The following is a 57,671-nucleotide window of genomic DNA, read 5'->3' on the forward strand; positions in this document are numbered from 1 at the left end:
TGTCGCCGGGCTTCAGACGTGACGCGAAGCTCTCCTCCAGGCTGCCAAGGCTGGCGCCATGCACGAACGCGATACGCACGAGCGGGTTGGCCGTGATCGTGCCGATGCTCATGCGATGGCGGCGCGCGATCGTCGCGTCCGGCACGTGCAGCAGGCCGTCCTGGTCCTCGACGACCTTGTGGTACTGCGGGTAGGCGGCCAGCGCGCTGCCGCCGTGCATGACGAAGTCGAGCACCCAGTTCCAGTCCGTGTCGGCCAGATCCGCGTACGCATGCGTCGAGGCGATTTCGCGACGCACGTCGTCAGCGCCGACCGAACGCGTCAGCGCGAGCGTCACCAGATGTTGCGCGAGCACGTCGAGCGAGTGCGTCAGCGGCCGGCGCGATTCCGTGTTCCCGCGCGCCGCGGCCTCGCGTGCGGCGGCGAACTCCGCGATCTCCATGGCCTGCGTCGGCACGCAGACCACGCGGCTCAACTGTCCCGGCCGATGCCCGCTGCGCCCGGCGCGCTGCATGAGTCGTGCGATGCCCTTGGGCCCGCCGATCTGGATCACCTGGTCCACCGGCGTGAAGTCGACGCCCAGGTCCAGGCTGCTCGTCGCAACGACGGCGTCGAGCGTGCCCTGCTTGAGACCGTCTTCGGCGGTCGCGCGCAGCGCCGCGTCGAGCGAGCCGTGATGCAGCGCGAGCTTCAACGGCGGATCGGCCTTCGCGAGTTCCTCGTACCAGCGCTCGGCCTGGTTGCGCGTGTTGGTGAAGATCAGCGACGTGCTCGCGGCACGAATCGCCTCGATGACGCGCGGCGCCTGGCTCAAGCCCATGTGGCCGCCCCAGGGAAAGCGTTCGGCGACGTCCGGCAACAGCGTGTCGATGCGGATGTCCTTCGCCAGGTCCGCCGAGATGCAGCGGCCCGTTTTCTTCGGACCGAGCAGGGCTCGCATCGCCTCGTCGAGATTGCCGAGCGTGGCCGATACGCCCCAGGTGCGCAGGCCCGGCGACAGCGCGCGCAGCCGTGACAGCACGAGTTCGGTCTGCACGCCGCGCTTGGTCCCGAGCAGTTCGTGCCACTCGTCGACGACGATGGCCTGCAGGTTCGAGAACGCGGGGACCAGGTCCGCGTAGCTGAGCAGCAGCGAGGCGGATTCGGGCGTGGTGACCAGCGCGTTCGGCAGATTCCGGCGCTGGCGTGTGCGCACGTGCGACGAGGTGTCGCCGGTGCGCAGCTCCACGTTCCAGTCCAGGCCGAGATCCGTGCAGCTCGCCTGCAGGCCGGCCTGCGTGTCGGCGGCCAGTGCACGCATCGGGGTGATCCACAGCACCGACAGTCCTTCGTCGCGGCGTGCCGGATCGATCAGCAGGCCGAGCCACGCGGCCAGCGTCTTGCCGGTGCCGGTGGGTGCGTGGATCAACCCGGATTCGCCGCGGGCCTGCGCCTGCCAGACCTTGCGCTGGTAGTCGAACACCCGCCAGCCGCGCGCTGCGAACAGGCGCTCGATGTCAGCCAGATCGGGGGTTGCCGAGGCACCGTGCATGACGCAGTGGGGATGCGGTCAGATCGAAGATGTGGGTCCGCCGCGGTGCTTTCCAAGCCCGCGGACGCGGCGCAGACTGCGCGGCCTTTCGCGTATTTGCCGTCCTCTTCGCAACGATGTCCACGCCACCGCCCGCGCCCCTGCCGAACGCGCCTGCCGACGAATTCCGTCGCGGGTTCGTCGCGACGGTGGCCACGTTCGTGGTCTGGGGGCTGTTTCCGCTGTACTGGCGCCAGCTTCACGAGGTGCCGTCGCTGCAGATCACGGCGCACCGCATCGCGTGGTGCACGCTGTTCGTCGTCGGCTTCCTGCTCTGGCGCAATGGCGCGGGCTGGCTGCGTGCGACGCTGTCGCGGCCGCGCGCCGTGCCGATGCTCTGCGCCAGCAGCGTGCTGATCAGCGTGAACTGGGTGCTCTACATCTGGGCGGTCAACCATGGCTACGTCGTGGAGTCCTCGCTCGGCTACTTCATCAACCCGCTGGTGAACGTGCTGCTCGGCGTGGCCGTGCTGCAGGAACGTCTCAACACGCGCCAGTGGTGTTCGGTGGCACTGGCCGCGTGCGGCGTCGCGTGGCTGACGTGGAGCGTCGGACGGCCGCCCTGGATCGCGCTGACCCTGGCCAGCTCGTTCGGGCTGTACGGGCTGATCCGCAAGCAGGCGTCGGTGGAATCGATTCCGGGCCTGGGCGTGGAGAGCCTGATCATGTTCCTGCCGGCGCTGGGATACCTGATCTGGTCCGAGTGGGCCGGTGTCGGTGCGTTCGGGCACGTGGGCCTGCGCGAGGATGTGCTGATGGTGCTCGCGGGTCTGGCCACGGCGATGCCGCTGATCTGGTTCGCCTACGGTGCGCGGCGCATCCCGCTGTCGCTGGTCGGCGTGATCCAGTACATCGGCCCGACGTTGCAGCTGCTGATCGGTGTGTTCCTGTTCGGCGAGGCGTTCTCGCACGACCAGCTCATCGGCTTCGGCTGCATCTGGGCGGCGCTGGCGCTGTACGCCGTCGACGGTCTCTGGCGGCTGCGGATGCGCGGTTACGGCTAGCGTCCTGGCGCCGGCTTTACGCGCGGCGCGCGCGGACGAATGATGCGCAACGCCTTCATCCGCGCCGGAGTCCAGCGCATGATCGGACATCGCCTCTGGGCCTTGCTGCTGCTCTCGACGACCGTGACGCTCTCGACCGCTGCTCCTCCGTCTGCCGGCAGCGCCTCCACGCTGCCGCGCATGTCCGACCCCGCCCTGTCGCCGGACGGGCGCTATGTCGCGTTCTTCGCGCAGCAAGGCGGACGGCGCGTGCTCGAACTGCTGGACCTGGAGCGCGACGACGACGTCAGCCCGGTGCTGGATCACGGCAAGGACGAGGGCTACAGCGTCGACTGGTGCGGCTGGGTCAACAGTGAGCGGCTGCTGTGCGGCTACCACGCATCGGCGCGCAAGGACGGTGCGATTCAGGACCTGACGCGCCTGGTCGCGGTGAACCCGGATGGCAGCGACTCCAAGGTCGTCCTGCAGGGCGCGCGTGCGGGCGGCGACGAGCGCACGCGACCGCGGGTGCTCGACTGGATGCCGCGCGATCTCAAGGCCGTGAAGCTGCTACTGGTCGAGGACGGCGAGGAATATCCCTCGGTGTTCAAGTTCGATCTCTACAGCGGCAAGCTCGAACGCGAAGTGAAGGCGCAGGCGCCGATCCGCCATTTCGCGACCGAGATCGCCGACTACGACCTGCGATTCGGCTGGGGCATCGTCGACGGTGAATTGCAGGGTTTCGTCCTCGAAGGTCGCCGGCAGAAGAAGCGGTGGCGTCGCCTGCAGCGGTTGCGGCCCGCGAGCGGTCCCGAGGCGCTCGCACCGTTGCCGAATCGCCTCCTCGGCAATCACCTTCACGCGATCGGCAAGTACGAGGGCAGCGACGCGATGTGGCTCGTCGATCTCGACGACGCCGAGGATCCGCGCGTGATCGCGGCGCGCGAACACGCCGATGGCGCCAGCCCGCTGCTCACCGCCGACGGCACGCTGCTCGGCATCACGTACCGCAGCGATCCGTCGGCGGCCATCTACATCGACGCGAGCGCGCAGCACGTGGCCGAGCGGGTCGTCGAGCAGCTGGCGGCGCGCGAAGCCCGCGTCGTCGACTGCGTGCTCAATCCCCACCGGTTCATCGTGTTCGCCCGAGGCAAGGACGCCGACACCGGGCGCTACTACCTCTACGACGTGCGCGCGGACGACACCGAGCTGCGCGAACTCGGCATCGCGTCGCCATGACGATGAACACGCGAAGCTGGTGGTTGCGGCTGCTGCAGGTGTTCCCGTTCGTCGCCGGCGCTGCCGGCGCGGCACGCGCCGACACCTTGGATCTGCTGATCACCGTGGTGGACGAGGCCAAGATGCCCGTCGTCGGCCTGCCGATGCGCGTAGTGTTCAGCGACGACGAGCAGCCGCGCGCGCCCGGGTCCGGCCAGCGGTTCGTCACCGACGACAAGGGGCGCGTGCGCCAGACGCGCGAGCTGAGCCTGAAGCAGCGTCGTGTCGAGCTCGACATTCCGTTCGTGCGGCACAAGACGGAGATGTTCGATATCGGCGTGGAGCCCGCGCTGGGCGGCACGCCGCTGCTGTACACGCTCGAACTCGACACGTTCAAGGTCAACACGCTGATCTCGGCGCAGCAGGTCTACCGACGCGGAACCGATGGCCGCTTCTCCGATCCGGTGAACCTGGACTGGGAAGTGACGAACCCGCCGAACGAATATCGCGTGCCGCCGCTGGACGCGAAGTTCAATCCGATCGCCGATGTTCCGCCTGCACGCCTGGGGCGACGCGCGCTGACCCTGATCCCGCATCCGCGAGTGGATGGCTCGCGGCGATGGACGCTGGATCTGCGCTTGGCCGTCGTTCCGTATCGGCCGGAAGGGATGAGGCAGTAGCCCGGTTGAAACCCGGGATCGTCTCCCGGCTCCGAGAAAAAGCCCCGGGTTTCACCCGGGCTACGGGGACGGAAGCAGCTTCTTCAGATCATCCAGCGTGTCGATATCCGCCACCGCCTTGTCCCGCCGCCATCTCGCGATGCGCGGAAAGCGCAATGCGACGCCGGCCTTGTGTCGGGAACTGGCCTGTATGCCTTCGAACGCGATCTCGAAGACCTGCAGCGCCTCGACGCTGCGCACGGGCCCGAACTTCTCGAGCGTGTGCGCACGGATCCAGCGGTCCATCTGGTTGAGTTCTTCGTCGGTCAGGCCGGAATACGCCTTGGCGACCGGCACCAGCGCCTCGCCGTCGCGCACCGCGAGCGTGTAGTCGGTGTACAGGTTCGAGCGGCGCCCATGACCGGACTGCGCGTAGAGCAGCACCGTGTCGACCGTGAGCGCGCCCACTTTCCACTTCCACCAGCTCCCGCGCTTGCGTCCGGCCAGATAGGCCGTGTCCAGCCGCTTGAGCATCAGTCCCTCGACACCGCGCTCGCGTGCGGTCTCGCGCAGCAGCGCCAGGTCGCTCCAGTCCGCTGCGCGCACCACGTCGGAAAGTTGCAAAGCCGCAGCCGGGTCGGCGCCGGCCAGCAGGCGCTCGAGTTGGTCACGCCGTTCGGACAAGGGCCGCGTGCGCCAGTCCTCACCCTGCCACTCGATCAGGTCGTAGGCGCGAAACACCACCGGTGCATCGGCCAGCACTTTCTTGCCCAGCGTCTTGCGGCCGATGCGCTTCTGCAGCACGGCGAACGGCATCACGCCCTGCGCGTTCCACGCCAGCACCTCGCCGTCGAGCACGGTGCCGTCGGGAAGCGATGCGGCTGCTGCTTCGATTTCCGGGAAGCGGCCATCGAGCAGTTCCTCGCCGCGCGACCACAGGAAGGTCTGGCCTTCGCGGCGGATGAGCTGGCCGCGGATGCCGTCCCATTTCCACTCGACGAGGAAATCCGCCGGGTCGCCGAGGCTGGCGGGCGCATCCTCCAGCGGAGAGGCGAGGCAGAACGGATAGGGCTGCGAAACCGGCCGGCTGCTGGCGTCGCGTGCGAGCAGGGTCGCGAAGTTCTCGACACCGGGCTTCCAGTCACCCATCAGGCGCGCCTGCATCAGCGGCGTGTCGATGCCGGCGTGCTCGGCCAGCGCGCGCGCCGCGAGTCCCGCAGATACACCGACGCGCAGCGAGCCGGTGAGCAGCTTGTTGAACAGCAGGCACTCGAGGAACGGCAGCTCCCGCCATTGCTGCGTCACGAATTCGCGCTGCGCTGTCTCGTCGCTGTTCTGGAGCGCCTGCAGGCGCTCGACGCAGACATGCAGCGGCAGGTCCTCGGCGGGTTCGTGTCGATCGTCGCGATCGAACAGCAGCGCGATGGTCTCGCCCAGGTCGCCGACGTGCGCGTAGCTCTCCTCGATCACGCGATCCGGAAGCGCCGTGGCTTCACCGAGCCAGGTGCGCAGGCGGCTCGACGGGATGACGCGCTTCAGGCGATTGCCGAGCAGGAAGAACAGCCCCCAGGCCGCGTCCTCGGGCGGCGTCGTCGCGAAGTAGCGATGCATCGCCGCGAGCTTGACCAGCGTGGCGCGCGTGTCGTCGAGCGCGGCATAGAGCTGGGCGAAGCGGCGCATGGCTGCCGGAAACTAGAGGCCAACGCAAAGGCGCAAAGGCAAAAGAAAGGACGCAAAGGAATGGTTGGCCCTGCGCGAAACCACCAAGTTTTTCTTTGTGCCCTTGCCGTTCTTCCTTTGCGCCTTTGCGTCAGCCGTTTGCTTTTCAGCCCAAGCGTTCACGCCGACGCCTCCTCGGCCGCATCCAGCGGGCGATTCGCGCCGTGCTCGCCCTCGAACTCGGTATTCAGCTCGCTCGCATCGATGCCGCGCGAGCGCAGCAGTTCGATCAGCGCATCGGTGTTCCCGTGCGTGGCGAGCACGCGCTTGGCGCCGGTCTGCTCGATGCTCTTGAGCAGGCCGTCCCAGTCGGCGTGGTCGGACAGCGCGAAACCACGATCCCAGCTCTGGCGGCGGCGCGAGCCGCGTACGCGCATCCAGCCGGATGCGAAGCCGACCGAGGCAGGCTTGAAGCGCTTGATCCACGGCGTGCCGGCAGCGCCCGGCGGGGCGAGCACGAGGCGGCCCTTCCAGTCGAAGAACTTGGGCTGATTGCCGATGGCGTCGGTGGGCAGCATCGCGACGCCTTCCTGCCGATAGGCTTTCACGAGCTGCGTCATCGCGCCGTGCAGATAGACCATCTCGTCGGTGAAGCGCATCAGCTCGGCGAGGATGCGCTGCGCCTTGCCAAGCGAGTACGCGCACAGCACCGCGCACTCGCCCTTGGCCTTGCACTCCTGCCACCAGTCGAAGATCTCGCGGGCGATCTCCTCGGGCGGCTGCCAGCGATAGACCGGAAGTCCGAACGTCGCCTCGGTGATGAAGACGTCGCAGGGCACCGGCTCGAACGGCGCGCAGGTGGGGTCGGGGTCGCGCTTGTAGTCGCCCGAGACGACCCAGACCTGACCGTGGGCTTCGATGCGCACCTGTGCCGAACCGAGCACATGACCGGCAGGGTGCAACGAGACCTGCGCGTCGCCGAGCGTGAAGCGCTGTCCGTAGGCCACGGCCGTGATGCCGCCGCCGAGGCCCACACGCGCACGCGTCAGGTTCAGGCCCGGCTTCGAGCACCAGTAGTGTTTCGAGCCGGTGCGTGCGTGATCGGCGTGGGCGTGCGTGATCACCGCGCGCGGCACCGGCCGCCACGGGTCGACGTGGAAATCGCCTGCGGGGCAGTACAGGCCCTTGTCGGTGACGGTGATCAGGTCCATTTCGGGAATCGGGAATCGGGAATCGGGAATCGGGAATCGGGAATCGGGAATCGGGAATCGGGAATCGGATGTGGAGTCGGATGTCGGCACGAAACCGGTGAATTCGCAGACCGCTTTTACGATTCCCGATTCCCGACTCCCGACTCCCGGCCACCCCTGTCGAGGATGTCGAGCAGTTTTGCCAGCGCACCACGGTTGGCCAGCACCGCAGCGCTGCCGGCTTGGCCCATCCGCGCGCGCTGCGCGGCGTCCGGCAGCAGTTCGGCGACGCGCGATGCGAGCGCGCCAGCATCCGCCACTTCGATCGCAGCACCAGCGCCCAGCAGCAGTTCGCGTGCCGCCAGGAAGTTGTGCATGTGCGGACCGAACAGGACGGGCAGGCCCAGCGCGGCGGGTTCGAGAACATTGTGGCCACCCACGTCCGCCAGGCTGCCGCCGACGAAGGCGACGTCAGCGGCCGCCAGGTACATCCACATCTCGCCGAGGCTGTCACCGAGCAGCACCTGGACATCGGCTCCGGCGCGTGTGGGGTCGGCGCTGATCTCGCTACGCCGCACCCCGCGAAAACCCTGCCGCGCGATCAGCCGGGCGACATCGTCGAAGCGTTGCGGATGACGCGGCACCAGGATCAGCAGCGCATCGGGATGACGCTCGCAAAGACGCCGATGCGCATCGAGCGCCGTCTCCTCCTCGGTGTCGTGCGTGCTCGCGGCGACCCACGCGGGACGAGCGGCGCCCAGTCTCGCGCGCAGCGCGTGGCCAGCCTCCGCTTGAGACGCGACCGGATCGATATCGAACTTGAGATTCCCGATCGCCTCGACGTGGGGTGCGCCGAGCGACGTGAAGCGCTGCGCATCCGCGTCGCTCTGCGCCGCGACACGTGTGGTGTCGCGCAGAACCTCGCGTGTGAAGCCCGCCACGCGTCCGTAGCCCTTGAACGATCGTGGCGACAGGCGGGCGTTGGCGATCGTCAGCGGAATGCCGCGGCGGCGCAGGTGGCGGAACAAGGTCGGCCACAGCTCGGTTTCCATGATCACGACCTGCGCCGGCCGGGCGCGATCCAGGAAGCGGGAGACCGCGCCGGGCAGGTCGTACGGCGCGTAGGTGTGGATCACCTGCGCGCCCAGCGCGGCGACGACGCGCTCGCTGCCGGTCGGCGTCGTCGTCGTGACCCACACGCGGCCCTGCCCATGGCGCTCGACCAGTTGCCGGATCAACGGCAGCGCGGCGAGCGATTCGCCCACCGACACCGCGTGGACCCAGACCGCGACGCCCTGTGCCGGACGCGGCACGAAGCCGAAGCGCTCGCCGATGCGCTCGCGATAGACGCGGATCTGCCGCGAGCGCCACACAAGGCGCAGCAGCACGACGGGCGTGAGCAGGTACAGCAGCAGGAGATAGAGCCAGCGCATGAAGCAGTTTCCGGTGTCCGGATTCCAGTTGCCAGCCATCCGCGCCCGTGATCGCGCGCTTCACTGGAAAGCGCGGAGCGGACCCGGGACACTGCGCGGATGTCGGACCCTTCCTCTTCCGCGCCGCCGTTCACCGCCGCACTGCTCGGTCCGCGCTGGTGGCCGACGTGGCTGGCGATCGGCGTCGTGCGCCTGCTCACCTGGCTGCCGATCCGCCTGCAGTGGGCGCTTGGCAGCGGACTCGGACGATTCGTCGGCCTGATCGCGCGCGATCGGCGAAACGTCGTACAGGCGAACCTGCGGGTCTGCTTTCCGGACATGCGCGCCGAGGCGCGCGAGAAGCTCACCGGCGATCACTTCGCGGCGCTCGGTCGCGGCCTGTTCGAGACCGCGCTCGCCTGGTTCGCCTCGGACGCCCGGCTGCTGCCTCGTTTCGAGATCGAGGGTCGCGAGCACCTCGACGCGGCGATCGCGTCGGGGCAGGGGCTGCTGCTGCTGACGGGTCACTTCAGCACCCTGGAGATCGGCGCCCGCATCGTCTGCTCGAAGGCGGGCCTGCCGTTCCACGCGATGTACCGGCCGTACAACAACGCACTGATGGATTACTTCATGCACCGCTGGCGCGAACGGCGGTCGGGTCGCCCCGCGCTGCCGCGTGAAGACCTGCGCAAGCTCGTGCGCGCGCTGCGTGACGGTGGCGCCATCTGGTATGCGCCGGACCAGACGCTCGACCCGCGCATGTCGGTGTTCGCCCCCTTCTTCGGCATGCCGGCGCTGAGCCTGACGGCGACGGCGCGGCTGGCGCGCATGGGGCGTGCCCGGGTGCTGCCCTTCACGCCGCAGCGCACGCCGGGGGGCTGGAAAGTGCGGTTCTTCCCGATGATCGAGGACTTTCCCGGCGGCGACGATCTGGAGGACGCCACGCGCATCAATCGCGCGCTGGAAGAGGGCATTCTGCAGGCGATGCCCGAGTACTTCTGGATCCACAAGAGATTCAAGCGCCGCCTGCCGGGATCGCCGCGGGTCTACGAGCGGTGAATCCGGCCCGCCTGCCTATGGCCCTGCGGAGCCTGCTGTTAAACTCCGCGCGCCGTTTCCCGGTCCCCCACGAGGTTTTCGCGTGAATCGAACGATTTCCTGCCTGGCGGTTGCCGCCACGCTGCTGTTCTCTGCCCAGAACGTGGTGGCTGCAAGTGCGGTGGAGGAAGCCCAGACCCTGGTGAACCAGGGCCAGCTCGAACTGGCGCTCCGGCGTCTCGACATGCAGCTCAAGACGGCGCCGCAGGATGCTGAAGCGCGATTCATGCGCGGCCTCGTGCTGACGCGGCTGAACCGCAGCGAAGAAGCGATCAAGGCCTTCGCCGACATCACGCGCGATTACCCGCAGCTGCCCGAGCCGTACAACAATCTTGCCGTGCTGTACGCGCAGCAGGGCGACTACGAGAAGGCGCGCGACGCGCTGGAAGCCGCACTGGCCACGCACCCGAGCTACGCCACCGCCCACGAGAATCTCGGCGACATCTACGCCGCGCTCGCCGGTGCCGCGTACAACCGCGCGCTGATGCTCGACCAGAGCAACCAGACGCTCCGCAACAAGCTGTCCTTCGTCAACAAGCTCAGCGAGAACGCCAACTCCCCGCGTTCGACGACGACGGCTGCCGCCGCCCGGCCGCCGGTCGCCGCTGCTGCCGCAGAGCCGGCTGCCGCCGCCATCGGTGAACCTGCCGCCGAGACGGCGTCGGACGACGTCGACGCCGCGACCACCGGTGAAGTCAAGGACGCGCTCAATGCCTGGTCCAAGTCCTGGTCGGACAAGGATTCGGACGCCTACCTCGCGATCTACGCGTCGGACTTCCGTCCCGAAGGCGGCATCTCGAAGGCCACGTGGGAAGCCCAGCGCCGCGATCGCATCGCGCGCCCGAAGCGCATCCGCGTCGGTGTCGTCAATCCCCGCATGGCCGCGCTGGGCGACGGTCGCGTCCGTGTGACGTTCCGCCAGGAATACGAGTCCGACAGCTTCTCGGACAGCGTGACCAAGGTGCTCGAACTGCGTAAGGACGGCGGCTGGAAAATCATCCGCGAGTACACCCGCTGAGGCAGCTCGCGGGTCCAGGACGCACGATCGCCCGGGAATGACCGCGCTCCGCCGATCATGGCTGGCTTTGCCAGCCATGATGCTTTTTGCATGCTGTGTTCACGCAGGCCCCATCGCGCCGATGAAGGCGTCGGCCACATTGCCGATGCCCGAAGAGCAGCTCGTCGCAGCCATCGAACTGGCGCGTGGCGGCAAGCCCGGCGAGAGCATCAAGGCGCTCGAATCCCTGCTCAAGCGCCAGCCCAATTTTCGCCTCGCGCAACTGATCTACGCCGACCTGCTGGCGGCCCGATCGGGCACGCGCGGGATCATGGGCGACGACAAGGATCCGCGAATCCTGGAGCTGTTCGAAGAGGCGCGCCTGCGCCTGGACCGTGCGCGCTACAGCCCGCCGGCCGGCGCGGTGCCGGACACCGTGCTGCAGCTCTCCAGCGAGTATCCCTACCTCGTGCTGATCGACCTGCCCGGTGCGCGCCTGCACTTGATGCGCAACGTCGACGGCTTGCTCGAGTCGGTCGGCAGTCGTTACGCGGCGATGGGCCGCGCCGGCTATGGCAAGGAAGCCGAGGGCGACCTGCGTACGCCCGTCGGCATCTACCACGTCACCGGCTGGATGAGCGACGAGGCGCTGCCCGAGCTGTACGGCGCCGGCTCCCTGCCGCTGACGTATCCCAATCTCTGGGATCGCTTCAAGTCCAAGACGGGTCACGGCATCTGGCTGCACGGCGTGCCGCGCCAGACCTACGTGCGGGCCCCGCGTTCGAGCGAGGGCTGCGTGACGATGGCCAACGACGACCTGCTCTGGCTCAAGCCCTATGTCGTCAACAATCGCGCGCCGGTCGTGCTCGCCGACAAGCTGCAGTGGGTTTCCAGGGCGCAGGCCACCAAGGATCGCGAGACCATGCTCAACCGCGTGGAAGCCTGGCGCGAGGCCTGGGCGGGCAAGGACACCGAGGCTTATCTGACGTATTACGCCGAGGATTTCTCGACGGGCGGTCTCAACAAGTCGCAGTTCGCGGATCACAAGCGCCGCGTCAACGCGGGCAAGAAGTACGTGAAGGTGAAGCTCTCCGACGTCAGCCTGTTCCGCTACCCGGGCGAGACGATGTTCCTGGCCGAGTTCACGCTCGACTACGACAGCGACAACTACAAGTTCGTGTCCAAGAAAGAGCAGTACTGGCGACAGGACGCGAAGGGCACCTGGCGCATATTCCGTGAAGAAAACCGCTGATCCCGCGGGGCTGCTGGATCGCGGGCTGCGGGAGCTCAAGCTGGATGCTGCCCTGAGCGTCCCGCTGCTGGCCTATCTGGCCGAACTCGAAAAATGGAACGCCGTATACAACCTCACGGCGGTGCGCGATCCGATGGATATGGTGACGCGCCACCTGCTGGACTCGCTCGCGGTGCTGCCGGCCATGGAAGGCCTCGATGTTTCGCGGCTGCTCGATGTCGGCAGCGGCGCAGGGCTTCCCGGCATTCCGCTGGCGCTCGCACGGCCGCAGTGGCACGTGGCCCTGCTCGACAGCAACGGCAAGAAGGCGCGCTTCCTGCGCCACGCCGTGCGCACCCTGGGGCTGCCCAACGCGATCGTCATCGAGTCGCGCGTCGAGAAGCCTGACGAGCAGTCGCAGCAGGAACCTCCGTACGACGGCATCATCAGCCGCGCGTTCTCCTCGCTTGGCGAGTTCCTGACGCTCACCGAGCCGATGCTGGCCGACGGTGGTCACTGGCTGGCGATGAAGGGCAGGGTGGACGACAATGAGGCCGCTTCAATCCCCCCGTTCGCCTCCGCCCCGCGTGTCGTCCGTCTGCAGGTCCCCGGCCTGCGCGAGGAGCGTCATCTCGTGATCTGTACCCGCCCATGAGTTACACGATCGCCGTCGCCAACCAGAAGGGCGGCGTAGGCAAGACCACCACCGCGGTCAACCTCGCTGCCTCGCTGGCCGCAACGAGGCGCCGTGTGCTGCTCGTGGATCTCGATGCGCAGGGCAACGCGACGATGGGCGTGGGCGTCGACAAGTCCACGCTCAAGCTGACCGCACGCGACGTGCTGCTCGAAGCCTGCACGCCCGACGCCGCGATCCAGGACCTCAAGGCCCTGAACCTCTGGCTGCTGCCAGCCAACGGCGACATGACCGAGGCCGAGATCAAGCTGCGCGATCAGGCCGCCGGCGATTTCGCGCTGAAGGCTGCGCTGGCCGCGGTGGCCGACCGCTTCGACTTCGTCATCCTCGACTGTCCGCCGGCGCTGTCGAAGCTGACCGTCAACGCGCTGGTCGCCGCCGACGGCGTGCTGATCCCGATGCAGTGCGAGTACTACGCTCTCGAAGGCCTGAGCGCGCTGGTGGACACGGTGGCCAAGATCCGGCGCGTGATCAACCCGAAGCTGGAGATCGAAGGCCTGCTGCGCACGATGTTCGATCCGCGCAACAACCTGGCGAACGACGTCTCCGCACAGCTGCTGCTGCATTTCCCCGACAAGGTTTATCAAACGGTCATCCCGCGAAACGTCCGGCTCGCCGAAGCGCCGAGTCACGGGTTGCCGGTGATGGTCTACGACCCGCAGTCCAGTGGCGCACGCGCCTATCTTTCGCTCGCCGGCGAATTGCTGCGGCGGCACGACGGCGGACAACTCACGCTCGATTGACTTGAACTTGCGTTGACCTGCCGGTGGCGGGTTGGGCCATACTGACTGCCCGCGCGGGGAACACGGGACACGGCGGAACATGAGCACGGCAAAGAAACGGGCGACCACACTGGGACGCGGCCTGGATGCGCTGCTGAGCAGCGCGAGCATGAAATCAGGACCGGACGTCGACAACTCGGGCGATCAGCGCGAGATCGCGGTCGATCGGCTGCAGCCGGGCGCGCATCAGCCGCGCCGGCATTTCGACGAGGAAGCGCTCGCGGAACTCGCGAGTTCGATCGCCTCTCAAGGCGTCGTGCAGCCCATCGTCGTGCGCGCCATCGGCGCGGACCGTTACGAGATCGTCGCGGGCGAACGTCGCTGGCGCGCAGCGCAGCGCGCGGGCCTGCAGGCCATTCCCGCCGTCGTGCGCACGCTCGACGATCGCGGCGCGATGGCGGTGGCGCTGGTCGAGAACATCCAGCGAGCGGACCTCAATCCGCTCGAAGAAGCGCAGGCGCTCAAGCGGCTGCTCGACGAGTGCAAGCTCACGCACGAGCAGGTGGCCGAAGCGGTGGGCCGTTCGCGTGCGGGTGTCACCAACCTGCTGCGCCTGATGGAACTCAACGAGGACGTACAGACGCTGGTGCGCGAGTCGCGCCTGAGCCTGGGTCACGCCAAGGTGCTGCTCGGCGTCGAAGGACCGCGCCAGTCCTCGCTGGCCAAGCTCGTCGCCGATCAGCAGATGAGCGTTCGCCAGGCCGAGGCGCTCGTGCAGGCGCAGGGCAAGACGCGCGCCGACAAGCCGGCGCCGGACAGCGCAACGGCCGAGGTGCAGTCGCGTCTGCAGAGTTCGATCGGCTTGCCGGTGAGCGTGCAGCGCGACGCCAAGGGCCGCGGCCGCATCACGATCAAGTTCAAGAGCGGGACCGAGCTGGAGAGTCTGCTGCAGCGCATCTCGTAGGTCTGGTCGGGGCTGACGCCCCTCCTACAACGACTCGCCCCTGTAGGAGGGGCGTCAGCCCCGACCAGACCTGCGCAGACAGTGCCAAGGCCTGAGGATCGGAGCTCCAGGGGGAGTCATAAAAATGGACCAGTTCGGATGCGCGCTGGTGACGGGCGCCTCGGGCGGAATCGGGGAAGCGTTCGCACGCCGGCTCGCCGCCGACGGTCTGGATCTGATGCTGGTGGCCCGCTCCAGCGCCAAGCTCTCCAAATTGGCCAAGGCCCTGCGCAAGTCCTGCGGTGTGCGGGTCGAGACCGTATCGGCCGACCTCGCGCTGCCCGATGCAGGACCGAGGCTCAAGGAAGTGGCCGACGGCTTCGAATTCAACGTGGACTTCCTGATCAACAACGCCGGCTTCGGCATGGTCGGCGACTTCGACACGCTCGACCCCGAACGCACGCAGCAGATGGTGGCGCTCAACGTCGCGGCCGTGGTCGGGGTCACGCAGGCCTTCCTGCCCGACATGCTCGCGCAGAAGCGGGGCGCCATTCTGAACATCGCGTCGATGGCGGCCTTTCAGCCCACGCCGTTCATGAGCGTCTACGGCGCCAGCAAGGCCTTCGTGCTGTCCTTCAGTGAAGGCCTGTGGGGCGAGTACCGCAAGCGCGGCATCCGTGTCCTGGCGATCTGCCCCGGGCCGGTGGACACCGGTTTCTTCGACGCGACCGGGGTTCCCGAGACGCGGGCCGGCATTCCGCGCCGCATGATGCTCAAGGCCGATCGTGTCGTGGCCGAGAGTCTCGAGGCGCTGAGCAAGAACAAGATGGTCATCGTGCCGGGCGGGATGGGGCAGGGCCTCGTGGCCGGCCTTCCGCGGCTGGCGCCTCGCAAATGGATCGCGGCCGGCGTCGCCGGAATGCTCGGCCGCTCCACCAAGTCATCGGACTGACGCATGCAAGCGATCCAATGCGATCAGCCGCGAAGCGGGTGGGTGGGGGGGGGTGTGTCCGGATTGTGCGACCAGACGCCGCAGTACAGGCTCCGGAACCCGTCCTTTCGCGTGCCTTTGCGTTGACCTGCTTTGCGTCGGGCGAGTAGACTTCGCGCCCGTTTTCGCCGCCGTTGCCAGATAGTCTCGAGCCCAGGCGAATCGTCCCGATGTCTCAGTCTTCAATCTGGGGAGTCACGCTCAAAAAAGCGGTGGCTCTGCAATGGGGTGCGGTCGCAGGACTGGCCTGCCTTGCGTGGGCGGTCAGCGGAAACGCGGCGCTCTCGCTGCTGTGCGGCGGGGCGGCGGTGGTATTGCCGAATACGCTTCTCGCCGTGTGGCTGATGCCGCGCATGCAGGGAGCAGACGCGGGCGGTGCGGTAGCGCTGATGGTGGCGGAAGGTCTGAAGCTGATGGGAACGACGGCCCTGCTGCTGGGTTCGGTGCTCCTGCTCGGACCGGGTCTGGTCTGGCCTGCCTTCCTCGCGGGAATCGTCACGGCGGTGTTGTCGCAATTGCTGACGTTGTGGGTAACGCGGCGGTACTAGCCGCGGCGGATACGAAAGAGTCCAGGGAACGCGAACGAGAAACATGGCCGCAGAAGACCACGCTGAACTCGTTGAACACGCCGAACATGCTGAGCACGCGCTGACGCCGGCCAGCTACATCGGACATCACCTCACGTTCCTGCAGCACCCGGTCAAGCCGGAAGGCGGTTTCTGGACGCTGCACATGGACACGCTCGGCACGTCGATCGTGCTCGGTGTCCTCGTCTTCGGTTTCCTGGCCTGGGTCGCGCGCGGCGCCACCTCGGGCGTGCCGGGCAAGCGCCAGGCCTTCGTCGAACTCTGCCTCGAGTTCGTCAACGAGCAGGTCCGCGGCATCTTCGACAAGAGTTTCGAGTTCGTCGCGCCGCTGGCGCTGACCGTGTTCGTGTGGGTGCTGTTCATGAACGCGATGGACTTCCTGCCGGTGGACATCATGGCCAAGGGCCTGGCCGCCGCCGGACTTCCCGAGTTCCGTCTGGTGCCGACGGCCGACGTCAACGCGACGTTCGCGCTGGCGCTGACGGTGTGGTTCCTGATGATCGGCTTCGCCATCAAGGCCAAGGGCCTCGGCGGGTTCGTGCACGAGCTGTATGCCGCGCCGTTCGGTCTGCCCAAGCTGACGTTCAATCCGCTGACCTGGATCGGCGTGGTGCTGATGGTGTGCGCCAATTTCCTGTTCCAGATGATCGAGTACATCTCCAAGCCGCTGTCGCACAGCCTGCGACTGTTCGGAAACATGTACGCCGGCGAAATCATCTTCTTGCTGCTGTGGCTGTGGGCGGCCACCGGTCTGGCCGGCACCATCATGGGAAGCATCCTCGGCGTGGGCTGGGCGATCTTCCACATCCTGATCGTGGCCCTGCAGGCCTTCATCTTCATGATGCTGACCATCGTGTATCTGGCGATGGCACACGAGCATCACTAGCAAGCAGCAACGCGGCACCCGCGTCACGACAGACTTCGATTCCAAGCAGCGCCAGCTTCACCCTAATTCACCACACATCAGCAAAAGAGGTTTTTGAAATGGAAAAGCTCCAGCTCCTGGCAATGATTCAGGCCTCCACCGGCATCGGCATCGGCCTGATCATCGGCCTGGGCGCGCTCGGCGCGTGCGTCGGCGTGGGCATCATGTGCTCGAAGTTCCTCGAAGGCGCCGCGCGCCAGCCGGAACTGTCCCCCATGCTGCAGGCCAAGGTGTTCCTCCTGCTGGGTCTGATCGACGCCTCGTTCATCATCGGCGTGGGTCTGGCCATGATGTTCGCGTTCGCCAACCCGCTGCTCGCCGTCGTGCAGGCTGCCGGTTAATCAGAAGCTCGCGTCCGTCGCGGACTAATCCCTCCAGGGAATTGGCATGAACATCAATCTGACCCTGTTCGCGCAGGCCTTCGTCTTCCTGGCCTTCATCCTGTTCACGTGGCGCTTCGTGTGGCCGCCGCTGATGAAGGCCGTGACCGATCGCCAGAACCGCATCGCCGACGGCCTCGCAGCCGCCGAGAAGGGCGCGCGTAGCCTGGCCGATGCCTCGGTGCAGACCGAAGAGACGCTCAAGCAGGCACGTGCGCAGGCCCAGGAAATCCTGGCCGGTGCGAACAAGCAGGCGACGCAGCTCGTCGATCAGGCGAAGGTGCAGGCGAAGTCGGAAGGCGATCGCATCGTGGCCGCCGCGCACGACGAAGTGGTGCGCGAAGTGGCCAAGGCGAAGGAGACGCTGCGCAAGCAGGTCGGCGAACTCGCCGTCCTGGGCGCCGCGAAGATCCTGAAGCGCGAAGTGAACGCCCAGGCGCACGCCGACGTGCTCAGCGATCTCGCCGCCCGCGTCTGATCCGGATACGACCGACATGGCCGATCTTTCGACGCTCGCCCGCCCGTACGCCAAGGCTGCTTTCGAGCTGGCCCAGGAGTCGAAGCGATTCAAGGAGTGGGGCGAAGCGCTCAATGCGCTCGCCGCCGCGGTGAAATCGCCCGAGATCTCCAGCTTCATCGGCCATCCGGCACTGCTCAAGGCGGACCTGGGCGATGTGCTCGGGAAGATGCTCGCTGGCGCCGGACTGGGTGAGCAGGGTGCATCGCTGGTGAAGCTGCTGGTGGAGAACAACCGCCTCAAGGCTGCGCCCTTCATCGCCGAGCAGTTCGAGGCGATGCGGGCCGAGGCCGAGTCGCGCGTCGACGTGGAGATCACGTCCGCCACCGCGATTCCGCCCGCCCAGCAGGAAAAGCTGGCGGATGCGGTCTCGAAGCGGCTGTCGCGTGACGTGGTGGTGAGCTGGAAGACCGACGAGTCGCTGGTGGCCGGTGCGTTGATTCGCGCAGGCGATCTGGTGATCGACGGCTCCATGAAGGGCGAGCTCGAAAAGCTTCGCACTGCGCTGGCCGGCTGAAGAACAACCGCAAACATCTTTCCCGATTTTATTTAGCGGGGCGCACCGCGCACCGATCGAGAGTACTCAATGGCTCAACTCAATCCGTCCGAGATCAGCGATCTCATCAAGTCCCGCATCAAGAATTTTGAAGCGGCGACCGAGTCTCGCAATACCGGCACGATCGTGTCGCTGCAGGACGGCATCGTCCGCATCCACGGTCTGTCCGACGCGCTGCAGGGTGAAATGCTCGAGTTCGAAGGCAACACCTTCGGCCTGGCACTGAACCTCGAGCGCGACTCGGTCGGCGCCGTCGTGCTCGGCCCCTACCAGCATCTCGCGGAAGGCCAGACGGTGAAGACCACCGGCCGCATCCTCGAAGTGCCGGTCGGCGAAGCGCTGCTCGGTCGCGTGGTGAACGCGCTCGGCCAGCCCATCGACGGCAAGGGCCCGATCAACGCCACGGAAAAGAGCCCGATCGAAAAGATCGCGCCGGGCGTCATCGCGCGCCAGTCGGTGAGCCAGCCGGTGCAGACCGGTTACAAGGCCATCGACGCGATGGTCCCGATCGGCCGCGGTCAGCGCGAGCTGATCATCGGCGATCGCCAGACCGGCAAGACCGCGATCGCGATCGACGCGATCATCAACCAGAAGTCTTCGGGCATTAAGTGCATCTACGTGGCCATCGGCCAGAAGGCGAGCTCGATCGCCAACGTGGTGCGCAAGCTCGAGCAGTTCGGCGCCATGTCGTACACCACGGTCGTCGCCGCCTCGGCCTCCGAGTCGCCGGCCCTGCAGTTCATCGCGCCGTACTCCGGCTGCTCGATGGGCGAGTACTTCCGCGACAAGGGCGAAGACGCGCTGATCATCTATGACGATCTGTCCAAGCAGGCCGTCGCGTATCGCCAGGTTTCACTGCTGCTGCGCCGCCCGCCGGGCCGCGAAGCATTCCCCGGCGACGTGTTCTATCTCCACTCGCGCCTGCTGGAACGTGCGGCCCGCGTGAACCCGGAATACGTCGAGAAGATCACCAACGGCGCCGTCAAGGGCAAGACCGGCTCGCTCACCGCGCTGCCGATCATCGAAACCCAGGCCGGTGACGTGTCGGCGTTCGTTCCGACGAACGTCATCTCGATCACCGACGGCCAGATCTTCGTGGAAACGGATCTGTTCAACGCCGGTATCCGTCCCGCCATGAACGCCGGTATCTCGGTGTCGCGCGTCGGTGGCGCCGCCCAGACCAAGGCGATCAAGAAGCTCGGCGGCGGTGTCCGTCTGGCCCTGGCGCAGTACCGCGAACTCGCGGCCTTCGCACAGTTCGCCTCGGACCTCGACGAAGCCACCCGCAAGCAGCTCGAGCGTGGCCAGCGCGTCACCGAGCTGATGAAGCAGAAGCAGTACGCGCCGCTGTCCGTCGCCCAGATGACCGCCACGCTGTATGCGGTGGAAAAGGGCTACATCGACAGGATCGACGTCGCCAAGGTGCTCGCCTGGGAAGAAGGCCTGCACCAGTACCTCGCCAGCGGCAGCGCTGCGTTGATGGCGAAGATCAACGAGAAGGGCGACTGGAACGATGCCATCGAAGCCGAGCTGAAGGCCGCGATGGACGCGTACGTGAAGCAGTCGGCGATCTGACGAGCAGAATCCAATGGCCGGCGCCAAGGAAATCCGCACCAAGATCAAAAGCGTGAAGAACACGCAGAAGATCACGCGTGCGATGGAAAAGGTGGCGATGTCCAAGATGCGTCGTGCGCAGGAGCGCATGGCGCGTGCACGGCCCTACGCGGAGAAGATCCGCCTGGTGCTGGGACATCTTGCTTCCGCCAATCTCGAGTACAAGCACACGTATACGGTCGAGCGACCGGTCAAGCGCGTGGCGTATCTCATCGTCTCGTCGGACCGCGGCCTCGCGGGCGGCCTGAACATGAATGCGTTCCGCGTCGCGGTGCGCGCCATCAAGGAATGGAAGGACCAGAACGTCGATGTCGACGTGGCCCTGATCGGCAACAAGTCGATCTCGTTCTTCCGGCGCATCGGCGGCACGGTGCTGGGCACGGCGAACCAGCTCGGCGACAAGCCGCAGCTCTCGCAGGTCCTGGGCGTGATCAAGGTGCTGACCGATGCCTACCGCAACGGCCAGGTCGATCGCGTGTTCCTGCTCTCGACCGAGTTCGTGAACACCATGACGCAGAAGCCGACGATCCGTCAGCTGCTGCCGGTGGTGCCGGTCAAGGAAGAGGGCCTGCTCTCGCACTGGGACTACATCTACGAGCCGTCCAGTGCGGAACTGATGGACACGGTGCTGCAGCGCTACATCGAGTCGCAGGTCTACCAGGCCGTGATCGAGAACGCCGCGTCCGAGCAGTCGGCGCGCATGGTGGCGATGAAGTCGGCCTCGGACAACGCGGGCAAGATCATCGGCGCCTTGCAGCTCACCTATAACAAGGCGCGCCAGGCGAGCATCACCAAGGAATTGTCGGAAATTGTCGGCGGCGCAGCCGCAATCAGCGGTTAACCATTGGACGGGGCAACAGCCCCGCTTGAGAGTAATTAAATGGCTACTGGAAAGATTGTTCAGATCATCGGTGCGGTCGTCGACGTGGAATTCCCGCGCGACTCGATCCCCAAGGTTTACGACGCACTCAAGGTCGAAGGCGCTGACCTGACCCTGGAAGTCCAGCAGCAGCTCGGCGACGGCACCGTCCGCACGATCGCGCTGGGTACCTCGGATGGTCTGAAGCGCGGGCTGGTGTGCCGCAACACCGGCGCGCCGATCTCGGTGCCGGTGGGCAAGGCCACGCTCGGCCGCATCATGAACGTGCTCGGCGAGCCGATCGACGAAGCCGGCGAAGTGAAGGCCGAGCAGCACTGGGCCATTCACCGCCCGGCGCCGAGCTACGAAGACCAGGCCGGTTCGACGGAACTGCTGGAAACCGGCATCAAGGTCATCGACCTGCTCTGCCCGTTCGCCAAGGGCGGCAAGGTCGGCCTGTTCGGCGGCGCCGGCGTGGGCAAGACCGTGAACATGATGGAGCTCATCAACAACATCGCCAAGGAACACTCGGGCCTGTCCGTGTTCGCCGGCGTGGGTGAGCGTACCCGTGAAGGCAACGACTTCTACCACGAGATGGCGGAGTCGAAGGTCATCAACACGGAGAACCTCAACGAATCGAAGGTCGCGATGGTGTACGGCCAGATGAACGAGCCGCCGGGCAACCGTCTGCGCGTGGCGCTGACCGGCCTGACGATGGCCGAGTACTTCCGCGACGAAGGCCGCGACATCCTTTTCTTCGTCGACAACATCTATCGCTACACGCTGGCCGGTACCGAAGTGTCGGCGCTGCTCGGCCGCATGCCGTCGGCGGTGGGTTACCAGCCCACGCTCGCCGAGGAAATGGGCGTGCTGCAGGAGCGCATCACCTCGACCAAGGTCGGCTCGATCACCTCGATCCAGGCCGTGTACGTGCCCGCGGACGATCTCACCGATCCGTCGCCGGCCACCACGTTCGCGCACTTGGACTCCACCGTCGTGCTCTCGCGTGACATCGCGTCGCTGGGTATCTACCCGGCCGTGGATCCGCTCGACTCGACGTCGCGCCAGCTCGACCCGAACGTCATCGGCAACGAGCACTACAACACCGCCCGTGACGTGCAGGGCGTGCTGCAGCGCTACAAGGAACTGAAGGACATCATCGCGATCCTGGGCATGGACGAACTGTCGGAAGACGACAAGAAGGCCGTGGCCCGCGCGCGCAAGATCCAGCGCTTCCTCTCGCAGCCGTTCCACGTGGCCGAAATCTTCACCGGCTCGCCGGGCAAGTACGTGTCGCTGAAGGAGACCATCCGCGGCTTCCGCGGCATCGTCGACGGCGCCTACGATCACCTGCCCGAGCAGGCGTTCTACATGGTCGGCACGATCGACGAAGCCGTCGAAAAGTCGAAGAAGCTCTAAGACCCGACTCCTCAGGCTCACACGCTCATGGCTACCCTCCACGTCGACATCGTCGCTGCCGAAGGCCACATCTATTCCGGCGATGCGTCGATGCTGTTCGCGCCGGCGGCGATGGGTGAAGTCGGTATCGCACCGCGTCACGCTCCGCTGCTGACCACGCTCAAGCCGGGAACGGTGCGTGTGAAGCTCGCCGACGGCTCCGAACTGCCGTTCTTCGTCGGCGGCGGCATCCTCGAAGTGCAGCCCCACCTGGTCACGGTGTTGGCCGATACCGCGCTGCGCGGTGAGGATGCGGACGAAGCGGCCGCAGCTGCGTCCAAGGCGGAAGCCGAGGCCAAGCTGGCCGGCGCCAAGAGCGAGATGGACATCGCCAAGGCCAACGAGGAAGTCACGATGGCCGCTGCGCGCTACGAGTTCGTCAAGAAGCTGAAGTCACCCACGCGCTGATCCCACCGTCCAGCGCCGTAGGGAAAGGCCGCGCACTGCGCGGCCTTTTTTATTGGGCGGCAGGTTCGTCGGTCCGCGAAGTAGCCCGGGTGCAACCCGGGGCTTTTGCTCCGAAGGGGGAGACACCCCGGGTTGCACCCGGGCTACGGTCGCGAGTTCGGACTCCGCCACCGTAGCCCGGACGAAGTCCGGGATTGCCGCCGCGCTCCGCCTCCTGAAGACCAAGGCCTCCGCTTGTCCCGGTAGTAAAGTTGGCGCCGCACACTGCACGCCCGTACGGGCTCCCGGTCGACCATGAAAAACGAAAGCAAACCGTCGAAGAAAGAAGCTCCGGCGCCGCATCCGCTTCACGTCGTGATCCTCGCGGCCGGCAAGGGCACGCGGATGAAGTCCACGCTGCCCAAGGTGCTGCATCGACTCGCGGGCCGGCCGATGCTGGACCACGTGCTGCAGACCGCGCGTGCGCTGGGCGCCGCGGCCTGCCACGTCGTGATCGGCGCTGGCGCCGGCAGCGTGCGCAGCTGGTATGCGCAGGCCCATCCGGACGCCACCGATGTCGCCTTCGTCGTGCAGGAACCGCAGCTCGGCACAGGTCACGCGGTGCAGCAGGCGATGCCGGGCATTCCGGACGCTGCGCGCGTGCTCGTGCTGTACGGCGACGTGCCGCTGATCGAGGCGGGCACGCTGTCCGAACTGCTCGCCACCGCCGGCAGCGCGATGGGCATCCTCGTGGCGCAGATGGATGATCCGCACGGCTACGGTCGCATCCTGCGCCGGGCAGGGAAGGTCGCCGGCATCGTCGAGGAAAAGGACGCGACACCGGCGCAGCGGCGCATCCAGGAGATCAACACCGGCGTGCTGTGCGGGCCGGCCAAGTCGATGCGGGAATGGCTGTCGAAGATCCGCAACGACAACTCGCAGGGCGAGTTCTATCTGACCGATCTGGTGCGCCTCGCGGTGCGCGACCGCGTGCGCGTCCACACCACCTGCGTGAGTGCCGCCGCCGAAGTGCAGGGCGTCAACGATCGCCTGCAGCTCGCCACGCTGGAACGCAGCTACCAGCGGCAGCAGGCAGAGCGGCAGATGCGCCTGGGCGTCGCGATGGCGGATCCGGATCGTTTCGACCTGCGCGGCAGCCTGCTGTGCGGGCAGGACGTGTTCCTCGACGTGGGCGTCGTCATCGAAGGCGAGGTCGAGCTGGGCGACCACGTGTACGTCGGGCCCTACACGGTGCTCAAGGATGCGAAGGTCGGCGCGGACACGCGCATCGAGTCGCACTGCGTGCTCGACAACGCGATCGTCGGCCGCTCCTGCCGCATCGGTCCCTACGCGCGCCTGCGGCCCGAGGCGCAGCTCGCCGACGAGGTCCATGTCGGCAATTTCGTCGAGATCAAGAAGAGCAAGCTCGGCCACGCGTCGAAGGCCAATCATCTGGCCTATATCGGCGATGCCACCGTCGGCGCACGCGTGAACATCGGCGCGGGCGTCATCACCTGCAATTACGACGGCGCCCACAAGCACCACACGGTGATCGGCGACGACGCCTTCATCGGCACCGACTCGCAGCTCATCGCACCGGTGACGATCGGTGCGGGTGCCTACATCGCGGCCGGCTCCAGCATTTCAAAGGATGCGCCGCCGCAGCAACTCACGATCTGTCGCGCGCGCGATCAGCGTTCGCTGCCGTGGAAGCGTCCGGTCAAGAAGAAGTGAAGTAGAGCGCGACAACCGTAGCCCGGACGAAGTCCGGGATTGCGCTCCGTATTCGAGGGGAGCCCCGCTCTTTCGCTTCGCGAAATTCAACGTCCGGGCTACGGTTTCTGCAGTGCCGCCGCCGCGCGCGCCAGATCTTCGGGCGTATCGACATCGACTGCCGCATGCTGCATCGGCAACGCGCGCACCGCGGCGCGGTTCGCATGCAGCACGGCGCGCGCACCCTGGTCGCCGTCGAGCGTCATCAGGGCTTCGAAATGCGGCGCCGGGAACAGGCAGGGCGGGCCGAGCCGTTCGCCGTAATCGGCAGCGACGATCGCAAGCGGATGCGCGCGATGTTCGCGTACCAGTTCGGCGAGATCTTCAGCGCTCACCATCGGCTGGTCGGCGAGCATGACCAGCACCGCATCCGGCGACGGTGACGCTGTGACGACGCTGCGCACGCCGAACGCCAGCGAGTGGCCCATGCCCCGTGTCCACTCGAGGTTGTGCGCGATCCCGACGGCGATTTCCGCGAGCTGCGCGGCGACCGCCTCGTGTTCCGCGCCCGTCACCACGTGAACCGGAAGCCCGGTCGCGATCGCCGCATCCGCGGCGCGTCGCACGAGGCTGCGACCCTCGATGCATTGAAGCTGCTTGAGCGCGCCGAAGCGGCGCGCGGTACCGGCGGCGAGGATGACGATCGCAATCCTGGCGCCGGATGTCGTCACCGAACTCAGCGATGAATCGGTTCGCGCGTCGCGCTGAGCGCGCCGCCGCCGGTGCGATTCGCCACCGACAGCATCTCCGCCGCGATCGCCAGCGCGATCTCTTCCGGCGTCTCCGATCCGATGTCGAGGCCGGCGGGTGCACGCAGGCGTTCGGCGGTCAGGCCGGTGGCTTCCATCAGCCGTTCCGCGCGGCGGCGTGCACCGACGGCGCCGAGATAGGCCAGCGGCGCGTCGCGCAGCGCGCGCAGGTAGGCGATGTCGTGCTCGAGGTTGTGCGTCATCACCATCGCGAACGTGCGCGCGTCGAGGATCACCTGCTGTGCGAGCCGTTCGGGCGCGACTTCGCGCGGATCGATCGCCTGCACGCGCCAGCCCAGATGCTCCAGCGTGCGCGCCAACGACGATGCGCTGGCGTTGGCCCCGATCAGCACGGCAGCGCAGGGCGGTTGCAGCGATTCGACAAACAGCTCGGCCGTGCCTTGTGACGACGCCAGGCTGACGATGCCGGGCTTGGCAGGCGGTGCCGCAGCCAAGGCAGCGCTCAGCTCTGCATCTTCCAGCTCGTCGAGCACGACGCTCTCCGAGCGCAGCCAGTGCCGTGGCCTGTGCAGGCAATGCCCGTCAACGCGGAACAAGGTCGCCAGGCTGCCGTTGCGCCGCGCCCCGAGTACGGCATCCACCTGCTCCGCGAACTGCCAGTCCGCGGGCGCGCGCAGCGGCTCCACCAGCACTTCCAGCTCGCCGCCGCAGCCCATCTCGATCATCACGTCCTGCCCGTGCTCGCGGTCGTAGCGCAGGATGCGCGCCTCGCCGGCCGCGATCGCCTCGCGTGCCCGCGCCGCGATGTCCTGCTCCGGGCAACCGGCCGACAGGCCACGCACGATGCGGCCATCACCGTGAACGAGCATGCGCGCGCCCGCGCGGCGAAACGTCGAGCCCTGCGTGCGCGTCAGCGTCACCAGCGCCGCATCGGGCCGATCGGCCGGCAACGCACGCAGCGCCGCGAGCAACGCGGCGAATTCCTGCGGCGTGTTCATCGATGGACGTCGGACGGAGCCGTCGGCTCCGGGTTCAGGAAAGAATGCACCGCGCCTCAGGCCTTGAGCTGCTTGACCAGCGGCAGCTTGCGGATGCGCTGCCCGGTAGCGGCGTAGATCGCATTCGCCAGCGCCGGCGCCAGCGGCGGCACGCCGGGTTCGCCGACGCCGGTGGGCGGCTCCGGCGACGCCACGATGTGCACCTCGATCACCGGCATCTCGTTGATGCGCAGCGGCGTGTAGGTATGGAAGTTGGTTTCCTGCACCGCGCCCTTGTCGAGCGTGATCGCGTTGTGCAGCGCTGCGCTGAGCGCAAAGCCGATGCCGCCCTCCATCTGCGCGCGCACGACGTCCGGGTTGATCGCCAAACCGCAGTCGACGGCGCAGACCACGCGATCCACGCGCAGCTTGCCGTCGGTGATCGTCACTTCGACGACTTCGGCGACGATGCTGCTGAAGGATTCCTGCACCGCGATGCCGCGCCCGCGCCTGGCCTTGCCTTCGCCCGGCTTCAGCGGCGTGCCCCAGCCGGCCTTCTCGGCCGCAAGTTCCAGCACCGCGCGATGGCGCGGATGATCAGCCATCGCCTTGCGCCGGAACTCGAAGGGATCGACACCCGCCTGCGCGGCGAGCTCGTCGATCATCGATTCCTTCGCGAACGCCGTGTGGGTGTGGCCCACCGAGCGCCACCACTGCACCGGCACACCGGTCTCCGGCGAATGCAGATCAATGTGCACGTTGGCAGCGGCGTAGTGCTCGAAGCAGCCTTCAACCGACGTGTGATCGACGCCGTCCTTGATCATGAAGGGCTCGAACGGCGTGCCCTTGATGATCGACTCGCCGATCACGCGCTGCTCCCACGCCAGGATGCCGCCGTCCTTGTCCAGCGCCGCGCGCACGCGGTGCAGGAACATCGGACGGAAGTAGCCGGCGCGCATGTCGTCCTCGCGCATCCACACCAGCTTCACCGGAACCTTGTGCCCCTGCGCGCGCGCGGCCTTGGCCAGCGACACCGCTTCGAGCACGTAGTCGCTCTTCGGATTCGCGCGGCGACCGAAGCTGCCGCCGGCGTAGAGCTGGTGGATCGTGACCTGCTCGGGCTTGAGCCCCAGCAGCTTGGCGACGTTGGCCTGGTCGACGGTCTGGAACTGCTCGCCGTTCCAGATCTCGCAATCCTGGTCACGGATCTGCACCAGGCAGTTCATCGGCTCCATCGCGGCGTGCGCAAGATGCGGGAACTCGTACTCGGCCTGCACCACCTTGCCGGCCTTGGCCAGCACCGCCACGGCATCGCCTTCGTGCTTGGCGACTGCGCCCGGCTTGTCGAGCAGCGTGCGGTACTGCGCCATCAGTTCGGTGCTGCCGAGCTTCAGCGCGGCGCTGTCGTCCCACTCGGTGACTAGCGCGTCACGGCCCTGCCGTGCCACCCAGGTGTTCTTCGCCAGCACCGCGACGCCACCGCGATAGCCGGTGCCACCGTCGAACTGCACGACGTCGACGACGCCGGTGATCGCGCGCGCCTTCGCGGCATCGACGCTCTTGAGCTTGCCGCCGAAGCTGGGCGCGTAGGCGACCACGGCGACCAGCATGTCCGGCAGCTTCATGTCCTGCGTGAACATCGCGCTGCCGTCGGTCTTGCCGCTCGAATCCTTGCGGCCGAGCTTCTGCTGGCCGATCAGCTTGAAGTCCTTCGGATCCTTGAGGACCAGAGTTTCCGGCACGGCCTGCTTGCCGGCCGCCTCGGCCAACTCGCCGAACGTCGCCTTGCGCCCGGACTCGGCGTGACTGACGACGCCCTTGGAGACCGTCAGGCTCCCGACCGGAACCTTCCACTCCTGCGCGGCAGCGGACACCAGCATCGCGCGCGCCGCGGCGCCGGCGCGGCGCATCTGCTCATGCGAGCTGGCCATGGCGTTGCTGCCGCCAGTGCCCTGCGAGCCGCCCGTCTGCGCATTGCCGTAGCGCTTGGCATCGGCCGGCGCGCCTTCGACGCTGACCTGATCCCAGTCCGCATCCAGTTCCTCGGCGGCCAGGGTGGCCAGGCCGGTGTACGTGCCCTGGCCCATTTCCAGGTGCTTGGCGACGATGATCACGCGGTTGTCGGGCGTGATGCGGACGAAGGCGTTGGGTTCGAAGACGGTCGCAGCAGTTGCGCTGCCGCCGCCGGACGGCGCGGACGCGGGCTTGCACGCGCTCAGCGCCGGCCCGATGCAGACTCCGACGGCGAGGCCACCGACGCCTTGCAGAAACGCGCGACGGCTCAGATTGGCAGGAGCGGGTAGTTCAAGTGCGGCCGTCGTCGACGCGACGGACCCGGAGAAGCGTTCGAGGATGCGCATGTCGGCTCCCGGTCAGGCCTTGGGCGCGGACTGCGCCGCGTCGTGGATCGCGGCGCGGATGCGCTGGTAGGTGGCGCAGCGGCAGACGTTGCCGCTCATGGCCGCATCGATATCCGCATCGCTGGGCGCCGGGTTGGACTTGAGCAGCGCGGTGGCCGCCATGATCTGGCCGGACTGGCAGTAGCCGCACTGGACCACGTCCAGCTTGCGCCATGCCGCCTGCACGTTCTTGCCGACCGGATCGGTGTGCACCGCCTCGATCGTCGTGATCGCGCGACCCTGCGCGGCGGCCACCGGCGTGACGCAGGCGCGCGTCGGCTGTCCATCCAGGTGCACGGTGCACGCACCGCACAGCGCCATGCCGCAGCCGAACTTGGAGCCGGTCAGGCCGGCCTCGTCGCGCAGGAACCACAGCAAGGGCATCGAAGGGTCGCCTTCGAATACCGTCTCTTTACCGTTGACGTTCAACTTGAGCATTGGGGGTGGCCTCTGGCTTCCGTCCGTCTCGCAATGGTACCGATCTGTATCGCGGCCTGCTGACCGCGGAAGCGCGAATATCCGTGGCGCCTTCAACGATGCGAGATCGATGCCACGGCGGTTCTGGTGGCGACGACATAAAATGGCGGCCGCCCTTCCCAGGGACCCGCATCTCCTCCCTGCTTCGCCGACCGTCTCCCTCCAGACCCTCATGTGCGGAATCGTTGGTGCCGTCGCCGATCGTGACGTCACACCCATCCTGATCGAGGGCCTGCGCCGCCTCGAATACCGCGGCTACGACTCGGCCGGCATCGCCTTGCTGACCGCTGCCGGCACCGTGGAACGGCGACGCGCCCAGGGCAAGGTGCAGCAGCTCGCCGACGCCATCGAGGCGTCGCCGGTGCAGGGCCTGCGCGGCATCGCCCACACGCGCTGGGCCACGCACGGCGTGCCCAGCGAGCGCAACGCGCACCCGCACATGTCCGAAGGACAGATCGCGCTGGTCCACAACGGCATCATCGAAAACCACGAGCGACTGCGCGCGGAGCTGAAGGCGGCGGGCTACGTCTTCACGTCCGAGACCGATACCGAGGTCGTCGCGCACCTGCTCAACCAGTGCTTCAAGCGCAGCAACGATCTGCTCAAGGCGATGCACGAGACGGTCTCGCGGCTGCACGGCGCCTACGCGATCGTGGCGCTGGACCGCCGTGAACCCGACCGCCTGGTCTGCGCGCGTGCCGGTTGCCCGGTCGTGCTCGGCGAAGGCGAGGGCGAGACGAAGGGCGAGTTCTACGTGGCGTCGGACGTGCAGGCGCTGCTGCCACAGACGCGCCAGTTCCGGTTTCTGGAAGAAGGCGACGTCGCGGAGATCGGCCCGCGCGGCATCGCGATCTTCGACGCCAAGGGCCAGGCCGTCGATCGCCCGTTGCGCGAGTCCGAGCTGTCGGCGGACGCCGTCGAGCGCGGCGACTACGCGCACTACATGCTCAAGGAAATCTTCGAGCAGCCGCGCGCCATCGGCGACACGCTGGCCGAGCGCATCACCGGCAATCGCGTGCTCGAAGCCTCGTTCGGCCCGCGCGCCAAGGACATCCTGCCCAAGGTCCGCGGCGTGCACATCGTCGCCTGCGGCACCAGCTATCACGCCGGCCTGATCGCGCGGTACTACATCGAGCAGGGCGCACGGCTGCCCTGCACGGTGGAAGTGGCGAGCGAGTTTCGCTATCGCCGGCCGGTGGTGTTGCCCGGCACGTTGCTGATCGCGATTTCGCAGTCCGGCGAAACCGCGGACACGCTCGCTGCGCTGCGCTACGCGCGTGAACTCGGATATCTCGCCACCGCGACGATCTGCAACGTGCCCGAGTCGTCGCTGGTTCGCGAAGCCGACCTCGTGCTGATGACGCGCGCCGGTCCCGAGATCGGCGTGGCCTCGACCAAGGCCTTCACGACGCAGCTTGCCGCGTTGTCGCTGCTCGGGCTCGTGCTGGCCCGTCACAACGGCATGGAAGCCGCGATCGAAGCCGAGTTCGTCCGCCAGATTGCGCACGTGCCCGAAGTCGTCGAGAAGACGCTGGCACTCGAGCCGAAGATCCGCGAATGGGCGGCGCACTTCGCCAACAAGCATCACGCGCTGTTCCTCGGTCGCGGCCCGACGTTCCCGGTTGCGATGGAAGGCGCCCTCAAGCTCAAGGAAATCTCGTACATCCACGCCGAGGCCTACGCCGCCGGCGAACTCAAGCACGGCCCGCTGGCACTGGTCGACGAAGACATGCCGGTGATCGCCGTTGCACCGAACAACGCGCTGCTGGAAAAGCTGAAGTCCAATCTGCAGGAAGTGCGCGCACGCGGCGGCAAGCTGTATGTCATCGCGGATCCCAACACGGGTTTCGTCTCCGAGCCGGGCACCGAAGTGCTGCTGATGCCCGAGCACATCGAAGCCGTGCAGGCGCCGCTGGTCTATACGATTCCGCTGCAGCTATTGGCTTATCACGTGGCGGTGATTCGTGGGACGGACGTGGATCAGCCGCGCAATCTCGCGAAGAGCGTGACGGTGGAATGACGGGGACTAGCGACACCCCGTATGTTCCGAGCAATTAAAGTCGTGAACAAGTAATTAAAGTCGTGAACTCGCAATTAGAGTCGTGAACTGAAGTTGGGATCACCCGACCTCGAGGCAAATTGATATTTGAGGCAGTTCGCGTCTCAAGTGCCCCGCGTTTTTGGACTTAGAGCCAAGGCCGAATGGCCGAACGCGACGATCTTCATCGCACGGTAGCGCGTCTCTTCGAGCTGCCACGAGAATGGCCCATCCACGGCGATGCGTGGCTTTGCGTGCCGCGTAAACAATAATAATGCTACGCTGCGCAACACGCTAGGGTAAGGCGATTCAGAATGATCCGTTGCCATCTCTCCACGTTCATGGGGCGCGACAGGCTTCGTATTGCTGACGTCTCACGGTTGACTGGGCTCAACCGGAGTCTGGTCACGGCGCTCTACCGTGGCACGGCGACGCGAGTTGAGTTACCCGCCCTCAGCAAGCTGTGTCAGCTGTTTAAGTGCCAGGTGGGCGATCTTCTGGAGTTTGTGCCGCCGATCAGGAACGGGGATTCCGCATGAGCCTTGGCCCTAACCGATGGCATGTCATCGCCGAATCCACGTTTCCTTGGGAACGCGAGGCGCTGGAATGGCTGCGCGCCCAGCTTCCGAACCAAGATCCCTGGCACGTCTGGACCAACTTCGAGTTCATCGATGACGAGGGAAAGGTCAACGAGGTTGATGCGCTTGCGCTGACCCCGGCGGGGCTGGTCTTGGTCGAGATCAAATCGCGCCCCGGAACCGTCACTGGCGACGCGCACACTTGGACCTGGACCACGGATGGACGAGAGCGCTCATACGACAACCCGCTGCTTCTCACTGATCGAAAGTCAAAGCGCCTCGCGAGCCTGCTGAAACGCCAGTCAGCGATCATCAAGGCCAAGGTTCGATTGCCCTTCGTTGAGCCAGCAGTTTTTCTGTCTTCGGCAACGCTGACGATGCGCCTGCAAGGCAACGCAGCCGCCGGAGTTTTTCAACGCGGTCGCCCCGGGGCGCATGACGATAGCGGAATTGTTGGAGCGCTGGCCCGCGGTGTCCGCTCGATGTATCGGACTCCTGTCGATGGGCAACAGGTCAAAGCCATCGCGAAGGCGCTGGCTGAAGCGGGCATCCGGCCATCCAACAAATACCGCCGCGTCGGTGACTACCAGCTCGGCAAACTCATTGCCGACGGACCTTCGTATCAGGAGTGGGACGCCAAGCATGTCAGCGTTGATGTGCAACGTCGGATTCGCATCTACAACCTTGCCACTGCAAGCAGTCCTGAAGCCCGCGAAACGCGAGTCCGGCAGGCGCAGCGTGAATTCACCGTCCTGGAGGGAATCGAGCACAGCGGCGTGCTTCGCTGTCGGGAATACAAGGACACCGAGCTCGGGCCAGCGCTGATCTTCGAACATGATCCCAAGGCGGTTCGCCTCGATCATTTTCTGCGTGACGAGCCGCAAAAGTTGGGCGTGGACCAGCGCCTCCAGTTGGTGCGCGGCATCGCTGAGGTGTTGGCATTTGCCCACTCGCGTCGTCTGTACCACCGCGCTCTCGGACCGCAGAGCGTGCTGGTAAAAGGTACTGATAACGGCGAGCTTCGCGTCCAGCTAATGAACTGGCAGACCGCTGCGCGCAATCCAGGTGCCGGCTCTGCTACCGGCACGATTCATCACACCACGGGCACGCAACACGTCGAAGACTATGTCGACGATCCGGGGCTGGTGTATCTCGCGCCGGAAACCACACGTGCTGATCCTGCGCATGGTGCCGAACTGGATGTGTTTTCTCTTGGCTGTCTAACGTACCTCATCTTTAGCGGTGAAGCGCCCGCAGCAAGCACCCTCGAGCTTTCTACGAAGCTGCGTGAAGGCCAAGGCCTGCGTCTGTCCAATGTTTTGGATGGGTGCAGTCCCAAGCTCCTCGAGCTGGTTCAGTACTCCACGAATCCGGAAGTCATCACCCGCTACGATTCCATCCGCGATTTCCTGAGCGAACTCGACGCGGTCGAAGATGAACTGACCGCGCCAGATCCCGAGCAGACCGTTGACCCGAGCCAGGCACGCGCGGAGGATAGAGTCGACGGTGGATTCACGGTCGTGCGCCGGATGGGACGCGGCTCGTCAAGCGACGCGTTGCTCGTCAAGCCGGATGGAAGCGACGAGCAGCTCATTCTCAAGGTCGCAGTCGACGTATCTCACACCGAAAACCTCTCGGCTGAAGCCGACGCGCTCAGAAAGCTCCGCCATCCCAACATCGTTGAGCTGCGCGACGTCCGCACGGTCGCAGGTCGTACGGCTCTGCTGCTGAGGAGCGCTGGCAATGACACCTTGGCGCAGTTGCTCAAGCAGGGTCGGCTATCGCTCGACATGCTGCAGCGGTTTGGCGAGGAGCTGATCGATGCCGTCCGTCATCTGGAAGACCGCGCTGTCGTGCATCGCGACATCAAGCCCGACAACATCGGCATTGCCGATTCGCGCACGGGTCGCAAGCAGCTGGTCCTGTTTGATTTCTCACTCACGCGCGTTCCGCCGGAAAACATCTCGGCGGGCACGCCCCCGTACCTGGACCCCTTCCTGCCGTTGCGACCGCACCGCAGCTGGGATCTTCACGCCGAGCGCTTTGCGGCGGCCGTCACGCTATATGAGATGGCGGTGGGTCGCGTGCCTACATGGGGTGACGGACAGACGGCGCCTCATATGATCGACGTCGAAGCCAAGATCGACCTCGACATCTTCCATCCGGCCGTACGTGAGCCTCTCGCCGCCTTCTTCGTCACGGCGCTGCGCCGCGACTTCAAGGAGCGCTACGACAACGCAGAGGACATGCTTCGCCACTGGCGCGCCGTATTCGAGCGGGCAACCACGGCGCACCCAATTTCAAAATCGGACGACGCCGCGTTCGAGACGTTGGCCTTCACGGTCACCGCACAGACCACCATGGCCGAGCTGGGCTACAGCCTGGAGGCACAAGACGCCCTGGAGCGCATGGGCGTCCAGAGTGTTGCCAAGCTGCTCGCCGTCAACCGCATTGAGTTCCGCTATCTGCGCGGTGTGGGCGACAAGGTGCGCAAGGAAATCCGGATCAAGGCCAAGGAACTGGCTCGCCTGCGTCCGGACCTCACGCACGGCCGGACGACGCTGCACGAAAGCGACGAGGTCGACACCGATTCCGGCAAGCTGCCGGTCACCGTCAACGAATTGGCCGCATCTCTGTTGCCCAAACGTCCTGTCGGTGACGAGCGCCCAGAAGATGCCGCACTCGCCCATTTCTTGGGCCTCGAAGGGCCGGGCGCAGCTCGCTGGCCGTCGATCGGTGATGCAGCGCAGTCCTCGAACGTTGATCGCACCACACTCACGGAGACGTTGATCCGCGCCCGCGAGCGCTGGCTCAAGAACAACAAGGCCATCACCGAACTTCGTCAGCAAATCGAGGCTCTCCTGACCGCGCAAGGTAATGTCATGACCGCAGATGAGGCGGCGCTGGCCTTACTGGCGTTGCGCGGCTGCGCGCTACAGGACGACGCTGATCGGATGCGTCTGGCTCACGCGGTGATCCGTGCAGCGGTCGAAGCCGAGCGGCATCGCGACCAGCCGCGTTTCGACGTATTTGATCAAGGCTCGGTGCCGCTCGTGGCGGTGTCATCGGCGTGGGCCGACTTTGCGCGCCGCCTAGGCGAGGTCGCGGATACCTGCGCGCTGTCGGACCCCCTTTACCCACCGTCTCGTGCGCTCGAGGCCATCGAAGGCGTACTGCAACCTTTGAGTACGGTCGCAGCAACGGATGTCGCTGCGGGCATCCCGCTGCCGCAGCCCATCGCCCCCTCCCGACTGCTGCGTTTGGCCACGATGGCCTCGCGCAAGGCTTCGCTATCCAGCCGCCAAGAGATCTACCCGCGCGGCATGAGCGCATTGCAGTCACTCAAGCACTCCGTGGGTGCTGTACTCGGTGCTCAGCTTCTCAAACCGTCGGAGATTCAGGATCGCGTGCGTGGCCGGTACCCGGAGGCAGAGCGGCTCCCGGGCCATCCTCATCTCGACCGTTTGCTGGAGGAAGCGGGTGTTCCGCTGGAATGGGATCCACATGCCGCCAACGGTGCCGGTGCGTATCGGCGCAGGACGCTTTCGGGCAGCCTGACCGTAGGGTTGACGACCCAATTCGGCAGCCGACGCCCCACAGCGCGGGGCAGCGAGTCGGGTCAGCCCGACGCGGACGCGACGGAAGCATCGTCGATCGAGCAGCGCCTGCAGCGGGTGCTAAAGGACGGCGGCCTGCTCACGCTCACCGTCGACCCTCGTCTGGCGCAGGCCGCCGAATCTGAGTTGCTCCGGCGCTTCGGTGCGGTTGCAGGCGGTGCCGTAGAGAGGATCAATCTCGATGCGTTGTTGTTGGGCGAGATGCATCGCCAGGCCGAGGCGGCAAAAGTCCCATGGACCACTGTGTTGCGCGCCGACATCGCTGAGCCCGGCAATCGGGACTGGCGCAATCTGCTGGGTCTAGCCAAGCGCTGTGTCCCCGCGCTCAAGCGAGCACTATTCGAGCGGACTGCGCCGGCGCTGGTGGTCAATGGCGGCCTGCTGGCCCGCTATGAGCTGATGGAAATTCTGGTTGAGCTGGAATCACAGGTGGGCCGGCCTGGCCGCACGCCCGCTGCTTGGTTGTTGTTACCCACTCACCAGCCGGGGCTCGCCGTGATCGACGCAACGCCGGTGCCGCTCGTCAATGCGACGCGCGTGGTCGCATTACCTGCCGCGTGGATTCGGAATGTTCATCGGGCTGAGCCGCGCCACGCCGTGGCGACTTGAGCCACGACGTCACATAAAAACAAAGAGAAAACCTGCACGTGATTGACGCCCCCCGATTGCTTTCCGATCTCACACGCCAGCTCAAGAAGCTGGAAGACGATCTGCGCCAGCGCATCGGTGAGTTGCCGGAGCTCAAGACGAGTCTTCTGGCCGAATGGCAGACGGCGCGCGACGCCAACCGTGTGGCGGAAACGTTTGAGAGCTGGTCCGATCAGGTCATCACACAGGCGGGTGTGCACTGGCTGCTGAGCGGTGTTTTCCTGCGCTTCATCGAGGACAACCAGCTTGTCGAGCGCCCCTGGCTGGCCGGTACGCCGGACTCTGGGCGCCTGGCTCTGGCGCGTGACCGGCATGAAGCCTATTTCCGTGCTCACCCGACCGAAAGCGACCGCGAGTACCTGCTGCATGCGTTCCGCGAAGCCGGCGCGCTGCCGGGCCTGCAAACCTTCTTCGATGCGACGCATAACCCGGTCTTTCGGCTTGGCATCAGCGGTGATGCCGCGATGGCACTGCGTCAGTTTTGGCAGCAGATCGATCCCAACACCGGCGCGCTGCTGCATGACTTCACCGATCCAGACTGGAATACCCGTTTCCTCGGCGACCTCTACCAGGACCTGAGCGAAGCCACGCGCAAGCGCTACGCGCTGCTGCAAACGCCGGAGTTCGTCGAGGAATTCATCCTCGACCGCACGCTCACCCCGGCTATCCGCGAGTTCGGTTTTCGCGAAGTACGGCTGATCGATCCCACCTGCGGCAGTGGCCACTTCTTGCTCGGCGCCTTTCACCGGCTGGTGGAGGAGTGGACGCGTGCGGAGCCCGCACGCAACCGCCGCGACATCGCGCAGAAGGCGCTCGATGCCGTCACCGGCGTAGATCTCAATCCCTTTGCGGTGGCCATCGCGCGCTTCCGCCTATGGGTCGCGGCGCTCAAGGTCGGCGAAGTGCATCGCCTGGCCGCGGCGCCGAACTTCAAGCTCAACGTGGCGATCGGGGACAGCCTGCTGCACGGCAAGCGCTTTGGCCTGACGGCGACCGAGGGTATGTTTGAGGGCGCCGAACACTATGCCGGAACGGGACTAGCGCACGCCTACGCCGGCGAGGATCTGGACGAGGTCAACCGCATCCTCGGGCGGCAGTACCACGCGGTGGTCGGCAATCCGCCATACATCATCGTCAAGGACGCCGCGCTCAACGCGGCCTACCGGCAGCGCTATGCGAGCTGCCACATGAAGTATTCGCTCGGCGCGCCGTTTACCGAACGCTTCTTCGAACTCGCGACCACCGGCAACGGCAAGCCGGCTGGCTACGTTGGCATGATCACGGCCAACAGTTTCATGAAGCGCGAGTTCGGCGCCAAGCTCATCGAGCAGGTGCTGCCGCGGCTGGATCTGATCAATGTGGTCGATACGTCCGGTGCCTACATACCGGGCCACGGCACGCCGACCGTAATCCTCTTCGGTCGCCATCGCGCACCGATGGATGACGCGGTGCGCACGGTGATGGGTATCAAGGGCGAGCCGAGCACGCCGAATGATCCAGCCTTGGGTCTGGTGTGGTCGGCGATTGTCTCTCAGATCGATCGGGCTGGATCGGAGAGTGAGTTCGTCAGCGTGACGGATACGCCGAGGGCGACGTTTGCCAAGCATCCATGGAGTATTGGCGGGGGTGGTGCTGCTGAACTACGAGAACGATTAGAAGCTGTTGCAGCGCAGAGAATTGGTGAACTCGCCCGCGCAGTGGGATTCATGGTTGTCACCGGGGAGGACGAGCTATTTGTCCGTGATTCCGAGAAGAGCTTTCATCGGATGTATCCAAGAGCAACCGCATTGCGGCAGTTCGTTGCAGGTAATGCAGTACGAGATTGGTCGATCGGCGAGGCTCGAACTGCAATTTACGAATATGACGATCGGGGGCAATTTAAGAAAGACGGTGAGTTGGATAACTTCTTTTGGCCCTTTCGGGCCCTTATGAGCCCGTCAATTTTCTTCGGAAAGACAAAAGAGCAGCGCGGCTTGCACTGGCGCGAATACGGCGTTGTAGTTAAGGACAAGCTTGGTGAGCTGGCTCCGATTACCTTTGCCGAAGTTGCGACGCACAACCATTTCATTAGGGGTAAAGAAGGCCAGATCCACGACAAGACTGCGCCGGTGATCAAGCTACCCGCCGGCAGCAGCGAGGACGAGCACCTGGGGCTGCTCGGGCTACTCAATTCGTCGGTGGCGTGCTTTTGGTTGAAGCAGGTGTGCCACAACAAGGGTGAGGGCGGAGGCACGCGAGTTGATGCCGGTAACTCTGCTCTCGGTGATGAGGCATGGAAGAGCCACTTCGCGTTCAATTCGACCAAGGTCGCCGAGTTTCCGTTGAGCGAGAGGCGCCCGACTGAACTGGCGCGGACGCTCGACGCGTTGGCGCGCGAAATCGAAGACAGCTTGCCCGCGGCCCAGCTTCGCCAAGCCAATGATGGTGCGCGGCCGCTGCCCACGCGGCAGACGCTCGATGCGCTGCGCGAGCGTGTCGCTGCGCTGTACCGAAGCGCTGTCACCTGGCAGGAAGAACTCGATTGGGCCTGCTATGCGCTGTATGGCCTACTGGCGGAAGATACCGAAACTCTATGCTTTCCCGGCGAAGCGCCAGAAGTGCAACTCGGTGAGCGGGCCTTCGAGATCGTACTGGCCCGCCGCGTCGCCAGTGGCCGTGAGACGACCGTTTGGTTTGATCGCCACGGATCGAAGCCAGTCATCGAGATTCCATCCCATTGGCCCGAAGACTACCGGCAGCTCGTGCAGCGTCGCATCGATCGGATAGAGCGCGATCGCAACATCGGCCTGATAGAGCGGCCTGAGTACAAGCGCCGCTGGAATACGCCTGCTTGGGAAGACCTGGAGCACAGCGCGCTGCGTGAGGGGCTGCTGGACCGTCTCGAATCCGCTCGGCTCTGGTCCGCCAGCGACGAGCGGCCCCCTCAGGTCACCACCGTGAATCGGCTCGCAGACAAGCTGCGAATGGATGTGGGATTCATGCAGCTCGCTGAGCTGTACGCCGGCCGCGCGGACTTCGATCTCTCCCCGCTCGTGGCAGAACTCGTGGCAAACGACTCGGTACCCTTCCTGCCGGTGTTGCGTTACACCGAAACCGGATTACGCAAACGTGCGCAGTGGGAAGACAACTGGGCGCTGCAGCGGCGTGAGGACGCCGGTGAGGAGGTCAGCAAGATTCCCGTGCCGCCCAAGTACCAGAGCAAGGACTTCCTCAAACCCGACTTCTGGCGCCTGCGCGGCGGGCTGGACGTACCCAAGGAACGCTGGGTCAGTTTCCCCCACTGTGAACGCGGCGCCGATACGAGCCTGCCGATCGCGTGGGCTGGTTGGAATCACCTTCAGCAGGCAACTGCACTGGCGGCGTACTACCTGGACATGAAGGACAACGAAGGGTGGGAGGGGGAGCGCCTGCAGCCATTGCTCGCCGGCCTGCTGGAATTGGTGCCTTGGCTCAAGCAATGGCACAACGATCTACACCCCCTCTACGGCGAGCGCATGGGCGACTACTACGCGGGGTTCGTGCAAGACCAGGCGCGTGAGCTGGGGCTCACGCTGGACGAGATTCGCGGGTGGCGTCCGCCAGCAGTCGCGGCACGCCGCGGTCGCCGGAGAGCGTCATGAGACTGATCGGGGTAGGGGTGGCCAGCTCCGCTGCCGCAAATGAGCAACAACGGGAGATGTGGCAATGCCGCTGATCAAGGACCTGATTGAGATTCCCGAGCGCGTTCATCAGGGCGACTTCGTTCTGAAGCTATCGGAAGGCGTGTCACACGCAGAGCAGACGCTGCGCGACTACGTAGTCACGCCGCAGTTGGCAGAAGCCTTCAAGAACGCGCTGGGCTTCATCCAGCAATCCGTACAGTCGTCGAGTAGCAAGGCTGCCTATTTGCATGGCTCCTTCGGTTCGGGCAAGAGCCACTTCATGGCGGTGCTGCATCTGTTGCTGTCCGGGAACACACAGGCGCGTGCCATTCCTGAGCTGGCGGATGCTGTGGCACAAGCCACGTGGACCCAGGGGCGCAAGTTCCTGCTGGTGCCGTACCACATGATTGGTTCGGTTGATATGGAATCCGCCATCCTCGGTCAGTACGCCGAGCATGTGCGCAAGTTGCATCCGGAGGCTCCGGTTCCTGGCTTCTTCCAGGCTGAAGAGCTGTTTCAGAACGCCAAGGCGTTTCGTGAGCGTTTGGGAGACGAGAAATTTTTCTCGCAGTTGAACGAAGGTCAGTCTCAGGGTGGTGGCGGTTGGGGAACCTTGGATTCAGGCTGGGACGCTGCAAGTTACGAGGCAGCAACCCTGGAACCGCCCGGCGGCGAAGAGCGATCACGTCTGGTGAGCGACCTGATCTCGCGAATGTTCCCCGCCTACCGATCGCTCGCCGGGGGTGGTGAGTCCTTCGTGGCGCTGGATGACGGGCTGGCGATTCTCAGTCGCCACGCTCGGGATCTCGGGTATGACGCGGTCATCCTGTTCCTGGATGAATTGGTTCTGTGGCTTGCCAGTCGCGCGGGAGATGTGAGCTTCGTCAGCCGCGAGGGCACCAAGCTGGTCAAGCTGGTGGAGGCGACCAATGCGGATCGTCCGATTCCACTCGTGAGCTTCGTGGCACGTCAGCGCGATCTGCGAGAGTTGGTTGGTGACAGTCTTCCGGGCGCTATTGGCGTGCAATTCACCGATGTGTTGCGGCACTGGGAGGCCCGCTTCCATCGCATTACGCTGGAAGATCGCAATCTGCCCGCCATCGCTGAAAAGCGCGTATTGCGGCCTGTCAGTGAGGCCGCTCGCCATACGCTGAACGCCGCTTTTGAAGAAGTGCTGCGCCTGCGGCAAGACGTGCAAGCCACCTTGCTGACGACGGAAGCGGATCAAGCCATGTTCCGCCGCGTCTATCCGTTCAGTCCGGCGCTGGTACAGACGCTGATTGCGGTATCCGCGGCCCTGCAGCGCGAGCGCACGGCGCTCAAGCTCATGATGCAGTTGCTGGTGGATCGTCGTAACGATCTTGAACTCGGGCAGCTGATCCCGGTGGGCGATCTGTGGGACGCGATCGCCGAAGGAGATGAGCCGTTTTCCGAGGCGATGCGATTGCACTTCGACAACGCCAAGCGCTTGTACGCGCAGAAGCTGTTGCCAATGCTGGAGCTGCGGCACAACACGACCTGGGAAGCCATCAAGCTCGGTCAGGCGGAACCAAGTGCGGCCAAGAATCTGCGCAACGATGCTCGCCTGATCAAGACCTTGCTGCTCGCGGCACTGGTTCCAGAGGTGCAGTCGCTCAAAGGGCTCACCGCCCAGCGGCTTGCGGCCTTGAATCACGGCACCTTCCGCTCGCCCATCCCGGGGCAGGAGGCGCAGCAGGTGTTGCGCAAGATCAAGGATCTCGCCGCAGATGTGGGTGAGATCAAGGTCACTGACGACCAGAATCCGGTGGTCTCGATTCAGATCACGGGCGTTGATCTGGAACCGGTGATCAGGAATGCCGAGCTGCTCGATAGCCCAGGAAACCGTCGCAAGAAGATTCGTGAACTGCTGTTCGAGCAGCTGCGGATTCAGGACAGTGGTGGATTGTTCCTGGCTTACGAATACATTTGGCGTGGCACGCGCCGCGAAGCAGAGCTTCTCTATGAAAATGTCCGCGAAATAGCGGATGACCGTCTAAAGGGCCGATCCGGCGCTTGGAGTGTGGTGTTGGACTATCCGTTCGACGAGCCCAATCGCTCGCCGGCGGACGATCTCGCTCGGCTGGAGGCGTACCGGGGCGGCAGCACCCGCACTTTGGTCTGGATGCCGTCGTTCTTCAGTCAGAAGGCGCTCAACGACCTCGGGCGGCTCGTCATACTCGACCATATTCTTCAAGGCGAGCGCTTTGACCAGTACGCCAGTCATCTTTCTTTCGTCGATCGTACGCAGGCCCGTGCGCTCGCCAAGAACCAGCTCGATTCACTTCGCGCGAAGATGCGCGGTCACCTTGAAGTGGCTTACGGTATTGCATCAGAGCCGCGCGACTCGATTTCACATACGCTGACACCCGACCAGCAATTCCGTTCTCTGGACGCGACCTTTTCACCACGCACTCCGGTGGGAGCGGATTTCAAGGGCGCGTTCGAGGATCTGCTGGATCAGCTGTTCGCGCATCAATTTCCGGCCCACCCCGTCTTCGATGCCGACGTAAAGCCTGCCTTGGTCCGTCGGATATGGCCCGAAGTGAAGGCGGCCGTGGAGGCGCCGCAACACCGCGGTCTGGTGTCCGACAGTGCGACCCGTCGGCTCATTCGGTCGATCGTCAACCCGCTGCAGTTGGGGCAGATGGGCGAGACCCACCTGCTCATCGAAGGATTCTGGCAGACGCATTTCAATCAGCAGCACGCGGCGGATCCAACGGCTCCGATGACTGTTGGACGGCTTCGTCAGTGGATGGACCACCCCAAGCCACGGGGTCTGCCGACCGAACTGCAGAACCTGGTGATCCTGACTTTCGCCGCTACGACGAATCGCCGGTTCCTCCAGCACGGAGGGCCGTTTGAGCCGGAGATTGACCGTCTGCCTGACGATGTGGAGCTCCGCGAGCAGAGCCTGCCGACCGCGCTGGATTGGGAGGCCGCGGTGCAGCGCGCGTCTAGCGTGTTTGGCCTCGTCGTGCCGCAATCATTGAATGCCAGCAACGTCGGGCGACTTATTTCCGATGTGAAAGCTGCCGTATCCGTGAAACGGCAACCTGTTTCGGCAATGGCAGCAGCGATCCAAGAGCGGATCCAGCGCTATGCGGCCGGGGGCTCCTGCGCTCGGCAGGAAACGGCCAATTCGGCGTTGGCTTTGCTTGCGGCACTGGGACGCGCCGATGACGGCGAGTTAGTGGCGACCTTGGCTGCCGCACCTCTAGAAACATCAGAGGCAGCCGTGGGTCGTGCGATCGGTCAGGCTCAGGCCATTTGCGACGCTCTCGCGAACGCCAAATGGCAGATTCTGGATTCCGTTCGGGCGCTGACGGATCACCGGCAGGCGCGAGGTCAACAGATTGGCGAGCGGTTGGCCGAGGCACTTCGCAATGACGAACACGTCATCCCGCTGAAAGTGAAGCTCGGGGAGCTCGAAAGCGACGCCATTCGACTGCTTTCCGAGTCGCTGCCGCCACCTCCGCCACCGCCGCCGCCCCCACCTCCACCCGAGCCGGATTTTCTGTTGGTTGAGGAAAAGGCAGAGATCAATCTCAGCGCCGCTGCGGCCGTGTCCGTTCTAGATTCTTTGAAGGCCAAAGTGGCCCAGGATCCAAGTCTGGAGCTGAGCCTTCAATGGCAACTGCGGCGGAAAGGAAAATCCGCGTGAGTTCGGCGCCGCCTCTTTCAACGGCGCAGATCACTGCTCAATTGGATGCGGTGCTCGGGCGAGATGCGGAGATTCGCGCCGTCGCCATTCGCACGCCTAGCCGCGGGGAATGGCCTCGCCAGGTTCAGCGACGCGACCGGACTTTCCGAGTGGAATGGTGCGAAAGCAGCCTCGCGCTGAGGGAAGCACTGATATCGCTGGAGCCTCCGGCTGCAAGCGCAGATGGCCTCCTTTTGCTGACCCCACTGCCGGACACGGAGGTTCCACTCGATGTGCTCGCGCGCCTCGCGCGTGCTCGCGTCTTCCAGCCGAAAGGCTGGGATCTGCTGCGGCAGCAGTTCGGCGTGCAGAACATGGACGCCAGGCTCGGCCGCTACGATTGGATGCCGGACGTTCTTGCTGAGGTTGCCGGCGCCAATGGCTTTGCCCCAGTGGCCAGCGGAATGCTGGATCTTGATACCGCTTGGCGCGAGGTGCTGTCGCGGGTCCTCCAGATCGATCAGGCACGTCCCGACGCTTCGACATTGCTTGCCTGGACGCTGCGCCCGGATACGGACGTGCTTCTGAGCCGGCTTCCGCAGCGCGGCCGATCCGATGTGATGGAGTGGCTTGCATCGAACGCGGGGAATACGGGCAAGTGGGTGATTCGGTGCATCGAAGCGGGCCGCGCGGCGGACGCAACCTCCATCGGTCTGGTTTGCGACGTGTTGTTCTCCCGCTCTGGCGAAGGCGAGTCGACCTTGGCGCAAGCTGCGGTGCGGCTTGAACGTTACGTGGGCGATCAGCACATTGGTGTACAGGAAGGGCGTCAGTGGGCCGAGCAGACTCACCGATTCCTCGATTCATTGTCGTTGGAGGACGCGCGACCGCTGCTCGATCGAGCCGATCATCTGCTACAAGAGCTCCGTGTTCCCGAATGGGCGCACCTGTGCAACAGATTGCCCAGCGGACTCGACCAGCGGCTTCAGCAGTTTGCGCAGGTGATCACAAGCTTTCTGGATTCCAGGAGCGAGGCGACCGCTGCGGAGGTTGAGGGTGCTGCAAACAGTGTGTTGGATCACCGACTCATCTCAGACCAGGTACAACGCGCTGATCGTGTCCGGATGGCGCGTCGGGTGGTCCGCTGGCTGATTCGGCCGCAGGCGGAAGATTCTGCCATGGAAGCGCTCGTCGCCAGCTACGCTGACGACGGCGCATTCGTGGATCGTGCTCGCTACAAGCTTCTCGGCGGCGACAACCTTTCGTCGCTTACGGAGGCGCTGACGCGATTGCGAGCAGCTGCGTTAGAGCAACGCGAGGCAGTGAACAAGCGTTTTGCCACGGCACTTGCGAGCTCGTTGCGACAGGAGTCGACCCCCGGGTCGCGGGCGGTACCTCTGGAATCGCTGATTTCGCAGGTGGTGGCGCCGTTAGCCGCGGCCTCACCTGTGCTCCTGCTGGTTGTAGATGGTCTGAGCCTTTCCATCTTTCGCGAACTCTTCGAGCGCTGTGAGCGACTTGGATGGGCCGAGTGGATCCCTGAGTCCAGGGAGCGGCCGCTGGTGGGCTTGGCCGCCATCCCCACGATTACCGAAGTGAGTCGGCACAGCCTGTTGGCGGGAAAGTTGTCGGTTGGGGCGGCAGCATCCGAAAAATCGGCCTTCGCGGCGCACGCGGACCTGCTGGCAGTCAGTAACGCTTCGTCGCCACCAAGGCTATTTCACAAGGGTGACCTGAGCGTGGAAGGGGGGCTCTCGCCGGAGATTCGAGCTGCACTCGGGAATCCCTCCCAAAAGATTGTCGGCGTGGTTTACAACGCGGTTGACGATCATCTGGGAGGGCCACAGCAGCTGGAAACGAGCTGGTCCCTTGAGACCCTGCGATTGCTAGTGCCATTGCTGAGTGAGGCGCGGGCGGCGCGCCGAGCGTTGGTCGTGACGGCCGATCACGGGCACGTGCTCGAGGATCAATCTTCACAAGTCAATGGCGGCAGCAGCGATCGGTGGAGGAGTGGCACGAAAGCCACTCAGGACTGCGAGGTCGTGCTCTCAGGATCGCGTGTGCTGACGGCAAGCGGCGAGAAGTCGGCCGTGTGCCTCTGGAGCGAATCCGCACGATATACAGGTCGCAAGAACGGCTATCACGGCGGGGCCTCACCGGCTGAGGTGATCGTGCCGCTAAGCGTGTTCTCTCCTCACGGGATCAACCTGCCCGGATGGAAACTGTCTCCGCCGCAGATGCCGGAGTGGTGGGATGCCCCCAACGTCGCAGCCTCAGCGCCGGTTGCCGCGGCACCGCCACCCAAAGCGACGCGCAAGCCGCCGCCGAAATCCGAAAAGCAGCAGGGCCTGTTCGGGAACGATCAGCTGGCACCCGTGCACCCAGTCGGCGTACCTCTGCTTGACTGGACTCGCGTTCTGATCGAATCGCCAATCTACGTGTCGCAGCGGCTACTGGCAGCCCGTGTGGCGCTTGCGGACGCGCAAATGCAGGCCTTGCTGCACGCCTTGCATGAGCGAGGCGGCAAGCTCAGCCGGTCAGCCATTGCACAAAAGCTCGGGCAGCCCGAGATGCGGATGAGCGGTTTGCTGAGCGCTGCCCGGCGAATGCTCAATGTCGATCAAGCCCCAGTGCTCGTGGTCGATGATCTTTCGGGTACCGTTGAGTTGAACCACACGCTTCTAATTCAGCAGTTCCAATTGTCCTTGCCGAAGGCACCTCGATGATTAGCGCGGCACGCCGAGAAGAAATCGTGACTGCGCTCCGTCGCGGGACGGTGCCAAGTGCCGGATTGGACGCGCTCGCGGTCAGCATTGATGCATTGGCCCCCGCGCTTGACGAGGAACTGGCATCGGTGGCTTCTGGCCGCGCAGGCTTCAAGGCGGTGCGCGGGGAGTACGGGAGCGGAAAAACCTTCTTTGGTCGCTGGCTGCAGGAGCGTGCGCGCGCCAAGGGGTTTGTCACGAGCGAAGTGCAGATCAACGAGACCGAAACACCCCTGCATCGGCTGGAGACCGTTTACCGACGGCTTGTTGAGCGGCTTGGCACTGCAGACGCACCTTCTGGGGCTTTCCGGAACATCATCGACGGTTGGTTCTTTGCGCTCGAGCAGGATGTGCTCGCCGACGGGAAGATCAACCCCACGGATGCGACGGCGCTTTTGCATGCAACGGGCGAGCTGATGGAGGCACGTCTGTCCACGATCAGTCGTTCGGCGCCCGCGTTCTCAGCGGTCTTGCGTGCTTATCGGGATGCGACGGCCAAGGGGGACCAGCAAGTTGCCGACGGCCTGGTCAGTTGGTTAGGGGGGCAGCCAAACGTGTCTGCGAGCGTGAAGCGAGCCGCGGGCATCAAAGGCGATCTCGACCACTTTGCCGCGACGAACTTCCTTGCGGGGCTGCTGACCATTCTGCGAGACAGTGGATTTTCTGGCCTGCTGTTGGTCCTCGACGAAGTCGAAACCCTGCAGCGTATGCGCGCGGACACTCGTGAGAAGGGGTTGAACGCGCTTCGCCAATGGATTGATGAAATTGATGCTGGGCGCTATCCAGGCCTCTATCTGGTGGTTACCGGAACCCCCGCGTTCTTCGATGGACCGCAGGGCGTGCAGCGTCTCGCACCTCTTGCCCAGCGTCTGCACGTGGATTTCGGTACCGATCGTCGCTTCGACAATCCGCGGGCTGTGCAGATTCGATTGCTTCCATTCGACGAAAGCGCGCTGGTGTCCGTGGGGCGAAGGGTGCGCGACATTTTTGCGGAAGGACGATCCTCCGAACTTCGAGTGCGGAGCAAGGTGGACGATCAGTACATCCAAACCCTCGCCCGCGCGGTTGCGGGCGGACTGGGAGGGCGTGTGGGTGTAGCGCCGAGAATTTTCCTGAAGAAGCTCGTCGGCGAGGTCATGGATCGCGTGGATCTGTTCGAGGACTTTGATCCGAGACAGCACTACAGCCTGACTCTTTCCGAGACCGAAATGACGGTCACCGAAAGAGCTGCGGCCAGCGCCGCCTCGGTGGATGATATTGAGTTGTGAGCGCGTTCGACCTCCTGCACGCGGCGGTTCAGTACCACGTCGTCAATAGCTTGGGATGGAGCACGCTGCGGCCGACGCAGCTTGAGGCGATTGCGCCGATTCAGGGCGGAGAACACTGCCTCCTACTGGCGCCGACGGCCGGTGGAAAAACCGAAGCTGCAATCATTCCGATCCTGTCGCGGATGCTGGCTGAGGAATGGTCGGGCCTGAGCGTCCTGTACATCTGTCCTATTAAGGCGCTCCTCAATAATCTGGAGCCGCGATTAACTCGCTATGCCGGCCTTCTCGGCCGGAGCGTGGAAGTGTGGCACGGGGACATCAGCGACACGCGCAAGCGCCGAATCCGGTCCTCTCCACCCGATGTGCTGTTGACGACCCCAGAGTCTGTCGAGGGCATGCTGGTTTCCACGCGGACGGAACGCGAGTCGTGGTTTGGGGGCGTAAGGGCGATCATCGTGGACGAGCTGCACGCGGTTGCATCTGATGATCGCGGTTGGCATCTCCGCTCTGTCATGGCCCGTGTCGACTCGTACTGCCGCCATCCAACACAACGCCTGGGATTGTCAGCGACGGTGAGCAATCCAGACGAACTGCTCGCCTGGTTTGCTCCTTCCGGTCAACGCCGCGTCGTTGGATCATCTTCCGTTTCTGCCGATGCGGACGTGACCATTGACGCTGTCGGCACGGTCGAAAATGCGGCGTTGGTGATTTCCAGGCTGCATCGCGGTGAGAAACGGCTGGTGTTCTGCGACTCCCGGGCTAACGCCGAGCGAATCGGCGCAGAGTTGCTCCGAGCAGGAATACGCACCTTTGTCAGTCACGCGTCTCTGAGTGTCAGTGAAAGGAAGCAAGCCGAAGCTGCATTCACTGAGGAGCGCGACTGCGTCATCGTCGCGACGTCCACATTGGAACTCGGCATCGACGTTGGGGACCTCGATCGCGTCATTCAAATCGACTCTCCCTCCACCGTGAGCTCGTTCTTACAGCGCATGGGACGCAGTGGCCGTCGATCGGGCGCTCGCCGAAACTGCTTGTTCTTGACGACTAATGACACGGGCCTGATGACGGCCGCGGGTATCTGCGAGTTGTGGGCTTCGGGGTGGGTTGAGAAGGCCGAGCCACCGGCGGAGCCGTGGAACGTGCTTGCTCAGCAGCTGTTGCTGATGACACTGGAGCATGGTCAGCTTGCGCGGTCCGAGCTCCTGTCCGCTATCGGGAAATGCTTTCCCGAGCTGATCACCGAGAGGGTGACCTCTGTGATAGATCACCTCGTCAGCACGGGACATCTGTCAGATGCAGGTGGCGTGCTTTCGATTGGGCTGACTGCAGAACAGGAGTACGGGCGGGCTCACTACCGTGATCTGATGGCGACCTTCACGGGAGGAAACCTGCTCGCTGCTCGTCATGGCGCTAACGAGGTGGGCTACCTCGATCCGTCCGTGCTTCAGGGTGACGGAGACAAGGTCACGGTGCTTCTTGCCGGGCGCAGCTGGGATGTGAGGGACATCGACTGGAAGAAGCGGATTGTCTGGATCGAGCCGACTAAGGAAGGTGGAGCTGCGCGGTGGACCGGGTCGGGCAGGGAAATGAGCCATGAGCTTGCACAGGCTATTCGGCGAGTGCTGATAGCAGGAACGGTGAAGGGAGTTCATTTGTCCAAACGTGGATCAGAAGGACTGGACGATATTCGTGACCAGACACCTTCCTCCGAGGCTGCCGAAGTCGTTGAGGCATTGGGAGGTGGACGATTCCGACTCTGGACTTTCGCTGGAACTCTGCGAAACAGAACTCAATTTCTTCGAGAAAGCCAGGCGGGAGCGACGAAGTTCGATGGACTTTCGATCTTCTACAAGACTGCCGAATGGTCGAGCGCCAGGGCTACTAATGCTGATGCTGACCTGCCGCAATCAATGCAAGAAGTGCTGCTGAAGGCCATCAAGTTCAGCAACCTTCTGGATGACGCACTCGCAGAGCGCATTGTCCGGTCGCGCCGATTGGCGCCAGCTTCGACCGAGGTGCCTGTTCACGATTGAAAAGGTGCGCCGGCGTTCGAGAGTTATTCTTCGCCAGGAGGGGATAGAGGTAGCCCGGAGAGGTTGTTGGGAGAGCCGAATCTTCTTCTCGATTAGCCTATGAGAGTGGATCACGACCAGGTGCCCACTTGAGCGGCGGGAATCATCTTGATGGTCTCAATTTGGACGTGCCGTCGCTGCTCGACTGGCTGCCAGGCGAGACGTTGTACAGCTTGTGCGCTCGGCAGCATGCATTCTGGGGTCACTCCCACCCATCGAGAACCGCCCAGATCCTGTTCGGAGGTCGACAGGCAGGCTTCCAGCATGACTTCCCGGGTTGTATAGCGGCGTTGGCGGAGCGGACCAAGGGCGTCTGGGGATCCGGTCGATTGATCGCTGAGAATCGAACGCTCCTGCGATTCTTTCGTCCGTTTCTGGACGAAGCGCGGTACGAAAACGCGATCAATGCAATGTTGTCGCGCTCGGTTGCGCATCTGAAGTTTAGCCTGGGCCTGCTGACCAGCCACTTCAGGGCTAACCATCCGTTGAAAGCGTGCCCAGAATGCATCGAGGCGGACCGCGGCCAAACCGGGTGGACGCAGTGGCATTTGGAGCACCAGTTTCCGGGGATCTGGGTGTGTCGTCGGCACGAAACAATTCTTTTCGAGAGCACCCTGAAGGCGACGGGTGTATCCCGGTTCGATTGGGTGCGCCCGTTACCTTCCGGGGAATGGCAGCCATGCATACGTCCATCAGCACAAGGACTTTCTCGTCTCAAGCGACTTGCCGAACTGATCGCGGCCGTCGTCAACGAGGATCGACCCGCTGGCTGGCTGCCGATCGAGAGAATTCAGGGAGCACTGATCGAAGCACTACGGGCGCGCGGGATGGTCACCGAATCTGGTCAGCTTCGATTGAAGATGATCGCGCCAGAGTTCGTGGAGTACGCGCAGGGATTTCAGGGCGTCAGAGAGCTAGAAGCATTACCTGTAGATCAAGCGGATGCCGAGATGCAGTTGGGCCGATTGCTGCGCCCCATGCGAACCGGAACGCACCCTCTGCGTTTCTTGGTGCTCATCGATTGGCTCTTTCCCAACTTCGATGCGTTTCAGCAGGCCCTTCGAGCGATCGACAACGTGCCGGAATCGGCGGACCGTACGCCAGCCGGTCCAAAGCCGGACGAGAAAGAGCTGCTGCGTCGCGTGGTGGTGGACCGAATTAGAAGCGGAGAAGCACCGTCGCCAGTCGCTCGAAGTGTCGGCATCGATGTGGCTACTGCAAGGGCCTGGGCGGCAGCTCAGGGGATCATTACGTCCTCTCGCCCCAGCGTTCTGCTAGATAAGTGTCGAGCTGCGGTAGTACGAGATCTCGAGCGCGGACTCGAGACAAGGGCGGTGGCCGAAAAGCATTCACTGTCACTGAGCTCGATCACACGAGTATTGCGGACGACGGTTGGTCTCCATGAGCGTTGGAGAATTGCCCGAGCGACTGGCGCTCGTGATGTGCGACGCGCCGAGTGGTTGCAGGCAAGGAAGAAACTCCCTGGACATGGTCCAAAGCTCCTTCGCGCATCGTTCCCAGCGGTATATGCATGGTTGTACCGCAACGACCGAGCTTGGCTGGAAGTCAATTCCCTGGTTCCCGTTCAGAGACCTTCTACACAATCGCGCATTCGATGGGATGAGCGAGACCTCGAACTGAGGGCGGCAGTGCAAAATGCGGTACTTCGGTTGAGCGAAGAACGATCCGGACGCTCGCTCCGTCTTTGGCAAATCTACCAAGCGGTTCCGGAGCTGAAAGCAAAGCTTCTGCAGCTCGACAGGATGCCGCTGACGAGCGCGACCCTTGAGCAGGCGCTCAAGAAGGGCAGGCGACCCCGCAATAACTAATGTAGGTCGATCAGGCGGGCGTATGTATGTATGCATGCAAATGATTGACAATCCCAGAAAATGTGGCAAGAATAATGCAAGTATGCATTAATGGATGCGTATCGCATGCGTCCCAACGAACAGGCTAGGCTGCTACGGGCTGCAAAGCTTTGCCGTGAGCTAGGAATACACCAAGAGAAGATTGCCGCTGATCTCGGGGCAAGTCAGTCCCAGATCAGTCGTGTCCTCAGTGCGCGGGGAAGTCGCTTTTCGCGGCTGTGCGACGAAGTTTGCGCATATGTCGAGCGATCCTCCCACGGAATCTCACTTGACGCCGTCCGCGATCACCCCGAACTCATTGGCGCGCTTCGGGATACCTGGGACGGCTCGCCGTCGCACGCGAAGGCGTTGGCAGCTGTGATCCGCTCGCTGGCGGCGTTACACGTGGTGGGAAGGAGTTCGGGGGCCTCAACGTGAACCGGCTCATACGACCTGCGCCGATGCCAGAAGAGCTGGCCATCGCTTTGCAAGCGCGGGCTGCTCGATGGAATGGGCTTGCTGACAAAACCCGGTGGACTTCCGAGATGCGTCGCGCGCTGGCCGATGATGGCCAATCATGCGAAGGCCTTCCAGAAATCGAGGCGATGGCGATGTTTCATGGAGAACCCGTCGGGAGGTTCGTAGTCGGGCATACCGTGGTCCCCTTGATCCATGCCTTCTCCGCTGACGACGGGGCCGGTGAACATGGAGGACCTGCACGCCGCCATTTGCTTCCGAAGAATGCATTTCGGGTGCTTCGTGCCGGTGCTTATCTTTGTCGGAAATGCGTAGAGGAAGACCTCGATTTCCACGGAATGAGTTGGTGGCGTAGGGATCACCAGTTGCCGGGATTGTTCTGGTGCCCGAAGCACAGAACCGCCTTGCACCTACATCAAGATGCGGCGGTGTTTCGCGCGCCGCCTTCGGCGGTAATCTCGGAGGCCAGCTGCGTCGGAAATGAGTGGTGTGAGGAACTGCGATCAAACGCTCTGATCTCACGCTTCATTGAAATCCAGGAGGGATTGCTATCTCTGGAGGTGCCACTGTCCGAGCGAGTTGTCTCGAGGATGATGCGCGACAGGGCAAGCGATCAAGGCTTCCATAGCGGTGTCCACGAAGTGAAGAGGCCGCTGGTCAGTACGTTGCTGCGTGAGAAGGTCGATCCCAAGTGGATTGATACGCTGTACGGTGGGTTTGGGGAAACACAGGATGGCTATTACTTTTCGATCGACGGTACTCTTCGCGGCCATCACGACTCAGCCGGTGCAGTCTCCTATGCCTTGGTCGCTGCCGTGCTGTGGAGCAGTGCCGATGATGCATTGACAGCAATGATGGATGCGGACAGCACAAGGGGTACTCAAGATCGATCGGCCAAGCCGGGTCCAGATCGTGCACGTCTCGAGGCGGCGTACCTTGAAAACCGCGGTGGTCACGCGGCAGTAGCCCGAAAACTAAACCTGCGGGAGGACACAGTTCGCCAGATACTGGACGCTGCGGGATTTCCTGCGCTTGGTGCAGGGATGGGTCTGCTGAAAGCGGCAGCCGCTTTCTACCTCGACGGCGAGTCTCTGAACAACGCGTCAAGAATGGCAAATGTCAAAGCTTCTGAGCTGGAGAAGCTTATCCGCACCTCTGGCCAGCCATTCGCAGACATCCTTCGCCGATGGGTGCCGGTGAGTGCGGGCGACATCCCGGTTAGCTCACTGGCCAGCCCTCGACGCCTGATGCGAAAAGGTGGCATGCCCGCGACCTCGCAGGGTAACGAAGCATCGAATCCGGAATCCGCTGCCGAAAGCGGGAAGCCTATCGCCAAAACTGCTTCCAAAACCCATCATTGAGGTGCATCAAGTCCTCGTACCGGCGCAGGCTGACGGGGTCGCCCTTCAGTAAGGCCTGCACTGCGGGCCTGAGGGGGCCTAGCAGCGTCGCGGCAGCGGTTTCGAGGTCCGTGAGCAGGAAATCCTCTTTGTCGCGCTCAAGCGCGATTCGCTGACCGCCAACCCAAAGTCCGATCAGGATTCTGGGCACACTTGCGGTGAGTCGATGCAGGGTATTCCTAGCGGCTTCGTCAAGCTTCAGAGGATTCCTGACGTACTGGTACGACTCCAGGCGCTTGGAAAAAAATTTAAAGCCTGGACCATTCGGGCCATCGAGCGGCGAAAATTCATGGAAGAAGCCATTGGCGACCCGCGTCAGGACGCTCAGGCGCCGTGCGAACGCATGCATTCCGTCTGGCGTCCCGGAAAAGACGAGCGCGATGCGCATTGAGTTGCACCACGTCAGCAGTCGCAACAGCGCCTGGTCATCTTTGACGCTGAGCTCGGGCAGGCTATCGGCACTCTTTTTGGCACGCCTTTGTTCAAGCGTTGGGATCCGGAAAAAATTCTGAATCTCGTCTAGATGTAAGACACCGAGGCAATGCGCCCTGGCCACACTGCTCCATTCGTCGAACATCGGCAGACCTTGGCTGGGCTTTCGGGCGTGCCTGTAGCGAGCGAGTGGAAGTTCGAACCGGGCCGCCTTGCTGCCGAGGCCATGAGTGAAGACTCGGTCCCACTCCATCATCAGGCCAGCAGCCAGATCGACAAGCTGCCCGCTCGCCGGAACATCCACGGATAATCGAACGGCTTGAACATGCTGACCGACGAGTCCCGGGAATGTCTCATGAATGATCAGTTCTCGATATCGACTCAGGGACTTGCTGATCGTCCTCGTTTTCCCCGTACCTGCTGCACCGCCAATCGTGACCAAGCGTGCACCTCGGACCTCATCGAGCGCCGGCGGCCTGACCGATGTAGGGCCCTTTGCGTGCTGTTCGACTTCGCCCCACCGATTTGCGGGTATGCGCGGATCGCGCGACCGGTATGAGTGCCGCAAGCTAAGATCAATTGACTGCGCGGTGGAGATTGACGTCGGGGACGGAACGAAGAGGTTCTCGAGCAACAGCAGTTCATGAAGTCGGATGTACGCCGGCGCTTCCAAAATCGCTCCGGGAGCTTTTGGAAGGTTGAGCAGGAAGTTCTCCAGTTCCGTCGGGCTTGGAATGGGGCCGAGACCGTCGACCAGGATGTTCCCTTCGTATGGGTTGAATGGCTCGGACCCTTTGTTTTTAGCCACCGGCCGTCTCCTCGGCCTCCATGCGGCGGCGAGCTTCCTCCTCAAGCCTAGCGTAGAGCTCATCCACGTCGTCGGGTTCAGGCCGAATTTGTTCGGGGCCCACGTTCGGCGCCGTTGGCTCCATCATGTCGTTCTCGAGCCTTCGCGCATCCGTCATAGTTGGCTTTGCGCCTCGATCCCTCTCTTTCGCTTCACGGGTGCGTTCCTTTGCCAAGGCAATGATTTCATCCGCTTGGACGCGGGCCTGCAGACGGGTGACCATGCGGGCGTAGTCGCGATCGTTTTTTGAGAGAAGATGAAATGCGTTGGAATCGAGCATTTCATCGTCAGTCTCGAATCCGCTGGCGGTGGTCGTTTGTGAAAGATTAAAGCGCAAGACGCCCGGTCCCGTGGGATTCGGTGTCCAGATCTTCGAGGTGCTGCCGCCGAAGTGCCGGGCGTTCAGCACCGATTTACCGAAGTTCTTGGCCATCGTCGTCCAATGTTCGTCCTTCGCCTGCTGACATTCGTATTCACGACCATTGAATTTGATGCCGCGGCCAGTGATCGAAGCGAGGCCCATCGGGAGGGAGTGGGTGTAGAGTTCAAGCTCGGAAACTTTGCGCCTGTTCGCAATCTTCTCGTGGTGGCCCCAGTTCCATAGACCGGACGGGGAGGGGTGGATGCCAGCCATCTTCATGGCTGGGTCGAGGCGATGGTTCCGGTCGGCGGTCAGGTTGTAGGTCTTGAATTCCACGGCCAGAACAGCGACGAACTCCTGCACGGTCATCACGGCGTCGTTCGGCCGAAATCCACGACGTTCCAGTTCCTTCATTCGTGCGTCACCCGCACCAGGGATCCACGGGACGATCATGTCCTTTTCGATGCGATGGATGACTTCGACGATGCCCTTCCAGTCTGGACGATAGGGAGCAGCGTACGCCAGGTCTTGGATTAGCGCTGCTGCGAATTGGCGCGCCGCCTTCGAGAGGTATTCGCCGCGATCACAAAGCAAAGAGAAGCAGAGCGTGGGTTCCGGAGACAGCCCAAGGCTGCAATCGAATCCGTAGATACCCGACATCGTTTCCGAGCCAGCCGCCGCGGCAAACAGCGCCTGGCTCGCCATGTCCCAACTTGGACCGCGAAGACATACGTAGAAGCCGACGATCGCCGTCGACCACACATCTACGACGATGTAGACCACCGGCCTCCCGATGATCCACGCGCGGTTCACAGAGGAGACGAGGTAAATGTCGCCAACTCCGGAGTCGATGGCCCAGGTATGGCCCGGTCCCGCGACGCCCGCCCAACTCCGTCCAACCAAACCACGAATATTGCGATCGTAATGTCCTTTGGTGGTTGATCGGATGAGGGCTTCAAGCTCTGGAATGCGCTTCCTCAATACCCGGCAGATCTGTCGGTTTGTAGGAATTGAGAACTGAGCGTGAGGCTGTTCGATGAGCTTGCCATCGACCTGTTTGTAGCGAGTTGTGAAGCCGATTCGGATGATCGAATCGCAGCGGGTCTTCATCTTCGGCTTCGGGGTGGGAAGCCGAGCGTCGGCGGCGAGGATCCGAGACTCCCATTCGGACGATATGGCCGGCTGAACCTTAGGGGGTTCTTCCCCATACGCTTTCGCGATCGTCTGGGCAGTGTTCAGCTTACCGGGCTTTTTCCTCCCACCTTCGATTGCGTCGCAGGGGCGAGGCTTGCCTGCTCCTCCTTGTCGATCTTCTCGGGTGCGCAGAGCGGCTTGGCAGAAGCCATTTCGACACAGGAGGGAGATCAGCTTGTAGATGCCAACCTTGCCCCGCTTGCCTCGTGCCATTGCCTTCGAGACAAGGGAAGAGAGACTGCGCGTATCCAGAAGGCTTTCCTGAAGCGCAGCTGGATTCAGAAAGTCCTTCATGCAGAATACTCGCGCCTCGAAAGGCGAGAGGGTGCGGACATCAACGGAGTCGTCGAACGCTAGTAGTTCCTGGCCTCCGCTGTAGAACGAACCCTGAAGCTCAATGTCAACCTCCTTGAGCTGGGCTTCAGATTCGAAGAGCTCGAGCGTGGCGATCGGTAGCCACGTCAACCGCGCGCGGTGAGGTGCGGCTGACAGGAACAATCGCCTGTTAGCTTTCGTCTGGCCAGTGGGTTTCTTTTCTGACGGACGGGCTTCAGGTCCCGGTTTCTCTTTTCCGGTGTCTGACGGTACTTTCGGTAGCTCATCGATCTTGACGCATCCGGCGACACCGCAATCGTTATCGACTGCCAGCACGCGGTATACGCCCTCTAGCCCTGGCGCGTTCAGCAAGAAGGTCGCGTTGTGCATCAGCTCCATGCGCTTCTCCTGCTGGCGATCGGATTGAAGCGAATGAACTCTTCTTTAGTCACGAAGCGAACGGGCAGGTACGGATGCCAGCTCGTATCGAGGTCAATGCAGAGAGGGCCAAACCATATCGACTGCCAGAACAATCGCTGAGCAAGCTCATTGTCGCCGACGGATTCAGCGATTGAATTGATGATGTATGTCCGGGAACGTCCGGCCAGCCCAAGGGCGATGGATGCAGCGAGCTCGCGTTCCTCCTTGGTGACAGGGGTATCGATGGCCCATCCAAAGCTGTTTCGCAGCATCAGGGCAACTCGTCCGCTGTAGAGAGTTTCCGTGATGAGAAGCCACTCGACTCGGCGACGAATCCAGTAGTCACGCTCGAGGCCGAGCAGTTCCCTTTTGCGCTTCGATGTCGTGTCGCTTTGGTACTTCCCAGAGATCGCGAGAAGTGACAGGGTGTTGGGCAGGGTTCCGAGGGTCAGCAGTAGGTCGGTCGAAGGAACCCAATCCTCGGACTTCCCTTCCCCATGGACCTTTGCAGTGCGGATCTTGAGTTCTTCGGCTAAGTCCAGAAAACCGGGAAACGAATTGGCGGACCAGTCCGACCGATACCTGCACAGCTCATGCTTCGATTTGCGGAGTTCGAGGGGGTACTGGGTTCGCAGGTCAAGCGGATTTATGAGCAACGCGAAGAAGATCAGTGTCCATTCAAGATCACTGAGGGTGTCGCGTCCTCGCTTGTCCAAGAACGTAATGTGCGAGCGACCGCGACTCGATGGGTCTCCGCGAGTTACCTGGTGCCAGCTGCTGAATTCGCCGAAGACCCCTTGTCCCCTTCCTTGCCGACGGAATCGATCTAACGTCGCGGGGGTAAAGCGCTTGGTCGTGCGCATGGGTCAGCCCTCGCCAATTAGGGCGGAGCGTTCCAAACGCTCGTTTCCGCTTCTTGGGAGGCGCTGCCCGCGCTGAAGGCGCGTTTTAAGGTTGTGCCTCGCTGATGGCAGCTGCCATGGATATGGGCGGCTGGCCGATGGCTTCGCCGGGTGATGGTTGCTCGTTCGCACGCAAAATCCTCCCGTCGCCCGCCTGGGCGATTCAAAAATGAAAGGAATGTCGGCGCGCATAGAGGCTTGA

General features: G+C 64.1%; 41 protein-coding genes (1 of these 41 only partly in view). 30 read left to right on the forward strand and 11 right to left on the reverse strand.

The features are described from left to right. Window positions 1-1,531, reverse strand: the 5' portion of a protein-coding gene (locus DFR24_RS23530) for a ligase-associated DNA damage response DEXH box helicase (protein ID WP_133883918.1). The gene continues 1,082 nt to the left of window position 1, outside the view; the window shows 1,531 of its 2,613 coding nt (coding positions 1-1,531); its start codon is at window positions 1,529-1,531; its stop codon lies off the left edge, out of view. A gap of 116 nt (window positions 1,532-1,647) precedes the next feature. On the opposite strand from DFR24_RS23530, the gene rarD reads away from it, so the two are divergent. From rarD to DFR24_RS23545, 3 genes are all read left to right on the forward strand, one after another. Beyond that, window positions 1,648-2,574: an EamA family transporter RarD gene (gene rarD / locus DFR24_RS23535; protein WP_133883919.1), complete on the forward strand. Its 927-nt coding sequence runs from the start codon at window positions 1,648-1,650 to the stop codon at window positions 2,572-2,574. Between the two features lie 78 nt (window positions 2,575-2,652). Continuing rightward, window positions 2,653-3,792 carry a hypothetical protein gene (locus DFR24_RS23540; protein ID WP_133883920.1) on the forward strand — a complete coding sequence of 380 codons (1,140 nt, stop codon included), beginning with the start codon at window positions 2,653-2,655 and terminating at the stop codon, window positions 3,790-3,792. Continuing rightward, entirely contained in the window at window positions 3,789-4,451 is a 663-nt protein-coding gene (locus tag DFR24_RS23545; RefSeq protein WP_133883921.1) for a hypothetical protein, read from the forward strand. The genes DFR24_RS23540 and DFR24_RS23545 overlap by 4 nt, the downstream gene beginning before the upstream one ends. Window positions 4,452-4,511: 60 nt before the next feature. On the opposite strand, the gene DFR24_RS23550 is transcribed toward DFR24_RS23545, so the two are convergent. From DFR24_RS23550 to waaA, 3 genes are all read right to left on the reverse strand, one after another. Beyond that, a complete protein-coding gene (locus tag DFR24_RS23550; protein ID WP_133883922.1) occupies window positions 4,512-6,110 on the reverse strand; it encodes an ATP-dependent DNA ligase in 1,599 nt (532 codons plus the stop codon). 158 nt (window positions 6,111-6,268) lie between these two features. Then, entirely contained in the window at window positions 6,269-7,300 is a 1,032-nt protein-coding gene (locus DFR24_RS23555; protein ID WP_133883923.1) for a ligase-associated DNA damage response exonuclease, read from the reverse strand. A 116-nt stretch (window positions 7,301-7,416) separates the two neighbouring features. Then, window positions 7,417-8,712 carry a lipid IV(A) 3-deoxy-D-manno-octulosonic acid transferase gene (waaA, locus tag DFR24_RS23560; protein WP_133883924.1) on the reverse strand — a complete coding sequence of 432 codons (1,296 nt, stop codon included), beginning with the start codon at window positions 8,710-8,712 and terminating at the stop codon, window positions 7,417-7,419. A 99-nt stretch (window positions 8,713-8,811) separates the two neighbouring features. Between waaA and lpxL the strand changes: the two genes are divergently transcribed. The 17 genes from lpxL (at window position 8,812) to glmU (ending at window position 24,384) form a co-directional block, all read left to right on the forward strand. Continuing rightward, a complete protein-coding gene (gene lpxL / locus DFR24_RS23565; protein ID WP_133883925.1) occupies window positions 8,812-9,750 on the forward strand; it encodes an LpxL/LpxP family Kdo(2)-lipid IV(A) lauroyl/palmitoleoyl acyltransferase in 939 nt (312 codons plus the stop codon). An 82-nt stretch (window positions 9,751-9,832) separates the two neighbouring features. Then, window positions 9,833-10,807, forward strand: coding sequence for a nuclear transport factor 2 family protein (locus tag DFR24_RS23570; protein ID WP_246051784.1), 975 nt, complete (start codon window positions 9,833-9,835; stop codon window positions 10,805-10,807). A gap of 76 nt (window positions 10,808-10,883) precedes the next feature. After that, on the forward strand, window positions 10,884-12,038 hold the full coding sequence (locus DFR24_RS23575; RefSeq protein WP_133883926.1) for a L,D-transpeptidase family protein: 1,155 nt from the start codon (window positions 10,884-10,886) through the stop codon (window positions 12,036-12,038). Continuing rightward, window positions 12,022-12,672, forward strand: a complete 651-nt coding sequence (gene rsmG / locus DFR24_RS23580) for a 16S rRNA (guanine(527)-N(7))-methyltransferase RsmG (RefSeq protein WP_133883927.1) — start codon at window positions 12,022-12,024, stop codon at window positions 12,670-12,672. Before DFR24_RS23575 ends, rsmG begins: the two co-directional genes overlap by 17 nt. Then, on the forward strand, window positions 12,669-13,454 hold the full coding sequence (locus DFR24_RS23585) for a ParA family protein (RefSeq protein ID WP_133883928.1): 786 nt from the start codon (window positions 12,669-12,671) through the stop codon (window positions 13,452-13,454). Before rsmG ends, DFR24_RS23585 begins: the two co-directional genes overlap by 4 nt. 79 nt (window positions 13,455-13,533) lie before the next feature. After that, window positions 13,534-14,397, forward strand: a complete 864-nt coding sequence (locus DFR24_RS23590; RefSeq protein ID WP_133883929.1) for a ParB/RepB/Spo0J family partition protein — start codon at window positions 13,534-13,536, stop codon at window positions 14,395-14,397. Window positions 14,398-14,521: 124 nt separating this feature from the next. Continuing rightward, the gene (locus DFR24_RS23595; RefSeq protein WP_133883930.1) at window positions 14,522-15,328 is read left to right on the forward strand and encodes an SDR family NAD(P)-dependent oxidoreductase; all 807 of its coding nucleotides are present in this window, start codon (window positions 14,522-14,524) and stop codon (window positions 15,326-15,328) included. Window positions 15,329-15,537: 209 nt separating this feature from the next. Next, a complete protein-coding gene (locus DFR24_RS23600; protein ID WP_133883931.1) occupies window positions 15,538-15,915 on the forward strand; it encodes an ATP synthase subunit I in 378 nt (125 codons plus the stop codon). Between the two features lie 43 nt (window positions 15,916-15,958). Beyond that, the gene (atpB, locus tag DFR24_RS23605; RefSeq protein WP_133883932.1) at window positions 15,959-16,840 is read left to right on the forward strand and encodes a F0F1 ATP synthase subunit A; all 882 of its coding nucleotides are present in this window, start codon (window positions 15,959-15,961) and stop codon (window positions 16,838-16,840) included. A 98-nt stretch (window positions 16,841-16,938) separates the two neighbouring features. Then, on the forward strand, window positions 16,939-17,220 hold the full coding sequence (gene atpE / locus DFR24_RS23610) for a F0F1 ATP synthase subunit C (protein WP_133883933.1): 282 nt from the start codon (window positions 16,939-16,941) through the stop codon (window positions 17,218-17,220). A 46-nt stretch (window positions 17,221-17,266) separates the two neighbouring features. Then, window positions 17,267-17,737: a F0F1 ATP synthase subunit B gene (locus tag DFR24_RS23615; RefSeq protein WP_133883934.1), complete on the forward strand. Its 471-nt coding sequence runs from the start codon at window positions 17,267-17,269 to the stop codon at window positions 17,735-17,737. A 16-nt stretch (window positions 17,738-17,753) separates the two neighbouring features. Further along, a complete protein-coding gene (locus DFR24_RS23620; protein ID WP_133883935.1) occupies window positions 17,754-18,293 on the forward strand; it encodes a F0F1 ATP synthase subunit delta in 540 nt (179 codons plus the stop codon). 69 nt (window positions 18,294-18,362) lie between these two features. Further along, a complete protein-coding gene (atpA, locus tag DFR24_RS23625) occupies window positions 18,363-19,907 on the forward strand; it encodes a F0F1 ATP synthase subunit alpha (protein ID WP_133883936.1) in 1,545 nt (514 codons plus the stop codon). 13 nt (window positions 19,908-19,920) lie between these two features. After that, the gene (gene atpG / locus DFR24_RS23630) at window positions 19,921-20,787 is read left to right on the forward strand and encodes a F0F1 ATP synthase subunit gamma (protein WP_133883937.1); all 867 of its coding nucleotides are present in this window, start codon (window positions 19,921-19,923) and stop codon (window positions 20,785-20,787) included. A 39-nt stretch (window positions 20,788-20,826) separates the two neighbouring features. Next, window positions 20,827-22,224: a F0F1 ATP synthase subunit beta gene (atpD, locus tag DFR24_RS23635; RefSeq protein ID WP_133883938.1), complete on the forward strand. Its 1,398-nt coding sequence runs from the start codon at window positions 20,827-20,829 to the stop codon at window positions 22,222-22,224. Window positions 22,225-22,251: 27 nt separating this feature from the next. Then, window positions 22,252-22,671, forward strand: coding sequence for a F0F1 ATP synthase subunit epsilon (locus DFR24_RS23640; RefSeq protein ID WP_133883939.1), 420 nt, complete (start codon window positions 22,252-22,254; stop codon window positions 22,669-22,671). Between the two features lie 294 nt (window positions 22,672-22,965). Further along, the gene (gene glmU, locus DFR24_RS23645; RefSeq protein ID WP_133883940.1) at window positions 22,966-24,384 is read left to right on the forward strand and encodes a bifunctional UDP-N-acetylglucosamine diphosphorylase/glucosamine-1-phosphate N-acetyltransferase GlmU; all 1,419 of its coding nucleotides are present in this window, start codon (window positions 22,966-22,968) and stop codon (window positions 24,382-24,384) included. Between the two features lie 98 nt (window positions 24,385-24,482). Here the strand turns inward: glmU and DFR24_RS24590 are convergent, their stop codons facing one another. The 4 genes from DFR24_RS24590 to DFR24_RS23665 are packed head-to-tail and all read right to left on the reverse strand — an operon-like array spanning window position 24,483 to window position 28,947. After that, window positions 24,483-25,094, reverse strand: coding sequence for a nucleotidyltransferase family protein (locus DFR24_RS24590; protein ID WP_162851399.1), 612 nt, complete (start codon window positions 25,092-25,094; stop codon window positions 24,483-24,485). A 5-nt stretch (window positions 25,095-25,099) separates the two neighbouring features. Further along, entirely contained in the window at window positions 25,100-26,131 is a 1,032-nt protein-coding gene (locus DFR24_RS23655) for an XdhC family protein (protein ID WP_133883941.1), read from the reverse strand. Between the two features lie 56 nt (window positions 26,132-26,187). Further along, window positions 26,188-28,470 (reverse strand): xanthine dehydrogenase family protein molybdopterin-binding subunit, encoded by a 2,283-nt coding sequence (locus DFR24_RS23660; protein ID WP_133883942.1) that lies wholly within the window; start codon window positions 28,468-28,470, stop codon window positions 26,188-26,190. A gap of 12 nt (window positions 28,471-28,482) precedes the next feature. Further along, window positions 28,483-28,947, reverse strand: a complete 465-nt coding sequence (locus DFR24_RS23665) for a (2Fe-2S)-binding protein (protein WP_133883943.1) — start codon at window positions 28,945-28,947, stop codon at window positions 28,483-28,485. A gap of 211 nt (window positions 28,948-29,158) precedes the next feature. On the opposite strand from DFR24_RS23665, the gene glmS reads away from it, so the two are divergent. From glmS to DFR24_RS23720, 10 genes are all read left to right on the forward strand, one after another. Next, window positions 29,159-31,006 (forward strand): glutamine--fructose-6-phosphate transaminase (isomerizing), encoded by a 1,848-nt coding sequence (gene glmS, locus DFR24_RS23670; RefSeq protein WP_133883944.1) that lies wholly within the window; start codon window positions 29,159-29,161, stop codon window positions 31,004-31,006. A gap of 332 nt (window positions 31,007-31,338) precedes the next feature. Next, window positions 31,339-31,563, forward strand: a complete 225-nt coding sequence (locus tag DFR24_RS23675) for a helix-turn-helix domain-containing protein (RefSeq protein WP_133883945.1) — start codon at window positions 31,339-31,341, stop codon at window positions 31,561-31,563. Further along, the gene (gene pglW, locus DFR24_RS23680; RefSeq protein ID WP_133883946.1) at window positions 31,560-35,828 is read left to right on the forward strand and encodes a BREX system serine/threonine kinase PglW; all 4,269 of its coding nucleotides are present in this window, start codon (window positions 31,560-31,562) and stop codon (window positions 35,826-35,828) included. Before DFR24_RS23675 ends, pglW begins: the two co-directional genes overlap by 4 nt. A gap of 38 nt (window positions 35,829-35,866) precedes the next feature. Further along, window positions 35,867-39,487: a BREX-2 system adenine-specific DNA-methyltransferase PglX gene (gene pglX, locus DFR24_RS23685; RefSeq protein WP_133883947.1), complete on the forward strand. Its 3,621-nt coding sequence runs from the start codon at window positions 35,867-35,869 to the stop codon at window positions 39,485-39,487. A 64-nt stretch (window positions 39,488-39,551) separates the two neighbouring features. Then, complete coding sequence (locus DFR24_RS24595; RefSeq protein ID WP_162851400.1) at window positions 39,552-43,190, forward strand: DUF6079 family protein; 3,639 nt, start codon at window positions 39,552-39,554, stop codon at window positions 43,188-43,190. Then, window positions 43,157-45,895, forward strand: a complete 2,739-nt coding sequence (pglZ, locus tag DFR24_RS23695) for a BREX-2 system phosphatase PglZ (protein ID WP_133883948.1) — start codon at window positions 43,157-43,159, stop codon at window positions 45,893-45,895. Before DFR24_RS24595 ends, pglZ begins: the two co-directional genes overlap by 34 nt. Then, window positions 45,892-47,202, forward strand: coding sequence for a BREX system ATP-binding protein BrxD (brxD, locus tag DFR24_RS23700; protein ID WP_133883949.1), 1,311 nt, complete (start codon window positions 45,892-45,894; stop codon window positions 47,200-47,202). Before pglZ ends, brxD begins: the two co-directional genes overlap by 4 nt. Beyond that, window positions 47,199-49,235 (forward strand): DEAD/DEAH box helicase, encoded by a 2,037-nt coding sequence (locus DFR24_RS23705; protein ID WP_133883950.1) that lies wholly within the window; start codon window positions 47,199-47,201, stop codon window positions 49,233-49,235. The genes brxD and DFR24_RS23705 overlap by 4 nt, the downstream gene beginning before the upstream one ends. A 128-nt stretch (window positions 49,236-49,363) precedes the next feature. Next, window positions 49,364-51,103 (forward strand): TnsD family Tn7-like transposition protein, encoded by a 1,740-nt coding sequence (locus tag DFR24_RS23710; protein ID WP_133883951.1) that lies wholly within the window; start codon window positions 49,364-49,366, stop codon window positions 51,101-51,103. A gap of 452 nt (window positions 51,104-51,555) precedes the next feature. Continuing rightward, on the forward strand, window positions 51,556-52,959 hold the full coding sequence (locus DFR24_RS23720) for a TniQ family protein (RefSeq protein WP_281280217.1): 1,404 nt from the start codon (window positions 51,556-51,558) through the stop codon (window positions 52,957-52,959). On the opposite strand, the gene DFR24_RS23725 is transcribed toward DFR24_RS23720, so the two are convergent. Genes DFR24_RS23725 through DFR24_RS23735 form a run of 3 tightly spaced genes read right to left on the reverse strand, consistent with a single transcriptional unit; the run spans window position 52,925 to window position 57,430 of the window. After that, window positions 52,925-54,238: an AAA family ATPase gene (locus tag DFR24_RS23725; protein WP_162851401.1), complete on the reverse strand. Its 1,314-nt coding sequence runs from the start codon at window positions 54,236-54,238 to the stop codon at window positions 52,925-52,927. The two genes, DFR24_RS23720 and DFR24_RS23725, sit on opposite strands and share 35 nt — an antisense overlap. Beyond that, window positions 54,231-56,546, reverse strand: a complete 2,316-nt coding sequence (locus DFR24_RS23730) for a DDE-type integrase/transposase/recombinase (protein ID WP_133883955.1) — start codon at window positions 56,544-56,546, stop codon at window positions 54,231-54,233. Before DFR24_RS23730 ends, DFR24_RS23725 begins: the two co-directional genes overlap by 8 nt. Then, a complete protein-coding gene (locus DFR24_RS23735; RefSeq protein ID WP_133883956.1) occupies window positions 56,537-57,430 on the reverse strand; it encodes a PDDEXK family nuclease in 894 nt (297 codons plus the stop codon). The genes DFR24_RS23730 and DFR24_RS23735 overlap by 10 nt, the downstream gene beginning before the upstream one ends. Window positions 57,431-57,671: the final 241 nt, after the last annotated feature.

The organism is Panacagrimonas perspica (assembly GCF_004364935.1).
Classification (GTDB): domain Bacteria; phylum Pseudomonadota; class Gammaproteobacteria; order Nevskiales; family Nevskiaceae; genus Panacagrimonas; species Panacagrimonas perspica.

Excerpts from the sequence above, each read along its gene's own strand:
- rarD (WP_133883919.1), top strand. The coding sequence starts at position 1,648 with ATGTCCACGCCACCGCCCGCGCCCCTGCCGAACGCGCCTGCCGACGAA.
- DFR24_RS23540 (WP_133883920.1), top strand. The coding sequence starts at position 2,653 with ATGATCGGACATCGCCTCTGGGCCTTGCTGCTGCTCTCGACGACCGTG.
- DFR24_RS23545 (WP_133883921.1), top strand. The coding sequence starts at position 3,789 with ATGACGATGAACACGCGAAGCTGGTGGTTGCGGCTGCTGCAGGTGTTC.
- DFR24_RS23550 (WP_133883922.1), bottom strand. The coding sequence starts at position 6,110 with ATGCGCCGCTTCGCCCAGCTCTATGCCGCGCTCGACGACACGCGCGCC.
- DFR24_RS23555 (WP_133883923.1), bottom strand. The coding sequence starts at position 7,300 with ATGGACCTGATCACCGTCACCGACAAGGGCCTGTACTGCCCCGCAGGC.
- waaA (WP_133883924.1), bottom strand. The coding sequence starts at position 8,712 with ATGCGCTGGCTCTATCTCCTGCTGCTGTACCTGCTCACGCCCGTCGTG.
- lpxL (WP_133883925.1), top strand. The coding sequence starts at position 8,812 with ATGTCGGACCCTTCCTCTTCCGCGCCGCCGTTCACCGCCGCACTGCTC.
- DFR24_RS23575 (WP_133883926.1), top strand. The coding sequence starts at position 10,884 with ATGATGCTTTTTGCATGCTGTGTTCACGCAGGCCCCATCGCGCCGATG.
- DFR24_RS23585 (WP_133883928.1), top strand. The coding sequence starts at position 12,669 with ATGAGTTACACGATCGCCGTCGCCAACCAGAAGGGCGGCGTAGGCAAG.
- DFR24_RS23590 (WP_133883929.1), top strand. The coding sequence starts at position 13,534 with ATGAGCACGGCAAAGAAACGGGCGACCACACTGGGACGCGGCCTGGAT.
- DFR24_RS23595 (WP_133883930.1), top strand. The coding sequence starts at position 14,522 with ATGGACCAGTTCGGATGCGCGCTGGTGACGGGCGCCTCGGGCGGAATC.
- DFR24_RS23600 (WP_133883931.1), top strand. The coding sequence starts at position 15,538 with ATGTCTCAGTCTTCAATCTGGGGAGTCACGCTCAAAAAAGCGGTGGCT.
- atpB (WP_133883932.1), top strand. The coding sequence starts at position 15,959 with ATGGCCGCAGAAGACCACGCTGAACTCGTTGAACACGCCGAACATGCT.
- atpE (WP_133883933.1), top strand. The coding sequence starts at position 16,939 with ATGGAAAAGCTCCAGCTCCTGGCAATGATTCAGGCCTCCACCGGCATC.
- DFR24_RS23615 (WP_133883934.1), top strand. The coding sequence starts at position 17,267 with ATGAACATCAATCTGACCCTGTTCGCGCAGGCCTTCGTCTTCCTGGCC.
- DFR24_RS23620 (WP_133883935.1), top strand. The coding sequence starts at position 17,754 with ATGGCCGATCTTTCGACGCTCGCCCGCCCGTACGCCAAGGCTGCTTTC.
- atpA (WP_133883936.1), top strand. The coding sequence starts at position 18,363 with ATGGCTCAACTCAATCCGTCCGAGATCAGCGATCTCATCAAGTCCCGC.
- atpG (WP_133883937.1), top strand. The coding sequence starts at position 19,921 with ATGGCCGGCGCCAAGGAAATCCGCACCAAGATCAAAAGCGTGAAGAAC.
- atpD (WP_133883938.1), top strand. The coding sequence starts at position 20,827 with ATGGCTACTGGAAAGATTGTTCAGATCATCGGTGCGGTCGTCGACGTG.
- DFR24_RS23640 (WP_133883939.1), top strand. The coding sequence starts at position 22,252 with ATGGCTACCCTCCACGTCGACATCGTCGCTGCCGAAGGCCACATCTAT.
- glmU (WP_133883940.1), top strand. The coding sequence starts at position 22,966 with ATGAAAAACGAAAGCAAACCGTCGAAGAAAGAAGCTCCGGCGCCGCAT.
- DFR24_RS23655 (WP_133883941.1), bottom strand. The coding sequence starts at position 26,131 with ATGAACACGCCGCAGGAATTCGCCGCGTTGCTCGCGGCGCTGCGTGCG.
- DFR24_RS23660 (WP_133883942.1), bottom strand. The coding sequence starts at position 28,470 with ATGCGCATCCTCGAACGCTTCTCCGGGTCCGTCGCGTCGACGACGGCC.
- DFR24_RS23665 (WP_133883943.1), bottom strand. The coding sequence starts at position 28,947 with ATGCTCAAGTTGAACGTCAACGGTAAAGAGACGGTATTCGAAGGCGAC.
- glmS (WP_133883944.1), top strand. The coding sequence starts at position 29,159 with ATGTGCGGAATCGTTGGTGCCGTCGCCGATCGTGACGTCACACCCATC.
- DFR24_RS23675 (WP_133883945.1), top strand. The coding sequence starts at position 31,339 with ATGATCCGTTGCCATCTCTCCACGTTCATGGGGCGCGACAGGCTTCGT.
- pglW (WP_133883946.1), top strand. The coding sequence starts at position 31,560 with ATGAGCCTTGGCCCTAACCGATGGCATGTCATCGCCGAATCCACGTTT.
- DFR24_RS24595 (WP_162851400.1), top strand. The coding sequence starts at position 39,552 with ATGCCGCTGATCAAGGACCTGATTGAGATTCCCGAGCGCGTTCATCAG.
- pglZ (WP_133883948.1), top strand. The coding sequence starts at position 43,157 with ATGGCAACTGCGGCGGAAAGGAAAATCCGCGTGAGTTCGGCGCCGCCT.
- brxD (WP_133883949.1), top strand. The coding sequence starts at position 45,892 with ATGATTAGCGCGGCACGCCGAGAAGAAATCGTGACTGCGCTCCGTCGC.
- DFR24_RS23730 (WP_133883955.1), bottom strand. The coding sequence starts at position 56,546 with ATGGAGCTGATGCACAACGCGACCTTCTTGCTGAACGCGCCAGGGCTA.
- DFR24_RS23735 (WP_133883956.1), bottom strand. The coding sequence starts at position 57,430 with ATGCGCACGACCAAGCGCTTTACCCCCGCGACGTTAGATCGATTCCGT.